General features: G+C 47.0%; 56 protein-coding genes and 1 tRNA gene. 27 read left to right on the top strand and 30 right to left on the bottom strand.

Annotated features, from left to right (window positions below; translation table 11 throughout):
• The 3 genes from pgk to QZ209_RS02575 form a co-directional block, all read left to right on the top strand.
• A partial coding sequence (gene pgk, locus QZ209_RS02585) for a phosphoglycerate kinase (RefSeq protein WP_294344431.1) occupies positions 1–160 on the top strand: 160 nt, incomplete at its 5' end.
• 77 nt (positions 161–237) lie between these two features.
• Positions 238–1,074 carry a rhomboid family intramembrane serine protease gene (locus QZ209_RS02580; RefSeq protein WP_294344424.1) on the top strand — a complete coding sequence of 279 codons (837 nt, stop codon included), beginning with the start codon at positions 238–240 and terminating at the stop codon, positions 1,072–1,074.
• Positions 1,075–1,101: 27 nt separating this feature from the next.
• On the top strand, positions 1,102–1,569 hold the full coding sequence (locus tag QZ209_RS02575; RefSeq protein WP_294344423.1) for a YkvA family protein: 468 nt from the start codon (positions 1,102–1,104) through the stop codon (positions 1,567–1,569).
• A 6-nt stretch (positions 1,570–1,575) separates the two neighbouring features.
• Here QZ209_RS02575 and QZ209_RS02570 read toward each other — a convergent pair whose 3' ends face one another.
• The 3 genes from QZ209_RS02570 to QZ209_RS02560 all read right to left on the bottom strand — a co-directional run bounded on the left by QZ209_RS02570 (position 1,576) and on the right by QZ209_RS02560 (position 3,474).
• Positions 1,576–2,211: a four helix bundle suffix domain-containing protein gene (locus QZ209_RS02570; RefSeq protein WP_294344422.1), complete on the bottom strand. Its 636-nt coding sequence runs from the start codon at positions 2,209–2,211 to the stop codon at positions 1,576–1,578.
• A 252-nt stretch (positions 2,212–2,463) separates the two neighbouring features.
• Entirely contained in the window at positions 2,464–3,237 is a 774-nt protein-coding gene (locus QZ209_RS02565) for a SagB/ThcOx family dehydrogenase (protein WP_294344419.1), read from the bottom strand.
• 39 nt (positions 3,238–3,276) lie between these two features.
• Complete coding sequence (locus QZ209_RS02560; RefSeq protein ID WP_294344417.1) at positions 3,277–3,474, bottom strand: hypothetical protein; 198 nt, start codon at positions 3,472–3,474, stop codon at positions 3,277–3,279.
• Positions 3,475–3,562: 88 nt separating this feature from the next.
• Here QZ209_RS02560 and purT point away from each other — a divergent pair, with 88 nt between their 5' ends.
• Positions 3,563–4,735: a formate-dependent phosphoribosylglycinamide formyltransferase gene (purT, locus tag QZ209_RS02555; RefSeq protein WP_294344429.1), complete on the top strand. Its 1,173-nt coding sequence runs from the start codon at positions 3,563–3,565 to the stop codon at positions 4,733–4,735.
• 220 nt (positions 4,736–4,955) lie between these two features.
• Here purT and rlmD read toward each other — a convergent pair whose 3' ends face one another.
• From rlmD to rpmH, 7 genes are all read right to left on the bottom strand, one after another.
• Positions 4,956–6,401 (bottom strand): 23S rRNA (uracil(1939)-C(5))-methyltransferase RlmD, encoded by a 1,446-nt coding sequence (gene rlmD / locus QZ209_RS02550; RefSeq protein WP_294344413.1) that lies wholly within the window; start codon positions 6,399–6,401, stop codon positions 4,956–4,958.
• Positions 6,398–7,318, bottom strand: coding sequence for an ROK family protein (locus tag QZ209_RS02545; RefSeq protein ID WP_294344411.1), 921 nt, complete (start codon positions 7,316–7,318; stop codon positions 6,398–6,400). Before QZ209_RS02545 ends, rlmD begins: the two co-directional genes overlap by 4 nt.
• Before the next feature lie 91 nt (positions 7,319–7,409).
• Positions 7,410–7,877 (bottom strand): hypothetical protein, encoded by a 468-nt coding sequence (locus tag QZ209_RS02540; protein ID WP_294344408.1) that lies wholly within the window; start codon positions 7,875–7,877, stop codon positions 7,410–7,412.
• Positions 7,878–7,942: 65 nt separating this feature from the next.
• Positions 7,943–9,706 carry a membrane protein insertase YidC gene (gene yidC, locus QZ209_RS02535; RefSeq protein WP_294344406.1) on the bottom strand — a complete coding sequence of 588 codons (1,764 nt, stop codon included), beginning with the start codon at positions 9,704–9,706 and terminating at the stop codon, positions 7,943–7,945.
• A complete protein-coding gene (yidD, locus tag QZ209_RS02530; protein WP_294344404.1) occupies positions 9,699–9,977 on the bottom strand; it encodes a membrane protein insertion efficiency factor YidD in 279 nt (92 codons plus the stop codon). The genes yidC and yidD overlap by 8 nt, the downstream gene beginning before the upstream one ends.
• 65 nt (positions 9,978–10,042) lie before the next feature.
• The gene (locus tag QZ209_RS02525) at positions 10,043–10,465 is read right to left on the bottom strand and encodes a ribonuclease P protein component (RefSeq protein ID WP_294344403.1); all 423 of its coding nucleotides are present in this window, start codon (positions 10,463–10,465) and stop codon (positions 10,043–10,045) included.
• A 23-nt stretch (positions 10,466–10,488) separates the two neighbouring features.
• Positions 10,489–10,653 carry a 50S ribosomal protein L34 gene (gene rpmH, locus QZ209_RS02520; RefSeq protein ID WP_110024077.1) on the bottom strand — a complete coding sequence of 55 codons (165 nt, stop codon included), beginning with the start codon at positions 10,651–10,653 and terminating at the stop codon, positions 10,489–10,491.
• A gap of 439 nt (positions 10,654–11,092) precedes the next feature.
• On the opposite strand from rpmH, the gene dnaA reads away from it, so the two are divergent.
• The 6 genes from dnaA to QZ209_RS02490 all read left to right on the top strand — a co-directional run bounded on the left by dnaA (position 11,093) and on the right by QZ209_RS02490 (position 17,134).
• Positions 11,093–12,571, top strand: a complete 1,479-nt coding sequence (gene dnaA / locus QZ209_RS02515) for a chromosomal replication initiator protein DnaA (RefSeq protein ID WP_294344399.1) — start codon at positions 11,093–11,095, stop codon at positions 12,569–12,571.
• A gap of 337 nt (positions 12,572–12,908) precedes the next feature.
• Positions 12,909–14,033 carry a DNA polymerase III subunit beta gene (gene dnaN, locus QZ209_RS02510; protein WP_294344397.1) on the top strand — a complete coding sequence of 375 codons (1,125 nt, stop codon included), beginning with the start codon at positions 12,909–12,911 and terminating at the stop codon, positions 14,031–14,033.
• A 16-nt stretch (positions 14,034–14,049) separates the two neighbouring features.
• Complete coding sequence (locus tag QZ209_RS02505; protein ID WP_294344396.1) at positions 14,050–15,165, top strand: DNA replication/repair protein RecF; 1,116 nt, start codon at positions 14,050–14,052, stop codon at positions 15,163–15,165.
• A gap of 15 nt (positions 15,166–15,180) precedes the next feature.
• Entirely contained in the window at positions 15,181–15,474 is a 294-nt protein-coding gene (locus QZ209_RS02500) for a DUF721 domain-containing protein (protein WP_294344394.1), read from the top strand.
• A gap of 320 nt (positions 15,475–15,794) precedes the next feature.
• Positions 15,795–16,547: a site-2 protease family protein gene (locus QZ209_RS02495; protein WP_294344393.1), complete on the top strand. Its 753-nt coding sequence runs from the start codon at positions 15,795–15,797 to the stop codon at positions 16,545–16,547.
• Positions 16,548–16,600: 53 nt separating this feature from the next.
• Entirely contained in the window at positions 16,601–17,134 is a 534-nt protein-coding gene (locus QZ209_RS02490) for a class IV adenylate cyclase (RefSeq protein ID WP_294344391.1), read from the top strand.
• 329 nt (positions 17,135–17,463) lie between these two features.
• On the opposite strand, the gene QZ209_RS02485 is transcribed toward QZ209_RS02490, so the two are convergent.
• The 3 genes from QZ209_RS02485 to mnmG form a co-directional block, all read right to left on the bottom strand.
• The gene (locus tag QZ209_RS02485) at positions 17,464–18,687 is read right to left on the bottom strand and encodes an FprA family A-type flavoprotein (RefSeq protein WP_294344388.1); all 1,224 of its coding nucleotides are present in this window, start codon (positions 18,685–18,687) and stop codon (positions 17,464–17,466) included.
• Between the two features lie 169 nt (positions 18,688–18,856).
• Complete coding sequence (locus QZ209_RS02480; protein ID WP_294344386.1) at positions 18,857–21,247, bottom strand: DNA polymerase domain-containing protein; 2,391 nt, start codon at positions 21,245–21,247, stop codon at positions 18,857–18,859.
• A gap of 80 nt (positions 21,248–21,327) precedes the next feature.
• Positions 21,328–23,199, bottom strand: a complete 1,872-nt coding sequence (mnmG, locus tag QZ209_RS02475; protein ID WP_294344385.1) for a tRNA uridine-5-carboxymethylaminomethyl(34) synthesis enzyme MnmG — start codon at positions 23,197–23,199, stop codon at positions 21,328–21,330.
• Between the two features lie 666 nt (positions 23,200–23,865).
• Between mnmG and QZ209_RS02470 the strand changes: the two genes are divergently transcribed.
• The 6 genes from QZ209_RS02470 (at position 23,866) to QZ209_RS02445 (ending at position 31,104) form a co-directional block, all read left to right on the top strand.
• Complete coding sequence (locus QZ209_RS02470) at positions 23,866–24,243, top strand: c-type cytochrome (RefSeq protein ID WP_294344382.1); 378 nt, start codon at positions 23,866–23,868, stop codon at positions 24,241–24,243.
• A 14-nt stretch (positions 24,244–24,257) separates the two neighbouring features.
• Positions 24,258–25,550 carry an NAD(P)/FAD-dependent oxidoreductase gene (locus QZ209_RS02465; RefSeq protein WP_294344379.1) on the top strand — a complete coding sequence of 431 codons (1,293 nt, stop codon included), beginning with the start codon at positions 24,258–24,260 and terminating at the stop codon, positions 25,548–25,550.
• Positions 25,551–26,154: 604 nt separating this feature from the next.
• Positions 26,155–27,960, top strand: a complete 1,806-nt coding sequence (gene secD, locus QZ209_RS02460) for a protein translocase subunit SecD (RefSeq protein WP_294344376.1) — start codon at positions 26,155–26,157, stop codon at positions 27,958–27,960.
• 22 nt (positions 27,961–27,982) lie between these two features.
• Entirely contained in the window at positions 27,983–28,909 is a 927-nt protein-coding gene (secF, locus tag QZ209_RS02455) for a protein translocase subunit SecF (RefSeq protein ID WP_294344374.1), read from the top strand.
• Between the two features lie 4 nt (positions 28,910–28,913).
• Positions 28,914–29,747, top strand: coding sequence for a hypothetical protein (locus QZ209_RS02450; RefSeq protein ID WP_294344372.1), 834 nt, complete (start codon positions 28,914–28,916; stop codon positions 29,745–29,747).
• Positions 29,748–29,787: 40 nt separating this feature from the next.
• Positions 29,788–31,104 carry a peptidylprolyl isomerase gene (locus tag QZ209_RS02445; RefSeq protein WP_294344370.1) on the top strand — a complete coding sequence of 439 codons (1,317 nt, stop codon included), beginning with the start codon at positions 29,788–29,790 and terminating at the stop codon, positions 31,102–31,104.
• On the opposite strand, the gene gyrB is transcribed toward QZ209_RS02445, so the two are convergent.
• The 3 genes from gyrB to QZ209_RS02430 form a co-directional block, all read right to left on the bottom strand.
• Entirely contained in the window at positions 31,093–33,027 is a 1,935-nt protein-coding gene (gene gyrB / locus QZ209_RS02440) for a DNA topoisomerase (ATP-hydrolyzing) subunit B (protein WP_294344368.1), read from the bottom strand. The two genes, QZ209_RS02445 and gyrB, sit on opposite strands and share 12 nt — an antisense overlap.
• A 208-nt stretch (positions 33,028–33,235) precedes the next feature.
• Positions 33,236–33,616, bottom strand: coding sequence for a YraN family protein (locus tag QZ209_RS02435; RefSeq protein WP_294344366.1), 381 nt, complete (start codon positions 33,614–33,616; stop codon positions 33,236–33,238).
• Positions 33,617–33,631: 15 nt separating this feature from the next.
• A complete protein-coding gene (locus QZ209_RS02430) occupies positions 33,632–34,216 on the bottom strand; it encodes a ribonuclease HII (RefSeq protein WP_294344427.1) in 585 nt (194 codons plus the stop codon).
• A 288-nt stretch (positions 34,217–34,504) separates the two neighbouring features.
• Between QZ209_RS02430 and QZ209_RS02425 the strand changes: the two genes are divergently transcribed.
• From QZ209_RS02425 to QZ209_RS02415, 3 genes are all read left to right on the top strand, one after another.
• On the top strand, positions 34,505–36,211 hold the full coding sequence (locus QZ209_RS02425; protein ID WP_294344364.1) for an Rne/Rng family ribonuclease: 1,707 nt from the start codon (positions 34,505–34,507) through the stop codon (positions 36,209–36,211).
• A 186-nt stretch (positions 36,212–36,397) separates the two neighbouring features.
• A complete protein-coding gene (locus QZ209_RS02420) occupies positions 36,398–37,255 on the top strand; it encodes a 2,3,4,5-tetrahydropyridine-2,6-dicarboxylate N-succinyltransferase (RefSeq protein WP_294344360.1) in 858 nt (285 codons plus the stop codon).
• 41 nt (positions 37,256–37,296) lie between these two features.
• Complete coding sequence (locus QZ209_RS02415; RefSeq protein WP_294344358.1) at positions 37,297–38,991, top strand: S41 family peptidase; 1,695 nt, start codon at positions 37,297–37,299, stop codon at positions 38,989–38,991.
• Positions 38,992–39,007: 16 nt separating this feature from the next.
• Here QZ209_RS02415 and QZ209_RS02410 read toward each other — a convergent pair whose 3' ends face one another.
• From QZ209_RS02410 to QZ209_RS02400, 3 genes are read right to left on the bottom strand one after another with little or no spacing between them, the layout of a single operon-like run.
• Positions 39,008–39,679: a DUF2499 domain-containing protein gene (locus QZ209_RS02410; RefSeq protein WP_294344357.1), complete on the bottom strand. Its 672-nt coding sequence runs from the start codon at positions 39,677–39,679 to the stop codon at positions 39,008–39,010.
• Positions 39,680–40,819: a geranylgeranyl diphosphate reductase gene (locus QZ209_RS02405; protein WP_294344355.1), complete on the bottom strand. Its 1,140-nt coding sequence runs from the start codon at positions 40,817–40,819 to the stop codon at positions 39,680–39,682.
• A gap of 15 nt (positions 40,820–40,834) precedes the next feature.
• The gene (locus QZ209_RS02400) at positions 40,835–42,304 is read right to left on the bottom strand and encodes a glycine--tRNA ligase (RefSeq protein WP_294344354.1); all 1,470 of its coding nucleotides are present in this window, start codon (positions 42,302–42,304) and stop codon (positions 40,835–40,837) included.
• Positions 42,305–42,400: 96 nt separating this feature from the next.
• Between QZ209_RS02400 and QZ209_RS02395 the strand changes: the two genes are divergently transcribed.
• The gene (locus QZ209_RS02395) at positions 42,401–42,718 is read left to right on the top strand and encodes a hypothetical protein (protein ID WP_294344353.1); all 318 of its coding nucleotides are present in this window, start codon (positions 42,401–42,403) and stop codon (positions 42,716–42,718) included.
• A 205-nt stretch (positions 42,719–42,923) separates the two neighbouring features.
• Positions 42,924–43,511, top strand: coding sequence for a hypothetical protein (locus QZ209_RS02390; protein WP_294344351.1), 588 nt, complete (start codon positions 42,924–42,926; stop codon positions 43,509–43,511).
• Positions 43,512–43,686: 175 nt separating this feature from the next.
• Here the strand turns inward: QZ209_RS02390 and QZ209_RS02385 are convergent, their stop codons facing one another.
• Positions 43,687–45,150 (bottom strand): radical SAM protein, encoded by a 1,464-nt coding sequence (locus QZ209_RS02385; RefSeq protein ID WP_294344350.1) that lies wholly within the window; start codon positions 45,148–45,150, stop codon positions 43,687–43,689.
• A gap of 12 nt (positions 45,151–45,162) precedes the next feature.
• On the bottom strand, positions 45,163–45,567 hold the full coding sequence (locus QZ209_RS02380; protein WP_294344348.1) for a hypothetical protein: 405 nt from the start codon (positions 45,565–45,567) through the stop codon (positions 45,163–45,165).
• A gap of 281 nt (positions 45,568–45,848) precedes the next feature.
• Between QZ209_RS02380 and QZ209_RS02375 the strand changes: the two genes are divergently transcribed.
• A complete protein-coding gene (locus QZ209_RS02375; protein ID WP_294344346.1) occupies positions 45,849–46,007 on the top strand; it encodes a hypothetical protein in 159 nt (52 codons plus the stop codon).
• 143 nt (positions 46,008–46,150) lie between these two features.
• The gene (locus QZ209_RS02370; RefSeq protein WP_294344344.1) at positions 46,151–46,525 is read left to right on the top strand and encodes a DUF6713 family protein; all 375 of its coding nucleotides are present in this window, start codon (positions 46,151–46,153) and stop codon (positions 46,523–46,525) included.
• Between the two features lie 81 nt (positions 46,526–46,606).
• Here the strand turns inward: QZ209_RS02370 and QZ209_RS02365 are convergent, their stop codons facing one another.
• The 7 genes from QZ209_RS02365 to QZ209_RS02335 form a co-directional block, all read right to left on the bottom strand.
• A complete protein-coding gene (locus QZ209_RS02365; protein WP_294344341.1) occupies positions 46,607–47,155 on the bottom strand; it encodes a hypothetical protein in 549 nt (182 codons plus the stop codon).
• A gap of 41 nt (positions 47,156–47,196) precedes the next feature.
• Positions 47,197–47,715, bottom strand: a complete 519-nt coding sequence (locus tag QZ209_RS02360) for an XRE family transcriptional regulator (RefSeq protein ID WP_294344340.1) — start codon at positions 47,713–47,715, stop codon at positions 47,197–47,199.
• 252 nt (positions 47,716–47,967) lie between these two features.
• Positions 47,968–48,273: an ATP-dependent Clp protease adaptor ClpS gene (locus tag QZ209_RS02355; protein ID WP_294344337.1), complete on the bottom strand. Its 306-nt coding sequence runs from the start codon at positions 48,271–48,273 to the stop codon at positions 47,968–47,970.
• 122 nt (positions 48,274–48,395) lie between these two features.
• Positions 48,396–49,343 carry an LD-carboxypeptidase gene (locus tag QZ209_RS02350; RefSeq protein ID WP_294344334.1) on the bottom strand — a complete coding sequence of 316 codons (948 nt, stop codon included), beginning with the start codon at positions 49,341–49,343 and terminating at the stop codon, positions 48,396–48,398.
• Positions 49,344–49,437: 94 nt separating this feature from the next.
• On the bottom strand, positions 49,438–49,704 hold the full coding sequence (locus tag QZ209_RS02345; RefSeq protein ID WP_294344332.1) for a hypothetical protein: 267 nt from the start codon (positions 49,702–49,704) through the stop codon (positions 49,438–49,440).
• A gap of 15 nt (positions 49,705–49,719) precedes the next feature.
• Positions 49,720–51,108, bottom strand: a complete 1,389-nt coding sequence (gene atpD / locus QZ209_RS02340) for a F0F1 ATP synthase subunit beta (protein WP_294344331.1) — start codon at positions 51,106–51,108, stop codon at positions 49,720–49,722.
• Between the two features lie 94 nt (positions 51,109–51,202).
• Positions 51,203–51,275, bottom strand: a tRNA-Thr gene (locus QZ209_RS02335).
• A gap of 167 nt (positions 51,276–51,442) precedes the next feature.
• Here QZ209_RS02335 and QZ209_RS02330 point away from each other — a divergent pair.
• Both QZ209_RS02330 and QZ209_RS02325 read left to right on the top strand, forming a co-directional pair.
• Entirely contained in the window at positions 51,443–51,991 is a 549-nt protein-coding gene (locus QZ209_RS02330) for a TlpA disulfide reductase family protein (protein WP_294344330.1), read from the top strand.
• 49 nt (positions 51,992–52,040) lie between these two features.
• Positions 52,041–53,918, top strand: a complete 1,878-nt coding sequence (locus QZ209_RS02325; protein ID WP_294344328.1) for a phosphoenolpyruvate carboxykinase (GTP) — start codon at positions 52,041–52,043, stop codon at positions 53,916–53,918.
• A 351-nt stretch (positions 53,919–54,269) separates the two neighbouring features.
• Here QZ209_RS02325 and QZ209_RS02320 read toward each other — a convergent pair whose 3' ends face one another.
• A complete protein-coding gene (locus QZ209_RS02320; protein ID WP_294344326.1) occupies positions 54,270–54,398 on the bottom strand; it encodes a hypothetical protein in 129 nt (42 codons plus the stop codon).
• 94 nt (positions 54,399–54,492) lie between these two features.
• Between QZ209_RS02320 and QZ209_RS02315 the strand changes: the two genes are divergently transcribed.
• Positions 54,493–54,711 (top strand): DUF6485 family protein, encoded by a 219-nt coding sequence (locus QZ209_RS02315; protein WP_294344324.1) that lies wholly within the window; start codon positions 54,493–54,495, stop codon positions 54,709–54,711.
• Between the two features lie 24 nt (positions 54,712–54,735).
• Here the strand turns inward: QZ209_RS02315 and QZ209_RS02310 are convergent, their stop codons facing one another.
• A complete protein-coding gene (locus QZ209_RS02310) occupies positions 54,736–54,951 on the bottom strand; it encodes a dodecin (protein WP_294344320.1) in 216 nt (71 codons plus the stop codon).
• Between the two features lie 256 nt (positions 54,952–55,207).
• Between QZ209_RS02310 and QZ209_RS02305 the strand changes: the two genes are divergently transcribed.
• On the top strand, positions 55,208–55,302 hold a 95-nt coding region (locus QZ209_RS02305), incomplete at its 3' end, for a DsrE/DsrF/DrsH-like family protein (protein ID WP_294344426.1).

Genomic DNA, 55,302 nt, shown 5'->3' with positions numbered 1-55,302 from the left:
AAAAGGCACCATCTCCATCGTCGGAGGTGGCGATTCCGCTGCCGCGGTCATGAAAGCGGGGCTTGCATCCGGTATTACCCATATATCAACCGGCGGGGGTGCGAGTCTCGAGTTCCTGGAAGGAAAAGTTCTTCCCGGCATCGCAGCGCTGAACGATTAACAGTTCGCTGACATTAGGATCAGCTGCACCCCCCTTGTAAGAGAAAACATGAAAACAAAGAGTTGAACTTGTACTGAATGAACAATTATAACCAACCATATAGCCCGGGCGGATTTCAGGTAATGCCCCCGGCAATTAAAACACTCATCATTGCCAATATTCTGGTCTTTTTCATACAGTATTTCTCTCCTATTAGTCCCTTGGTGCAATTCTTCGGCCCACTGTGGCCGATAGCTTCATCGGGTGAGTATAATTTCCAGATATGGCAGCTCGTCACCTACATGTTCATGCACGGACCAGGATTTCCCCATATTTTTTTCAATATGTTTGCACTCTGGCTATTCGGAACGGAGATAGCAAACTACTGGGGAACGAAAGAGTTCACCACTTATTACTTCATATGCGGTATCGGGGCAGCCCTGATCAATCTGCTGACGACCATCGGCAGTCCGTATCCGACAGTTGGAGCTTCCGGTGCGGTGTTCGGCATTCTGCTCGCATTCGGTATGATGTTTCCCGACCGTTACATCTTTCTCTACTTTCTGTTCCCGATCAAGGCAAAATATTTCATAGCAGGGTACGCAGCGCTCGAACTGCTGATGGGCATCAACAATGCAGGTATGGGCAGCGGCAGCAATATCGCTCATTTCGCCCACCTCGGAGGCATGGTGGTCGGCTTCGCTTACATCAAGTTCCGGCAGCAGGGTTTTTCATTCTCCGACTGGCTGGACAAAACCTTTCCCAAACAGGACGAACGCAGTGGCCCCAAGCTTTATAAAAAAGACAGGGAAGAAACCGGCCTGCAGGTCAGCGAAGAGGAAATCGACGCGATTCTGGATAAAATATCCCGCCAAGGATACGAGTCTTTGACCGAGGAAGAAAAAAGGAAGTTATTGAAAGCAGGCAGTAAGTAAGCAGTAGCCGAAAAGAGGAAATCGAGGATGAACGCAAGGGAAAAAGCATTCGAGCGGGCGAAAAAGAAAGCGGAAAACGTCGCGCGCAATCCTGAAAAAGTGAAGCAAATCATAGACTCTGCGCTCAACAAGGCGAACGCGGCCAAAGCTTCATCGCAGTTTCAGGAAATCACCGACAAGCTTCAGGCGATGCTGCGCATGCTGAAAAGCTGGCTCAACAAAGAGTACAGCGTCATCCCCTGGCAAACGATCATACTTGCCTTTACGGCGATCATTTACTTCGTCACACCGTTCGACGCCATCTTCGATTTCATCCCGCTTCTCGGTTTCGCAGACGATGTCGCCGTTCTCACCGCCGTCCTTGCGTCGATCAACCGCGACTTGGACAAGTTCATCGAATGGGAAGGCGAAGTCGTTCAGGAAGAAGCCCCGGTCACCCATGCCGTCGAAGCGGATTTCGAAGAAGTGAAAGGCGGAGAAAAACCCGAAGCGTGAAAATGACTACTGAAGTCCCTTCCTTCTGATGCTTCGCACCCTGTACAAACGCTCGGTAAAACCTCCCTCGTTTTCAAAATCCTTCGCCAGCCGCTCAACCTGACGGTCGAGCAGTGAACACGCTACCGCTATCAAAACCAGTGCTGCATTAGCTGAAAGCTCAGAATAATCTTTTGTAGACAACGTGGACGGAGTGGACCCTGTGGACACCTTTTGTCCATTTTTTCCCTGTCCACCAAGTCCATTCCGTCCACTTCCAGCCATCTCCTTCACCCAGCTCGCCACCTCATCGGCAGTTCGGCATCGTCTGTCTACCAACTCCTGACGGAGGGGGATTTCTTTTCCCCAAATCATGTAGCCCCGTTGACGCAAAAAATCCTCGTAGTCCAGTTTCAGTTCTTCAAGACTCGCCCGAGCCTGGGTCAGTTTCAGCTCGGTCTTTTTCGATGTCGCCGAAGCCTGTGATCCCTCGGCAATATTCTGTACACCACTCCGTGCCGCCTGCACCATCTGATCCTTCGTCCGGCTGTACCTATCGATGTAACGCTCAACAAAACGAACCGTAACATCATAGACAAGTTGCGCCATCTGAAAACTTTTCAATCTTCGATAGCCGCCATGTTGAGGGATCAGATTGGACATGACAAGACATTTTATATAGAAGATATTTATACAGTATTATACGATGTATAAACATGCAAATATAATTCAATTGATTCCGGTGCTCTATATTGGAGTGATTCACTGAAAAAGTTACCGCTATACATTGTCGCGAGCGCCTTGAGTACGAGGCGGACGGAGCGCAGAAACCGGAGTGTTACAATAAGTTCATGAGGATTTTGAGCACTGCACAACGAAGAAATCATGTTGCGCAGCAAATGTATAGCGGTACCCTCATACCTTCCCTACCGGTGCGATATACACTGTAAACTCCTCCTCCCCATCAACCCCGAGCAGACGGTCGCATTCGGCTTGATCATAGGCGGCTATGGCACAGGTGCCCGCGCCGAGGGCGGTGCAGGCGAGGTAGAGGTTCTGGCAGACGTGCCCGGCGTCGAGGGCGATCACCTTGTGGGCCGCTAGGTCATAACGCCACTCCATGCGTGCAGGAATAGTCGTCCAGAAAAAGGTTAGAGCGGCACCGGCGACGAAGCGCTGCGCCATGCAGGCCCATGAGGCCTTGTCGCCTATCTTCTCATCGAGAAAAAGCTGCAGCAGCTGATGGTCCAAAGGCAGGTAGCGATAGAGTCCGGCAGGCAATTCTTCTACATTGCTCGCTGCAACATATGTTTCGAAAGAATGCCGAGCCCCTGCTGACGGAACGGTTCGCAAGGCGCACTCTTCGCTCAGCACATGGCGTATACCCTGTGTCGCCCAGAGCAGGGCGGACAGTTCATCGAGGTCGAGGGATTCATCTGTGTAAAAGCGCATGCTTTCCCGTCCGGCGATTGCATCCCCCACCGTCATCGAGCAGCATTTCTTCAATGAACGCTGGCCGTTGGGCAGATCGATCCTAACCGCGTCTTCAGGACATGGCTTTTGCAAGGGAGGCGCAGGCAAGCGGCGGCTTTGCGCGGTTCGGGTGAAATCGATCGTTTGACGGATGCTGTCTTTGAGGAAGTAGCGATACTGCTCAAGCTTTTTGCTCGGTTTATTACCAGAATCCATAGTTCATTTCGGGTTCTTATGAATGATTTCCATGCAGCGTCAGCAGACATGCAAGGCTATTGAAGAACCGCCGGGATGTGAAGGCTGCCATGATATCTGCCTCGATCCCGGCCAACGGACGTATACTGACAACTGAATGTTTTCCCTGCTTGATCCGATCTTTTTCCTTTTCAACGGGCCGCCAGAATCAATAATTCCTTTCAAGGCAAACCAGCCTACCGTAGAGATCCTTTTCATCTCCGAACCGGTGTCGTATATTTCGTAGCGCTGCGGGTATCGGAGCGTCTGTCTTGTCAACCGTTCATATCAGTATATCGCCATGAACATGCCGAAAAAAATCATGCTGCTTGGCAGCGGGGAGTTGGGAAAAGAGTTCGTTATCGCCGTTAAACGGCTCGGACAATACGTGGTAGCGGTAGATAGTTACAGCGATGCGCCAGCACAGCAGGTGGCCGATGAACGGGAGGTTATCGACATGCTCGACGGCAACGCCCTCGATGCTCTGGTTGTGAAGCACAAGCCGGATATCGTTGTACCGGAGATCGAGGCCATCCGCACTGAACGATTCTATGCGTATGAGAAACGGGGCATTCAGGTGGTTCCGTCGGCACGCGCTGCAAACTTTACCATGAATCGCAAAGCCATTCGCGATCTGGCGGCGGCTGAACTCGGCCTGAGAACAGCACGGTACCGTTACGCCGCTTCACTGGAAGAACTGACAGCAGCCGTAGAGAATATCGGCCTGCCCGCCGTAATCAAGCCCCTGATGAGTTCCTCTGGCAAGGGACAGTCAATCATCAGAAACACATCGGATATCGAGAAGGCATGGAGCTATTCGCAAAGCGCGAAGCGGGGGGATATCGCAGAAGTGATCGTTGAATCGTTCATTCCGTTCGATACCGAAATCACACTCCTGACCGTAACACAAAAAAACGGACCAACGCTTTTCTGCCCTCCTATAGGACATCGACAGGAACGAGGCGATTATCAGGAAAGCTGGCAGCCCTGCCGTATGAGCGAAACGCTGTTGCTGGAGGCGCAGGAAATGGCTGAAAAGGTCACCCGATCTCTCGGCGGAGCCGGTATCTGGGGGGTCGAGTTTTTTCTTTCCGATGAAGGCCTTTATTTCTCGGAACTTTCTCCGCGTCCACACGACACCGGTATGGTGACTCTCGTCGGAACCCAGAACCTTTCGGAATTCGAACTGCACGCCAGGACGATCCTGGGATTGCCTATACCGGAGATTTCCCTGATGCGTCCCGGGGCCAGTGCGGTCATCCTGGCAACGAGGGAGGGAAGCACGCCCCGTTTCAGCGGTCTGGAAGAAGCTCTCACCCTGCCGGGGACAGATATCCGCATTTTCGGCAAGCCTTCATCCCGTCCTTACCGGCGAATGGGCGTAGCCCTTGCCTCCGGCGATCCTGAAAGCGATGTCGAAGACATCAAAAAGAAAGCGATCACAAGCGCCGCTAAAGTAAACGTCATCTGCGAGAAATGAAAGGAATGCTTTTTACTTTTGACCTTTACCTTCCGTTTACACTCCCGGAACAACCTGCTAAGAGATTCGATAGCTGCGTTGAGCGGTGCTCGGAATCCTCATGTACTATTTGTACACTCCGGTTCCTGCACTCCGTTCGCCTTGCTCCCGGAACTTCTCGCGACGGTTTTTCCGAGAGCGTTCAGACCAACAGTTCAACAAATCAACGAGTCAACAATCCTTACACTGTTCTTCTGAAGCACGCCAGTGTCTCGATATGACTCGTATGCGGGAACATATCGACCGGTTGTACCTCTTCGAGCCGGTAGCCCGAAGCGTTGATCTCTTTTGCATCGCGCGCAAGGTTGGCAGGGTTGCAGCTCACATAGACGATTGTCTCGGGCTGGAGCCGAATCATGGCCTTCAGCGCTTTCGGGTGCATACCCGCCCTTGGTGGATCCGTGACAATCACCCTTGGTAACCCAAACTCCTCCAGCGTGCCGAGTACGGAATGAAAATTCTTCAGATCCAACCCATAAAACGAGGCGTTGGTGATACCGTTTCGCGAAGCGTTCTCCGCGGCATCTGCCAGTGAGCTTTCCACGATTTCCAGACCGATCGCCCGGCGGCAGCGCCCGGCAAGGTAGAGTGTAATGGTTCCGGTTCCGCAATACAGATCATAGACCGTATCATCTTCCCTCAGCCCGGCCATATTCACGATGCCATCATAGAGGGTTTCTGCCTGCTTTGTGTTTGTCTGGAAAAAAGAGTTGGCGGATATCCGGAAGTGCAGATCGCCCAGACGCTCCTGGACAACTCCGTCACCGTAAATGACATACTCTTTCTCACCGACCGCAACCGTATTTTTCCGTGACGTGACATTGTTGACGACAGTCATCGGTTGTTGCGGCATCGAGGACAGAAGACGATCGCGGTACGCTTCCATGAGACCGGCATCGTACCATGAAGTCACGAGGTTGACCATCAGTACGTTCCGTTCTTCGCTGTAGCGCAGCATAAGATTTCTCAAAAAACCCTTATGTTCCCTTACTGCATGGGGTTCCAGACCGTACTCTTGCGCAAACTCTCTGGTAGCCAGAAGTGCATTGTTCATACATTCCTTGGCAAGATAGCAGCGGTCTATCTCGAGAACCTTTTCAAAATTTCCCGGCGCATGGAATCCAAGCGCAAAATCTTTTGGCTTTTCAAGAACGTCCATTTTCAATTCCTCCGGCATCAGATACCGCTTGCTGGAACAGGAAAATTCAACCTTGTTCCGGTAATGCATGATACCAGGTGCAGGCAGGACAGGGTTGACCGGAACCTCCTCCATACCACCGATGTGAAGGAGAGCATCATGTACTTTCTTTTGTTTGTAGCGGAGCTGAGCGTCATAACTCACATGCATCCACTTACATCCCCCGCAAACACCGAAAACCGGACATTCCGGTTCGACCCTGTCAGCCGAAGGAGACAAAATCCTGTCAAGCACGGCCTCGATATAGGTAGGCCTGATTTTGGTTATGGTTGCCCTAACCCTGTCTCCAACTGCCAGCATTCCCTTTACAAGGGCAGCGGTACCGTTTTCAAGCCTCCCGAAACAGTGGTCCTTTTCCGCTATATCGGAGATTGTCAGCTCAACCGTCTCTCCTTTCCTATACAAATCTTTCAAACTTTTTTCTTTCATCGAGATTTTCCTACAGTTAACAAGGCCGCACCGATAACACCGGCGCTGTCTCCGAGCTGCGGACGCACAACCGGAACATCGAGTGTACCGTTGAACAGATGTTTTTCAATTTCACACCGGGCAACAGGCGAGTAGAGTGCTTCGACGTTGCTCACACCTCCCCCGACAATAATGATATGGGGATCGAGGATATTGATTACCTGGGCGACCGCTTTACCGAACCCTTTCAGCAAACGTTCGATCGTTTCCCCGGCAGCCTGATCAGCTTCGGCAGTCGCTGCAATCTCTTTGAGGGATTTCCACATCCCTCCCGACCGAATGGTATAGAACCGCTCGAGTGCCGGCCCAGACAATACGGTTTCCACACACCCTTTTCTCCCGCAGTAGCACAATTCCCCATCCGGCAAAAGTTCGTTATGCCCCCACTCTCCTGCAATTCCATGCGCTCCGTGAACAACCGTTTCACCGCAGACAATTCCTCCCCCCACTCCGGTACCGAGAATAATTCCGAAAGCGACTCCCGTCCCCCGATGCATTGTTTTTCTTCCTGCGCCGAAGAGAGATTCCGCAAGCGCAAACGAGTTGGCATCATTTTCGATCATCACCTCTGCCTGAAGCAGCTTTTGAAAATCGACCAGCACCGGTTTACCGTTGAGACATACCGTGTTTGAATTTTTCAAAAGGCCGGTGTTCACGTCAATCCGGCCGGGAGTACCAATTCCTACAACTGAAGGCAACGTAAAACCGTACTCATCGGCCATCATCTGCAGAAGCTTCTGCACTCGTGATAGTATATGGCGGTACCCTCCGGAAGCTTCCGTTGGAATCCTCAGACGAACAAGAGGTTTCTTGTTTTCATCGAGGACAGCGCCCTCTATTTTTGTTCCCCCGAGATCTATACCCCAGTATAGTGCCATCTTGCAACCCCAATGTGTCACATTGCGTTATAATTCGCTTTTCAGACCGAAAAATCCCCTGCCACTGACGGTTTATGCCGTTGCACCGGCATCACCTGCACCGCCCGAGATAGTATTTCACCAACGAAACCACAACAGTGTACACCATTACCGAAGTAACCATTCCGACGAGAACACCTACGGCGGCTGTACCGGAAGAATACAACCCGGCAAACATTCCCGAAATGGTAAACAGCACGGCTGAAAGCAGAAAAAGAGCAGTGAACAACTTTTCAGCCATAGTGCCCCGGCTGAAAAAAATATAGACGATGACCGCTGCTGCTGGATATGCCGCAGTACCATAGGAGCATGACAAACCGATATCCGGCGGCAGCGATCGGACCAGCGTTGAAAACATCAATTCAGAAACAACGGTGGCAGTGAGAACAAGAAAAAGAATTGCCATACCGTCCCAACCTCTGCGAAACATGATGATCATCGCGGTGAAAAGTATGGCAATTGCAGAGAATATCAGCCTGCTTGACAGTACCGCAAAGTACTCCGTTGAGAGCTGTATCATCCTGCTGCAGATACGTTTGTTTTATGCCCCGGCAGAGTATGGTGCCGGGACAACAGATTACATGCTTAACGTTTTTTACCTCCCTTTTTCTTTTTCGGCTGCTTTTGAACCGGTTTGGCTGGAGCTATTTCCGGGAGATCATCCGTAGAAGATGTCTTATTGATGTAATAGGTCTGGATGATACTGAACACGTTGAACATCAGATAGTAGAGCCCCAGTCCTGCAGGAAGGTTGTTGAAAAAGAGCAGCATCATGACCGGGAATATGTACATCATGATCTTCATCTGCTCATTGGTCTGTGTCGTCGGGGTTATCTTCTGCTGCAGATAGACCGCCCCACCCATGAGGATCGGAAATAAAGCGATATGATCCCCATACAGCGGAATACTGAATCCCAAATCGAGAATAGAGTCCGGCACTGAAAGATCGTTAGCCCAAAGGAATGGCTGCTGGCGCAGTTCTATGGACGAACGGAACACGTAGAACATTGCAAAAAGCAGGGGCATCTGCAGCAGTACCGGAAGACACCCACCTAACGGATTAACCCCGGCCTCTTTGTATATCCTGCCCAGTTCACTCTGCATTTTTCCAGGATTGTCCTTGTACTTTTCCTGCAGCTCTTTCATCATCGGCTGAAGGGCAGCCATTTTTTTCATCGATTTGGTAGATGCCATGGTCAGCGGATAGGTGACCAGTTTGATCAGCAGCGCAAAAATGATGATGATGAGACCGTAATTGCTGATGAACTGGTTGAGAAGGTTGAAGATCGGCAGAATAATGTACTCCGCAAACGGCCTGGTCAACCAGTCCCAGCCGAAATCCATGATCTTTTCGAGATTCACGTCCAATGAGTGCAACACATTGTAATCGATCGGCCCGACATAGAGCACCAGCGATTCTTTATAGATTTTCTCGCCGGCCGGAAGTGAGAACTTCAGTGCTGCCGTATAATTCTCAAACTTTTCTCCCGCCTTATGATTCCCGCTCAAATACACTCCTTCTGTTGGTGACGAAGGAATCATTGCAGCCACAAAATATTTTGTTCTTACGGCTATCCATGTCGCCACTCCGGACTGTTCTTCTCGATAGTTTTTCGAAGAATCACTCGCATCGAGTTTGAGGAGACTACCACCCATATACGCCGATGCCCACGAGTTCTGCATCTCGTCATCGTGATTTTTCTCGGAATGGATCAGCCCGCCATCCCATTCAAGCTGAAATTCGTTACCGGGCAACTGACCCTCGAAGCCTGACATCTGAACATCATAGCCTATAGCATAGTCGTCACCGGTAAAAGTATAGGCAATGGTTATGCTTCTCTCAGGGGAGATATCGAGCCTGTACGTCAGCGAATAGGACTGGTCTCCTTCCAAGATCACTTCGCTATTGTTGTCAGACGCTGTAAAATAAAGGTCTCTTGTATCGATTTTCTTACCGTCACGAGTCTGAAAAAAAAGTGACAGTGCACCGCTATCGGCATTTTTCACCAGGTCGAAAAGCTCCCTGTCCGAATTGAGATGGCCTTTCAACACCATTGACTTCAGAGTAGCTCCCCGTGAGGAAAACACCGCTGTGAAAAGTTCGTTGTCAACGGTGATGGTTTTTTCCTCACCTTCGGCCACCGCGGCAAACTCCCCGAAAGCATCGGTACTCCCGTTATCCTGCGTGACCGACGATGACCTGTTATTGTCATTACCTGCTTCATCAACCACGGCCACATCACTCACCGCCATGTCTGGAGCGGTTTTTCTTTCCGGAGCCATGAACTGCATCCAGACAATCATGATCAAACCTATCAGCAAAAGTCCTATTACAGAATTTCTATCCATTATCTCTTTCTTTTGATTTTAATTTTTCACCGGACAATGGTACTGGATCATATCCCCCTTTGGAAAAAGGATTGCAGCGAACCACCCGCCATACAGTCAGCAACAGCGCATAAAAGAAATTATGAGTCCTGAACGCCTCGAGAGCATAATGTGAACAGGTAGGATAAAATCGACAGGATGGACCTAAAAGGGGAGAGATATACGACCGGTAAAACTTGATTAGAAGAATCGGCACCTGGTTTATAATTTTCCAGAAAGCATTGAGTTCCATGATTGCTCTTTTGCTATAAAATCTCTTTTGCCTGAATCAACAACCTTTCAGGCATTATTGACGGCTCAACCGGGAGCCATACTGTTAATGCCTTCAAGCAATGCTCTAATCTCTTTTCTGAAATTTTCCAATGACGGAGAATTTTTTTTTCGCCCGACGTACATGAATGCGATACAGAGTATCCTCTCTCCGTTCCCGGCATATTTTCCAGCACATTCGATTGCAAGTGCTTTTTCATGCCTGTAGGCCTCTTTCATCAAACGCTTTATCCTGTTACGATCAACAGCATCGGGTTTTATTTTCCTGCCAACGATAAAAAGAACTTTGGGTAGTGACCGATGTCCTCTCCAAGTCATCTCGAGCGGGGCAAACAGCACTTTTATGAAATTTCCTCTGTAACTTCGGGCGGAACGAAAAAGCTTCGACACAGAAGATCGCCCCCTGAGAATTTCATACTTTTTTAACGAGTGAGCATGGACAAAGTTCACAATATCACGGAACAGTTAGTGATCTATCCTTTTTTGCGAGATCCCATGTCACTGCTGACACTTAGCGAATGACGCCCTTTCGCTCTTCGTGAAGCGATGATTCTACGGCCGTTTTTTGTCGCCATGCGCTGGCGGAAACCATGCTTGTTTCTTCTCTTTCTGTTATGCGGCTGAAATGTTCTTTTCATGATAAAACACTCTTCATTGTTCTCATAGATCGATTCAAAAAATACAAGGCATTGAATTTAGCATAATCATTTTTGAAATCCAACCGGGTAAAACAGCTTTTCGCATAAGCGACACCGGCTGTCAACATCCCTCCGAAGAGGAGATACCCACAATGTTGACAACTTGTTGATAAAAAAACTTCACCCGACGAAAGCCCCAAAAAACCTGACAACAAAAACAATCCACAGATGTTGACAACCAAAAGAACACAAAACCATAAAAACAAACAAAAAAACAACTTAACCTGTGGACAACCTTTGTTACAACTATGTCACACGGAACAAGAACTTTTCCTTTCGCGAATTGTTTTTTGTCCACTGAAAAATGTAATTTATGAACAACAAATGTTGATTATTCGTCAATGGAAGAGCTTATCCACATCTCAAATGTCACGATTTCATGCCAGCCCAACAAAGTAAGGTTCTACTTGATAAGCAATCACACAGTAATGGTACAGAAGCCAATGCAGCACAAAAAGTATGGGATGCCTGCCTCGATATACTGAAAGATAAACTCAACAGCCAGGCATTTAAAACATGGTTCACCCCGATCTCTCCCCTACACTTTTCGGACAATGAACTGACTATTGAAGTTCCAAGCCAGTTTTTCTACGAATGGATTGAAGAAAATTACTCAACACAGCTGAAACAGGCTCTGAAGGATATTCTCGGTTCCGAAGGGCGATTGATGTATTCGATCGTTATGGACAGGTCACAGAACAACCCGGTCACCATCGAACTCCCCCATCAGAATATACCCAAAACCGACCCTGCCGAAAACGGCTGTTCTGCAACGGTCGAGTTGTCTTCCGACAGAGATTTCCTTGAACGCTACCGGACAAAATTTGAAAGCCATCTCAATCCAAAATACACATTCGACACTCTTATTCGAGGTGACTGTAACTCCCTGGCGTTCGCTGCATCGAAATCGGTATCCCAAAATCCCGGGCAAAACGCCTTCAATCCTCTCGTCATTTATGGAGGAGTTGGACTCGGTAAAACGCACATGACTCAAGCTATCGGCAATCATGTCCGTGAAAAAAGCATCTCCGAATACGTCCTGTATGTCTCGAGCGAGAAATTTGCCATCGATTTCGTCAATGCCATTCAAAACGGCAACATTCAGGAATTTTCCGCCTTTTACAGAAAAGTTGATGTTCTCATCATCGACGATATTCAGTTCTTTGCAGGAAAAGAAAAAACGCAGGAGGAAATCTTTCACATTTTCAACACCCTTCATCAGTCGAACAAACAGATCATTCTCTCATCGGATAGACCTATAAAAGAAATAAGAGGCATTGAAGACCGGCTTATTTCCCGGTTCAATTGGGGATTGTCGGCTGACATTCAGCCTCCTGACTATGAAACGAGAAAAGCGATCATTCAAAGCAAGCTGGAACAAAACGGCGTGACATTCGATGCAAATGTCATAGAGTTCATCGCAACCAACGTCACGCAAAACGTCAGGGAGCTCGAAGGGTGTATTGTCAAGCTCCTGGCAGCACACTCTTTGTTCAACAAGGAAATCGACCTTTCGTTCACCAAAACAACGCTCAAGGACATTATCAGAATTCAGTCCAAGCAGTTGAGTCTGGAAACCATTGAAAAAGCGATTTGCTCCTATTTTTCCATCACTCCCAACGACTTGAAAGGCAAATCGAAGAAAAAAGAAATTGCAACCGGACGCCAGATAGCGATGTATCTCAGCAAAGAACTCACAGACTCATCTTTGAAAACCATAGGGCTCCATTTCGGAGGAAGAGATCATTCAACGGTAATTCACGGCTACAACACCATTCATAAAAAAGTGGAGAATTCCACAGAAATGAGAAGTCAGGTTGAGGAACTGAAAAAACGTATCGAGATTATGTCGATATGATAACGACCCCTCTCAACCCCATAGTATATTGCCGATGCTATAGTTTTTCAAGGCAAACATCACCGATGTGCATAACCTGTCAACAATTTGTGAATCACCAAGCAGAAGCGTGCGCACTTATCAACATCGGGAGCAGACAAAACAGTGTAAATTCGAACGGGTGTGTATAAGAGGACACAACCATCAACATATTATCAACACACCCCAACATCTGAACAAACCAAATAAAATATTATAAAATATATACTTATACTTTTTTTGTCTGAATAATCAAGAATTCCACACACTCAACAACAACAACAACATTTAATTACTTAATAAATAAATAGAGTAGACAATGAAATTTTCGACCTCAATCAAGCACTTCCAGGATGCTGTAAACAAGGTGACACAAGCAATTCCCAACAAGGTTCTCGATCCCAGATATGAGAACTTGCACATCACACTTGAAAACCAGAGCCTTACACTTTTCGCGACGGATGGTGAAATGTCCATAACGGCATCGACGGATGTAGAATCGACCGATCAAGGAAATTTGGGAATCAAAGCTCGAACCATCCTCGATTTTTTGAGAAGCATGTACGATACCGAGGTCGGTTTCGAAGTCGAACGTCAACAAATGAGTGAACAGGGGATTGTCAATATCGCGACAGACAAAGGGCGTTATAAAATTCCATGCACGTTTGAAAGCAAAGCGGAAAAGCAGGATAAAACCTTTGACATTGAATTCGGCCTTCCTTCTGAAGATATACTCAATCTCATACACAAAACAATTTTTGCATGCAGTATCGACGGTATGAGACCGGCAATGATGGGTGTTCTTTTCGAAATCGAGAACAACAGTCTGACAGCAGTCTCGACAGACGGTCATCGTTTGGTACGATTCAAAAAGTCATGTGAGGTTTCTCAACAGGAAAAGCAAAAAGTTGTTATACCTGCTAGAGTATTATCAGTTCTACAGAAGCTTATCGGTGAAGGTTCAGTTACCATATCTATCGATTCGTCGAACAAATCCATTCGTTTTTCCATGGACGGTCTGGTTCTCGATGCAGCATTGATTGTCGAGCAGTACCCGAATTATGAGGCGGTCATTCCTCTTGAAAATGATAGAAAGCTAACCATTGAAAGATCTCTTTTCTATGATTCTGTCAAAAGAGTCGGGAGATTCTCAAGCATAGGCGATATACGTTTTTCCATTTCTCCAGCTTCCTTACAGCTTTCGGCCGAAAACATAAACGAGGGAGAATCAGCGCAGGAAAACCTTTCCTGCACCTATGACAATGAGCCTATAGACATAGGTTTCAACGCGAAATTCATAGAAGCGGCTCTGGGACATATCGATGAAGACAACGTCGTTGTAGAATTGAGCAGCCCGACAACCGCTGTTATCCTGAAACCGGAAAAAGAAAAAGATGATGATCGTTTGATTATTTTGGTCATGCCTGTGAGAATCAATAATTGACATACCTGAACGATCTTTGCGTTTACAAGAAATAAAGCTTGTCAATTTCAGAAAACATTCCGATCTGATATTTGCTCCAACGGATGGAATCAATGTGCTCTATGGACCAAATGGCTCTGGAAAAACGAACATTCTTGAAGCAATTCATTATTGTGCACTTGCTAAAGGATTGAACAAATCCCTCGACAGGGAATGCTTGAGGTTTACAGCCGACTATTTTCTGTTGCATGGCAGGTTTATAGATGAAAGGGACATTGAAATAGCCGTAAAGGTCAGCTATGCCAAAGCGTCGGACAAGAAGATCTTTCTCAACAGTGAGGAGTTGAAGAAGTATTCCGGACTTGTCGGACGCATTCCATGCATAACTTTTTCTCCGATGGAGCTGACCGTTGTCAACGGTTCTCCGCAGGAGAGAAGGCGTTTCATAGACAATGCACTTTCACAAACAGATAAACGCTATCTTGACGATTTGCTGCAGTACAGGCGGGTGTTACAGCAACGAAATACATTGCTTTCAGTTATGGGTGAAAGCACCATCAACAGCGATAATCTCGATGTATGGACCGAAAGACTGTCGCTTCTTGCCGGATCAATTATATCGGCGCGGTTGGACTTTATAGAACGTTTGCTTATCTACTGTCGGTCGGTATACGAACAACTCGGCCTTGGCGAAGTACCGGGCCTCAGTTACCGTTCTTCTGTAAGCAGGCAGATTGCCGATATGAAGGAGAAGGAAATCGTCGAGGCCATGATGCTTCGTTTTAAAGAGATCACATCACAGGAATTGCATCGTAAACAGACCCTGCTCGGTCCTCACAGAGACGATATCGTTTTTAGACTCGATGGTATAGAGGTTAAAAAATATGCTTCACAAGGCCAGTTACGGACATTTTTAATAGCAATAAAGCTGGCTTTACAGAGATTCATCCATGAGGTTACCGGAGAAAGTCCTTTGTTCCTTCTCGACGATCTTTTCAGTGAGCTCGATAGAAAAAGGGTGGAAAAGGTGCTTCTATTGCTCAAAGGCTCTGGACAATCAATCATTACGGCAACCGATAAACAGGAGTTCGATGGTATTCACTGCATCTCGATACGGAAAATAGCTGGAGAGATAGAGGCTCAAGATCCGTAATTTTTCCCGTTCACCATGAAAAAAACAAGATCTCCGAGAAAATTCAACGATATCGTCGATGAGGTATATTCGATCTACGGGATGAAAGGAGCTCAAGAAGAGCATCATGCTCTCAAGGTCTGGCATAACGTAGTCGGGGAGACCATCGCAAGGATTACCAAAGTTGAAAAGTTTGTGAAGGGTATTCTTTACGTACGGGTTCTCAACCCTTCCTGGAGAAACGAACTTTCATTTAGGAAAAAAAATATTGTCGGTAGGTTGAACGAGACAATAGGAAAGGTTATGGTGAAAGACATTGTCTTCAAGTAGCGTTGGTATACACCTATAATGACAATCAGATCAATACACCTTCTCATTCAGAATATTCCTTAACGACCGAGGTGTGTTTCTCAAAAGACAGGATGCCGTATGGAAAATATCTGATATTCGGACTGCAATGATCGTTTGTTTTTATATTATGCTGAAAAATTGTAGTATTTGATGTGTGGTAATACGATATAATTATTGACAATAGGTTTGTTACAAGTGATGGCGGTCTCCCGCAAAAGGTCTTGTGATGCGTCTATGATGATCATCAAAAAGAACCACATGGGTAGACCGTGGTTTTCAATAGTCATATTCAATCAATTATGTTTATTGCAATAGTTTCCTTTGTTCTTGTCCTTTCTCTAGTTGTTTTGGTTCACGAGTTTGGTCATTTTCTGGCGGCGCGTAGAGCTGGTGTGCCTGTTTATGAATTTTCAATCGGTTTTCCGTTCAGTCCACGGATAGTAACATTGTTTCGACATCGGGAAACGGAGTTTACCATACGACTCCTGCCACTCGGGGGATTTGTCAGTTTCTCGAACGAGACGGATGAACACGCCAAAAAACTGTTTGCTGCTTCACGTACCTCACGCGCACTCATCATGTCGGGAGGCTCCTTCTTCAATGTGATATTTGCGTTCTCGGTATTTGTTCCTGCTTTCATGATCGGAGAAAACATGTCGTTGTTCAGTGCTGTTGCTACAAGCATACAAACTGTCTGGGTCGTCATTTCGGAAACCGCTCGTCTTTTCCTCAATATCTTCTCTGGTAGTGCAGGAGTGGAAAATCTTTCAGGACCTGTCGGTATCACAGTGCTTGCCGGGCAAGCTGCAAGTGGCGGTTGGGTTGATCTTCTGCTATTTACCGGTTTTCTCAGCTTGAGCCTCGGTATCATGAATATGCTCCCTTTTCCCGGGCTCGATGGAGGACAGCTCTTCATGTTGTTGATTGAAGCTCTGAGGAACAAACCAATAGGGGCCGGAACACATCAAATCATCAATCTTGCAGGAATAGCATTGTTTATCATGCTCTCACTGTTTGTAACGTGGCATGACATTTCGAAACTCATTAGCTGATCTCCGTTGTGTAACCGATGTAAAATCTTTACCATTTTTGCCGTAAACACAACATGCCAAGAAACATCGATATCAAAGCTGTAATTCCAAGTATCGACGCTTTTATTCCAAAAATAGCACCTCTTGCCGATCAGGGGCCATTCGAGCTTATACAGGACGATACGTTTTTTTCGTGCAATACCGGTAGGCTCAAGCTACGAGTACTTTCAACCGGGGAAGGGAAGTTGATTTTTTACCGCAGGGCTGACACAAAAGGGCCAAAAGAATCTTTTTATCTGCATATACCTGTTTTACAGCCTGATATCATGAGAGATTTACTGGCAATGTCTTATGGACAAACAGGTCGTGTACACAAATATCGTTTATTGTTTATAGCTGGAAGAACGCGTATACATCTCGATAATGTCACTGACTTGGGGCATTTTCTTGAAATCGAGGTTATTCTTGAGGAAAACGAAACGACCGAGACCGGGGTCAGAGAGGCGTATCGGCTTTTGGAGAGGTTTGGAATCGATCGGTCACAACTCGTCGAAGGTGCCTATGTCGATCTTTTGGCAAAAAAGCTTTCCACTGCAGTCGGTACATAACGCTCCCTCTTCCAAAGACATCTCGTGTTCCATGCAAACACCCAATACCCGCAAAAAGCCATGCCCACCCGTGAAATAGCAGTTCGGAAATCACCGCGAATCGGTGCCCAATTTCCCTGAAAAGTCATGCCGGATTTGATCCGGCATCCATACTGACTTTGATCGAAAGAGTAACCCTTGGGTCAAGCCCGGGGATGACATGGAGAGAGAAGACACGCTACCCCGTGAAAAAAATGTTTTGATTACACGGGGCAGGTTTGGAAATGGCTACATAAAAACAAAATATTGGGCTAATCGGACAGCCTCTTTCTTGCTTTCTGCAACAGTTTTCAGGTATTGCAGACAAGATTGTTCTTTTCGATCAACGTTTCGGCAAACGCTTTTCCAAATGCTTTGCACTCTTCAAACTCTTTTTCATGTGGTTTGAATTTTACTCTGATATTCTGGTCGAATACTTTTAGCTTCAAGTTGGTGAAGTTCGTTTCAATGATCTTGGTGCTTTCACCGCTCCAGCCGTAAGAACCAAAAGCGGCTGCCAGTTTCCCACGATCACGGATTGGATTTATGGCAGCAAAAAGCTGGTATATCTGTGAAACGATGTTCTGATTAATTGTCGGTGAACCAACAATGATCGCGGCACTGTGTGCAATTTTTTCTTCGAGTTTTGCAAAGTGCATGTTTTCAATATCGCAGACATCGATGGTGAAATCACAGTGTGGACGCAATCCTTCTGCGATTTTTTCAGCAATGAGTGTCGTGTTTTCGTATGCTGATACGTATGCGATAAGGATATTTTTCTCATTGGGAAGCGCAATGGCGCTCTGAGCGTACTTTTTTGAAAGATCGACATACTTTTTCCAATTCGAGCGCAATATCGGTCCGTGACCGGGGCAGACAACATCGATATCGAGATCGGAAATGCGATCGATGGCCTGAAGCATGTATTTGCTGAACGGCCTGAGGATTGCATCGAAATAGTAGGTGAAAGCGTCGTCGAAATCACCTGCAAGGTCATCGTACATCTCTTCATGGCAGTAGTGACAACCGAAAGAATCACAGGTGAAAAGAACTTTGTCTTCTTCAAGCCAGGTATAGATTGCATCGGGCCAGTGAAGGTTCACGGCGTTAATGAAGCGGAGTGTCTTGTTCCCGAGGTCGAGTGTGTCACCATCTTTTACGGTCAGAGATTTGAAATCGTTGCCAACAAGATCACGAAGAAACTTGATTGCGTTTGCGCTTCCTACAACCGTTGCGTTGGGAGCGACGGAAAGCAGGTTCTTCACGTTGCCCGAATGATCGGGTTCGGTGTGATCGACAATGATATACTCGATATCCTCAGGATTGGTAACTTTCTTTATTTTATCAAGATACGTTGGCCAGAACTTTGCTTTCGAAGTCTCGACAACTGCTTTTTTATCTGCGTTGATGAAATATGAATTATAAGTCGTGCCATACTTGGTTTCCATGACAATATCGAATGTGACAAGTCCGGGATCAAGTATCCCTATCCATGTGACATCATCGGTAACGGGAAGAATTTTGTTATCAACCATTGTGTATTCGTCTTGGGTGTTGAAAAAGCTAGTGAACGTTGCTGATTTGTTTTAAGTATACATGCAAGAAAACCATAAAGTTCCTTTCAACGTGAGCCAATGAAACTCTCAGGCGTGTTTGAATAAAGAAAAACCGTAATCATAGCTAAAAAATAAATAACTTATTATTTTAAAAGGGTATATCATTTTCGTCAATCGATTCGGTTTCTTTATTCCGTATTTCCTTGATGAGCTCGATCCCTTCAGCAGAAAATGAAAACAAGGTATCGGTGGAGAAAATTGAACTGAAATCCTGCGGTTTGAAGAAAGGAAGAAATTTTTGAGAAAATTCATCGAGCCTTTTCAGATAGAACTGGGTATTTTCATCCGGCTTCAAATCATCCCACTCGTCAGCAAGTTTGCCTTTATCAAAGTGACTGCTTTGAAGACCGCTTCCGGATACATAATAAGTGATTCGATCACCCTTGTTGATTGAAAGTTTTTTTCTCAATGCGAGTTCGTAAGTAATGGAACGTGGTCTTTTTCCCGATTCTGTGTCGGTTCTATACTGCTCCATCGTATTTTTCAAACTTTCAGTTCGTGAAAAATCAGCGATTTTCCAGTTATGGTTCACGATCATATTCTTATAAGAAACATAAAGATCGTGTAAACCCTGAACATCCTCTTCGAGAAGTTTCTCAAAACCCTTACGAATAAATTCCCGCCCAAATTTTTCTCCGCTTCTGCTTATGAGTGATGATCCCTTGAGTTTAATCGTACCGTCATAGTCAAGGAGGGCATAATTTTTCTTTAGGTAAGAAATCATTTTTCTGTATCTCCCGTCATAACCGATAGTTATACCTTTTGGCATGACAGATGATACGTCGTTAACGAGATTGATTTCATCTTCTTTCGATCGTATGTGTGCAGGAGGTACGAAGAGGATTCCGTCAGTATCGACTTCGATAACTTTGCAATCGCGTGACTCAAACTCTTTTATCATTTTCCGTGCTATTTCCTGCCCTGTTGTCGTAACACGATCGGCCTCCTCGTAGTCGTTGAAAATACCGATACTGAATCCCAGGTAGCCGTACATTGCATTAATCAGTATTTTGAAAGACGATTGCATCGCATCAAAGTTGTTTGCTTCAGCCTCATTACCTTTTTCTTTTTCATCTTTCGCTTTTTTCTTTGCTGTAAAACGAAGGTCTTTCAGATCGGTCAAAATTCTTGGAAAAATTTTTCGTTCATCACTTTTCGGGCAGATATTGTATGAAAGCATAATAGACGGGTAAAGCGATTCCACATCTGCATAAACGATAGGGCCTAAAACTCCTTTAAGAAAAACTTCTGTAAAGCCTCCCATATGCTGTTGACCAATTTCCGGTTTCGGCAGTGCATGTTTTTCTTTAAGGTATTCTCTTACCATTAAAGCCTCTATCTTGGCGGCAGGGCCGAGTCTTGACGTTTGCGCGTAGGTGTACGGCATCATTCTCGTCATATAAAAGTTACTGCCAGAGAGCAAAGCTGCAATCTTCTCGGTTTCACGGACATCGTCGAGGGCATAGTCGAGAAGTTTTGCTGGATTATTATCCCAAAGGTTCGCAATTTCACTGTATTCGACATAGGTTCTGTCGGGTGAAGCGAAACCGAAATACTTGGCTGCTGCTTTCAGTCCGTAACTGGGCATGGAACGTTTCGCAACGTCGTAATTCTGTACAAGAAAAAAGGTATCGACAACGTGTCTTCCCGCTATGTCGAAAAAAGGGTAATCTATAGATCGTTCGGCAAAGCGGATGCTGGCTGGAAAACTTCTCGGAATCGAGCCATCACGCCCAATTCTGAATTCTACACCATTAATTTCACATCTTCTCTGGATATACGATAGGTCGAAACTGAAGATATTATGCCCTTCGATTACATCAGGATCTTTCAGCTGGATGATTTTTACCAGCTCCTGCAACAATTCGTATTCAGACTGTTCTTTTGTGTGGATTACCTGTTCCCATCCTCTGTTGTCACAGAGTGATATGATAATGATGGGATCGCTGCCAATAGAAACTTTGGTGCTTGTATTTTTTTCAGGTTTGTAATACGTCTCGATATCGAGCTGTATGCGATAAAGATCTTCAAACATCATTCCTTTGAACAAGGTTTTACCTGTTTGAAGGAGATATTGTGTGACAGCATCACCTCTATTGTATGTCAGATTGTTTGAAACACCGGAGTCATTGTCTTCCTGGGAAGATTCTTTCGATTTCGATGAAATATGGTCGAGGGCGTTTCTGTAGTTGTGTTGAGATTTGAAGATGGCTAAAAATCTGTAATAGTTTTCTCCCTGAAGTTTGATGAGCCAAAACTTCTCGCTATTAGCCGGTATAAAGCCATCCAAGAGAGTGTTTTCCGACAGAAAGAAAAATGGATAATATTCTTCGTCACGGCTTTTGACACCATTATCATCTCTTACATAGAGTCTGACTCTATTATTGACAAGCTGATGAATCCCAACGATATGTTCTTCACTGTCTTTACCGAAAAGAAGTGTATTCAGACTTTCCTTGTTGCCTTGGTTATTATTCATAATTCAATTCTTGTCATAAAAAACGAAAATTCAACAGGTAGTGTTTCACGTGAAACATATGAGGGGTTATAGCAATACCGTTAACGACCGATTTTTACCATGAGTACAGAAATGTCCGCTGGTGTAACTCCAAGAATTCTCGATGCCTGTCCAACTGTTGAGGGTTTATGTTTGGCTAATTTCTCTTTTCCTTCATTCGATAACCCTTTCAATACATGATAGTTGAATGAATCAGGAATCCGATGTGAGTCGAGACGTGCGATTTTTTCTGCCATAAGGCGCTCTCTTTTTATATACCCTTCATATTTACAATCAATTTCAACTTGCTCGAGCACTTCACTATCCTGTGTGATCGAAAGGATTCTGGACGACGCCTCGGCTGAAACTGTAAGGAGTGAAGAAAAAGATATTTTGGGGCGTTTTAGAATATTTGCAAATCGAATACTGCCGCTTATAGTCGGGCTTCCATGGGAGGTCAACAATGGATTGACATCAACTGCCTGAACTTTCAAAGAAGCAATCAGTTCTTTTACCGAACGTATAGCACGTTTTTTTATTTCGTGTTCTTGATTCTTTTTTTCAGATACAAGCCCGTGAGCATAACCGTAGGGTAAGAGTCGCAGGTCGGCGTTGTCTTGCCTGAGTATTATTCTGTGTTCGGCTGAAGAGGTGAACATCCGATACGGTTCATTTGTTTCTTTGGTGATGAGGTCGTCGACGAGAACACCAATATATGCTTCAGATCGTTTGAGAGTAAAGGGTTCTTTTGCCTGGATTTTCAGTGCCGCATTGATGCCGGCCATAATACCTTGTGCCGCAGCTTCTTCATATCCGGATGTTCCGTTAATCTGCCCTGAAAAGTAGAGGTTTTCTATACGCTTTGTCTCGAGCGTGGGATGGAGTTGATATGGAAAAAAGTAGTCATATTCGATGGCATAACCAGGTCTCATCATAACAACGTTTTCCAATCCGGGAATAGACTGTAATCCTTCGAGCTGGATATCTTCAGGTAGTGATGTAGAAAATCCGTTGACATACATTTCATTCGTGTCGAAACCTTCCGGTTCGAGGAAGATGTGGTGACTGCTTTTATCGCTGAAACGGTTGATTTTATCTTCGATGGAAGGGCAATAACGAGGTCCGATGCCTTGTACCTTACCGGAAAACAGCGGTGAGCGTTCGAAACCTGCCGTCAAAATGCTGTGTGTAACTTCCGTTGTTGCGGTAAGGTAGCAGTCAATCTGCTTTATTGAATGAAGATCCTTTGTAGAGAATGAAAAAGGTGTGGGATTTTTGTCTCCAGGTTGAACCGATACTTTGGAATAGTCCACACTTCTGCGATCAATCCGAGGTGGAGTGCCTGTTTTGAGGCGACCATGTTCGAAACCCAATGCTGAAAGACATTCCGTTAATCCATGAACCGGTGGTTCTGCTATTGTTCGCCCACCAGGATAATGGTTCATACCTATATGTATCAAACCGTTGAGAAACGTTCCGCAGGAGAGGATGACGGTTTTCGCTTCTATCTGACGTCCTGAGCTTAGTATGATTCCAGTACACTTGTTGCGTATTGTTGTGATTCCGGTAACACTGTCCTGTAGAAGATCGATATTTTTTTCCTGCTCGATGATCTTACGCATGTAGATCGAATAGAGTGTTCGATCCGCTTGCGCTCTTGGCGAGTGCATAGCCGGACCTTTGCTCCGATTGAGCATTCTGTACTGAATGCCGGTGGCATCGATGGCTTTTGCCATTTCACCGCCAAGTGCATCGATTTCTCTCGTTATCTGTCCTTTGGCGACACCACCGATTGCAGGATTACACGACATCCTGGCAATTGCAGAAAAATCTGATGTAACGAGCAGGCACTTGTGCCCCATTCGGGCTCCTGCAAGCACTGCTTCGCATCCCGCATGACCGGCTCCTGCAACTATAATATCATACGTACTCATAAAAAAACGTTTCACGTGAAACTTTACTCTGTTCTATTGACGATTTCAGTGACTTGAAGATTTTTTTAAGTTATTTATTTATTGCGTCTTAATCGTTTTTCCCGTTGCCGGAAAATGTTCATTATACAGCTTTCGGAATGTTCAGCAGGCAGTACTGCTCGAATTCGCCTTCTCTTTGAGAAGATTGTTACCTTCTGCCCTCTAACCGGCTGTGGTGCCGTAATATTATTGTTTGTGACACAGAATAAAAATTGTTATATAAATATATAGTTATATATTATTTATTGCGTTCGCATTACCGTATACGCTTTGTCACAAACAGTCTTGAGTATTGAGTGAACACTCGCCGGTACGATCCGAATAAAAGCGAATTGCGGCTGTATTTGATAAGCTTCGGTAATGTATGACAGGCGTGTAGAATACCTCTCTGTGTAATGTATTGCATAACAGACAGAAAAAGAAGCTTATGGTTTGTCATTCAGCGTGCGGGTATTTGCATTGTGAACCAACAGTGTCTCCCTGGTGAGAGGTGTGTGGGAAAAACAAGGAAAAAGCGGTAGCGGGAAGGATCATGTGCGGTTTCCTTGCCGAGCTTTGAAAAGAACGATAGAGTAGAATTCAGCCCCATTATTCCGCTAATCAATAATAAACAAGGAGATGAGTACAATGGTTAAAAAAATTACCTCTTTGCTGTCTGTCGGTCTTATTTCTGCGGGGGCACTCACTGGGTGTGATACACCCTCATCCGATACTCGGGATTCGGAAAAGCAGTCGACAGCTCAAATCGTTGAGGTTGATCCTCGTGGAGAAATTCTTGCGCTTTCCTGTGCATCGTGTCATGGAACCGATGGCAAAAGCGTCGGTATTCTACCGGGTTTTTATGGTAAATCGGCGACCTATCTGAAAACCGCTCTCATGGACTTTAAAAATGATGAGCGTTACTCTACGGTAATGGGACGGCATGCCAAAGGCTATTCTGATGAGGAGATAGAGCTCATTGCCGAATATTTTGGCAGCCTAAGTCAACAAAATTCTTCAAAATAAGCGGGGGTATCAGCATGAGTCAGAAATTTACTCGTAGAGATTTCAACAAACTTTTCATCGCCGGAGCGGCTGGTTCGACTCTTGGAGTTTTTGGAGGAAAGAAGGCGGCTTTTGCTAATCAGAAACATGTTGTTGTTATTGGAGGCGGTTTTGGAGGAGCTTCGACCGCAAAGTATATCAGGAAACTCGATCCGTCGATCTCTGTAACGCTTATAGAGCCTGCAACGACCTTTTATACCTGCCCTTTCAGCAACTGGGTGATGGGTGGATTGAAGGAGATGAAAGATATCGGCCATACGTTTGAAGTACTACAGAACAAGCATGGCGTCGATGTTATTCATGATGAAGTGGTCGAAATCGATGCGGTTAATCATTCCGTCACGCTCGAGGGTGGTGATGAAGTGAAATATGATCGTCTGGTTGTGTCGCCGGGTATAGATTTCAAGTTTGATGCGATTGAAGGGTATAGCGAGGACGTTGCCAACTCCTCCATGCCCCATGCTTACAAGGCCGGGCCGCAGACAGAACTTTTGACGAAACAGCTCCAGGAAATGCAGGACGGGGAGAATGTGATTATTTGCGCACCAGGAAATCCTTTCCGCTGTCCACCGGGTCCATATGAGAGAGCAAGTCTTATCGCAAACTACCTGAAGAAAAATAAACCTAACTCAAAGGTTATTATCCTCGATGCAAAGGAAAAGTTTTCCAAACAGGGGCTGTTCACCAAAGGTTGGGAGAGGCTCTATAGCGGTATCATCGAATGGCGTGCAGGTTCAGCCGGAGGTAAGGTGCTGTCGGTCGATCCTGCAACCATGACGGTTCAGACCGCCTCAGGGCCTGTAAAGGGTGGTGTGATCAATGTCATTCCTCCGCAGAGTGCCGGAAAAATAGCGATCGATGCCGGTTTAGCAGATGAAACCGGCTGGTGTCCTGTAAACCCTATTACTTTTGAATCTGCGATTCAACCCGGCATTCATGTTATCGGTGACGCAGCTATTGCCGGTGCAATGCCGAAATCCGGTTTTGCGGCTAGCAGTCAGGGTAAAGTCACTGCCGCCAGTATTGTTCGCCTGATGCAGGGGAAAGTTCCTGCTCCTCCGTCACTTGTCAATACCTGTTACAGTCTTGTCGGGCCGGGATACGGAATCTCTGTTGCCGCTGTCTACAAGCTCACGAGCGATGGTATTGTCAGCATCAAAGGTGCAGGTGGGCTTACTCCTATGGATGCCGATGATGACCAGCTCAGCGAAGAAGCTACCTATGCACGCGGGTGGTACAACAATATTGCTCAGGATATCTGGGGATGATGTCGATTGCGTGGTTTTTCTGTAAAGAGGTACCACATGAGTCCTATTCTAGTCATCCTCGGGCTTGACCCGGGGATCCATCTTCAAATGAAAGTCAGTATGGATGCCGCATCGAGTGCGGCATGACTTTTACCGGAGATGTATGCATGGCGGCTGAGAGCCGTGATGCGGTGCTTTTTAGGCAGCCTCTCGTATTTTGAGCAGGTGTTCGCTTATAATTCTTGTACTCATCATGAGTATCATCTGTGGGATCCCGCCGCATAAAAAATCAACACTCCTTCTTATCGTGTCTTCACCATGGAGGCCATCTGTGAAATCCGAACATCTATTTCACGCGAGGCGGCGTGATTGACGCATGATGATTGTGATGATTGCAACCATTGTCGAATGGCTTGTAAGAGAGTCTCTTATCGCTCGCTTTTCGTTGGTCTGTTCTGAACGCAATCTGTACTCATGTTCAAGCGGGAGAATTCGCTGGTTTTTTCGTCCTATCAGAGAACATGACGTCACTCCATCATGTGCGATTGTTAATCAAAGGCTGGTTTTATATATTGGCTGAACTTGATTTACTGATCGCGTCGTATTCGCAAAGCATCATGTATGTATGAAAAACAATCGTTTCAAAACTATTCTTATTGTTGCCTTGACGGCTCTTGCTCTATGGTCTCTCTGGCCAACGTATAAGGATTACTCTTACTCGAAACAGCTTTCGCAGCTGACCGCTTCTGAAGACAGCCTTTCGTTCGTCCGTGATAATCGCGAGGCTATCGAAACTGCCGCTGAAAAAAGCCTGAAACTTGGCCTTGACCTTGAAGGCGGAATGTATCTCGTTCTTGAAGTGGATCTTATCGACCTTGTCGAAGAGAGGGCATGGAACAAAGATGATACGTTTCGAGAGATTATCACCGAAGTCAAAGAACGTGCCGAGCAGGGAAACCAACAGATTATCGAAATGCTGGTTGCGGAGTTCAAGCAGCGTAATATAAAGATGAGTCGTTATTTCTACGAGGTACGTGACAGCGACGAGGAAATAATCGGCAAGTTGAGAAAAGAGGCTGAGGATGCTGTTGTCAGAGCGAAAGAGATTATAAGAAACCGCGTCGACCAATATGGTGTCGCCGAACCGGTTATCCAGTCTCAGGGAGCGAGGAGGATCATTGTCGCATTGCCCGGAGTTTCGGATGAAGAGAGAGTACGTAAGCTGTTGAAAGGGACGGCTAAGCTTGAATTCAAGCTTGTCAGGGATAATGAGAGCATGCTCGAGGCGTTCGAGCGTATTAACAGCTACCTGGCAAAAAACGAAAATAGGAGTGAATCACCTGAACCATCCGAGAAAGAAAGCGTTCCGGCAGCGAAAGCAAACAACCCTCTCTATGAGAATATTGTCCTTATGCAAAATGGAAGAGCATATGCTCCGGAGTACTCTCGGGAATATCTGACCGGGCTGTTTCAGCGTGAAGATATTCAGAAATTGCTGCCCAAGGATTCTGAGATCCGTCTTTCTGCAAGATCGATCGAGGGTAGTGATGGGGAGACCTTTTACGATATGTTTCTTTTGAAGAAAACTCCGGAGTTGACAGGAGGAGTTATTACCGAAGCGAAAGCTACTTTTGGGGCTTCCGCTCTTCAGCCCGAGGTGACCATGCGAATGAATTCTGACGGTACGGCGAAATGGGCAAGAATAACCGGGGCGAACATCGGCCGCCAGATCGCCATCGTTCTCGACGGTGCGGTGTATTCTGCACCAGTTGTCGAATCGAAAATTCCTGGTGGAAGTTCGGTAATCAACGGTATTGACAGCATAGAGGAGGCTCAGGACCTCGAGATCGTGCTGAAAGCAGGCGCACTCCCTGCACCGGTAAGAATTATCGAAGAAAGAACGGTCGGGCCCTCTCTCGGCGCGGATTATATCCGTTCCGGCTTGTTGTCGACAGGATGGGGGTTGTTCATCGTTGCGGTTTTTATGATCGTCTACTACCGGAAAGCGGGTGTTTCTGCCGATATCGCCCTCGTTTTGAATGTGTTGTTCGTTCTCTCGGTACTGGCCGGGTTCAGTGCAGCGCTTACGTTACCCGGTATTGCCGGCATCGTGTTGACCATAGGTATGACTGTAGACGCTAATGTGCTGATTTTCGAAAGAATCCGGGAGGAAATCGCTGCGGGTAAAAATATCAGCCTCGCAGTCGATACAGGTTACAGCAAGGCGTTTTCGGCAATTGTCGATTCCCAGATTACAACTCTTGGCGCAGGATTCCTTCTCTATATTTATGGCATCGGCCCAATACAGGGATTTGCGCTTACCCTGATGATAGGAACGGCTGCAAGTTTGTTTACAGCTCTGGTTATCACAAAGGTTATTTTTGATCTGCTGATCGAGTCAAATGTGATGACGGTCAAAAGTTTCGGTTAATATTTCATTAAGAAGGCACAGCATGCACCTGATTAAAAACACAAGTATAGATTTTCTGAAGTACCGCAAGGTAGCGTATGTAATTTCTCTTTCCCTTGTGCTTGCAGGACTGGTTTCACTATTTGTCCGGGGGTTGAATTATGGTATAGATTTCAGGGGAGGAACCGAAGTCGTCCTGCGTTTTGACAATGATGTCGAGATAGGCGATGTTCGGGTGATTTTGAAAGAGGCCGGTGTAGAAGGAGCAATCAAGAGTTACGGTGCTGACAGATCGGTTCTTGTACAAACGGGATTTGACGGAGACCTCAACCAGTTGAGATCCCTTGTGTCCAATGCTCTCGGGGATCGTCTTCCGGACAACCCTCACGAAGTGCTGAGAATTGATTCCGTAGGTCCCAGCATCGCTTCTGACTTGAAATGGGCCGCTCTCAAGGCATTGCTCGGTGCAATTGTCGCTATTCTGCTTTACGTGGGGATTCGGTTCGAATTCCGGTTTGCCGCGGCAAGTGTGGTGGCCATATTTCATGATGTTTTTATCGTGCTTGGCATATTCAGCATTTTTGGGGGGATGTTTGATTTCATGCCTCTGGATATCAATCAGAGCATCATCGCCGCGTTTCTTACAATCGCCGGCTACTCGATCAACGATACCGTCGTTGTCTATGACAGGATTCGTGAGAATATTCGCGTAGGCAAGTCGGGTGACTATTTGAAAATCTTCAACAACAGTCTCAATCAGACGCTCAGCAGGACAATCATTACTTCGGGAACAACCCTTCTTGTCGTCCTTGTGCTCTTTATCTTCGCTGGCCCTGCCATCAGAGGCTTTACATTCGCCATCCTTCTCGGAATAATCGTTGGAACATATTCGTCATTGTTCATTGCCGCTCCTGTTGTGCTTGACTGGCAGCTGAAGTCGAAACGCCCGATAAAACTCAGGGGGGGATAGCGGCATGAAGCTGCATATCGCTACAGGCGTGCTCCTCTTCTTCATGACTGGATGCGATGGCGTACCCGATGCCGATGTCGTTGCTCGTGCTGGTAAATTTCAGTTAACCCGGGACGAACTGCTTGCTTCGATCACGTATTCTTCACCCGAAGACAGTCTGACGGCTTCTGCAATCTACATAGAAGACTGGAAAGATCTCGCTTCTCTTTATCAGCTGGCACTCGAAGAAGGGGCCGACGAAGAGCCTGAAGTCGATATGCTGATAGAAAAAGCAGCCCGTCATATCGTTGTTCAGCGATATATTGCCGGAAGAATGGAAAATGCTGAAAAAGAAGGTGTTTATGCCGTTGATTCTTCCGAGGCAAGTGCATTTTACCAGGAATTTTCCGATTCGTTTCTCTGCTCGGAAACGGTTTATGCGGTTTCCCGTTACTATGCGTCAACGCCACAGTCTGCAAGCCGCATAGAGAATGCACTGCGTTTGTATGACGGTGATGAACAACGTTTGCAGCAGCTTATCGAATCCATCGAACCAGGGTATGCCGGGAACAATAGACGAGTCCCTCCTGTACGTTCTTTGCGGTCTCTTGAGCAGCTCCATCTTGAAAATGATACCATGAAAGAGGTGTTGCCGACCCTGTTGCCAGGAGAGCTTTCATCGGTCATCACTGTGCACGATTCTCTTTTTGTGGTGATGGAAATGCATGATAGGGTAAAAAAAGGAAGCAAAAAAACTTTCGAGCAAGCCTACGACGAGATTGAAGAACTTCTTATTGTTCAGAAACAAAAGCACTATTATAGTACATTGCTTGGAGAAGCAAGAGAAAAGTATCAGTAACCTGGGCTGAAACGCTCAACTTAGGTAAAGCAAAATGATTATGAAAAACTGTTTTTTGAGATGTTTTGCAATTGCGGCGATTATGTTCGTCGGTAGCTTCCAGGTTGCCGGTGCAGCGACTGCAGACAGGATAGTTGCCGTTGTGGGAAATGAAATGATTTTGCAATCTGAAGTCGATGAGCAGGCTATGATGACGATTTTGCAGTATCCCGATGCGAAAAATGATCCTTCATTGAAATCGGGCATACTGGAAACGCTTGTCAGCCGGAAAATCGTGCTCACCAAAGCAAGGCTCGACAGTGTAGAAGTGAACGAATCGGAAATTGAGAAAAGTGCCGATGAAAGAATGATGTTTTTGAGGGGTAAATTCAAGTCCATAGAAGAGATGGAAGCAACGTTCTCGAAGTCCTTTGCGGTGATCGAGAAAGAAATAAAGGACGATATTCGTGATCAACAGATGATCAACAACCTCAGAAGAAAGAAAATGTCAGGGGTTACGGTTACCTTCGATGAGGTTGAGGATTTCTATAACACGAATCGCGAGAGGCTTCCGCTGGTTCCTGAAACTGTCTCCGTTTCACAGATCGTGATGTATCCCAAGGTAACCGAGGAAGCTAGGAAAAATGCCCTTGCAGCCATCGAGGATTTACAAATCCAGCTTGAATCGGGTGCTGATTTTGCTCAGCTTGCCCGTCAATATTCTCAGGACCCAGGCTCTGCCAATCTCGGCGGTGATCTTGGCTATTCACGGCGTGGTGATTTCGTAAAGAATTTTGAAGAGGTTGCTTTCGGACTGGAAGAAGGAGAAATCTCCGGGATTGTCGAGTCGCGGTTTGGCTTTCATATTATTCAGCTTCTCGATAAAGAGACTGATGCCGTGCATACCCGGCATATTCTGATAGTCTTTGATCGAAGCACACTCGATGCACCGGCTGCAAAAGTACGACTGGAGGAGATCCGCAAGAATATCAAAAGTGGAAAAGCCGACTTTGCAGATATGGCAAGAAAATATTCAGATGATCCCGTATCGGCAAAATATGGAGGGGTTATCAGGAATACCGAAACCGGTGAAACCATGTTTGCTTTATCGGCGCTGCGTGATCGGCTCAAAACTGTTGTCAGGTCGTTGAACGATATCGGCGATATAAGCGAAGTTATCAGAGTCGAGCCTGAGTCCGGAGCTTCATTTTACGCGATTTTTCTCTTGAACGACAAGAAGCCGGCGCATCGTCTGAGCTTATCTTCGGATTACGCCAGGCTTGAAAAGCTTACCATCGATGAAAAGCAAAACAGAATGTTCCAGGAATGGATCAATGGCCTGCAGAAAGAGATCTATGTCAAGATTTCAGACATCTAACCTGCGAACGTAGCGGGCATTCTTCTCGATAAAGTCACGGCGCGGATCTACCTTGTCTCCCATGAGGGTTGAAAAGATTTGATCCGCTTCCATGGCATTTTCAACACTGACCTGAAGCAGTGACCGGTGTTCCGGGTCCATGGTTGTACTCCACAGTTGTTCGGGGTTCATCTCTCCGAGACCTTTGTAGCGCTGGATATTGACAGTACCCTTTCCTTTCTGCTTTTTCTTCATCGATTCGATGATACTGTTGCGCTCGTCGTCATCCCAAGCATATTTCTGCTCTTTGCCGGACTTGATTAAATAGAGTGGCGGCTGTGCTATGTAGACTTTGCCTGCTTCTATGAGGGCTCGCATGTGGCGGAAGAAAAACGTCAGCAGGAGTGTTCGTATATGGGCTCCATCCACATCGGCATCGGTCATGATTATGATCTTGCCGTAGCGCAGTTTTTCTGCAGCGAATTCATCTTCGCCGAAACTCGTTCCGAGGGCGAGTATGATTGTCTTGATTTCCTCGTTTTCCAGCATCTTGTGCAAACGTGCTTTTTCGACATTGAGGATTTTTCCTTTCAGCGGCAGTATTGCCTGGAAACTACGGTCTCTTCCCTGCTTGGCGCTACCTCCTGCAGAGTCACCCTCGACGATATACAGCTCACAGTGTTCGGGATCGTTGATCGAGCAGTCTGCCAGTTTGCCTGGTAATCCGGAACTTTCAAGTGCGGATTTTCTCCTGGTGAGCTCTTTTGCTTTTCTTGCGGCATCTCTTGAAAGCGCTGCACTTTTAACTTTTTCAATGATGGCTTTCAGAATGGAAGGATTGCTTTCAGCGTAATCCGATAGTTGTTCATTGACGATACTTTCTACGATACTCTGTGTTTCCGAGTTGCCCAGTTTTGTTTTTGTCTGACCTTCGAACTGCGGTTCGGCTACCTTGACCGAGATAATCGCAGTCAAGCCTTCCTTGAAGTCATCTCCGGTGAGTGAAAGTTTGAGGTTTTTCAGCAGATCGTTTTTCTGTGCATAGGCGTTCAACGTCCTGGTCAGTGCCTTGCGAAACCCGGTGACATGCGTTCCACCTTCATGAGTGTTGATGTTGTTGACATAGCTGAAAACGTTTTCCTGGTAAGAGTCGTTGTACTGGAGCGCTATCTCGACAACGGTGGAATCCTTTTCGCTTGTGATATATATAGGTTCCTTGATGAGGCTGATTCTGTTGTTGTCGGTAAACTTGACGAATTCCCTGATACCGCCTTCGAAGTGAAAGGCTTCTTCTGTTCCGTCTAGATCCTTGACAACGATTTTCAACACGTTGTTGAGAAATGCAAGCTCCCTCATACGGTCGATCACGACGTCCTTACGGAATTCCGTGGTTTTGAAAATATCTGAATCGGGCTTGAATGTGGTTTTGGTTCCGGATTTGTCGGTTTCACCGATAACCTGTACGTCGCACTGCGGGATACCCTTCTGGTAGCGCTGGTACCAGATCTTGCCGTCACGGTAAACTTCGACCTCACACCAGTCCGAAAGGGCATTGACAACAGATGCACCAACTCCGTGCAATCCTCCTGATACCTTGTAAGCGCCCTTGTCGAATTTACCTCCGGCACCGATGAGGGTCATGACCAGTTCGAGTGCAGATTTTTTTTTCTGGGGGTGAATGTCTACCGGGATACCCCTTCCATTGTCTGAGACGGTGACAGATCCGTCAGGATTGAGAGAAAGTTCTATGGTATCGTTATATCCTGCGAGAGTTTCATCTATCGAGTTATCGACGATTTCATAAATGAGATGGTGTAAACCCCTTGAATGGACGTCACCGATGTACATTGCCGGGCGCTTGCGTACATGCTCTATGCCATCGAGTATTTGAATATTCGTTGCCGCATAAGTTTCCGATGAGGTTTTGTTTTGGGTATCTGACATAATGTTTAATCGAGGTGCAAATGTGTTCAAATCTTCAAAATTCCATGTCTACCAAGATAGCAAAAAATAGCCTGATATCCCATGATTGCAAGGCTTTGCATCGTCATGAGGAATGTTTCATGGTTCGATATCGAACATGAACGTTTTTGGAAAAGGACAGGCAGTTCGTACGCATGAAGCAGACGATCTGTCCTGTAGTCGATTGGGGTTACACCATGAAAGCGTTGGTGATGTGTTCAAGTTCGAATTTCTTGATTCGGCCGTTTGCGAACGAATGTACTATGATGGCAATGACGTCGAACCTGCAGTCGGGTTCAGGAGCTGGAAGTGTGGTCAGATATGCAGAGGCTGCTTTTATGATCTCTTGCTGTTTTTCTCGGGTAACCGCTTCGAGCGGATGTCCTTTTACATCGGATGATCTTGTCTTTACCTCTATGAAACAGAGTGTTTGTTTATCGGCTGCTACGATATCGATTTCATTACGCCGATAACGATAGTTTCTGTCAAGGATACGGTACCCTTTTTCGAGAAGAAAGGCTGTGGCGGTCATTTCGCCCTGGCGCCCCAGATCATGAGGAATAAATGACATGTGGATCGTCCGGGATTATTTTTCTCCAAGTTCTTTCAATTTGAAACTTTTCCGGTGAAGTGGGCAGCGTCCGTGTTCCAGGATTGCGGTGACATGTGCTTTTGTGGGGTAACCATAATGTTTTTCAAAGCCGTAGTGCGGATAGTTGCCGGCATATTCTCTCATCAGTCTGTCGCGACAGGTTTTAGCCAAAACCGATGCAGCGGCAATAGAAAAAACTTTCGCATCACCTTTGACGATCGTCCGATATGGGATCGGTAAATTCGGTGAAAACCGGTTACCATCGATCATCAAGAAGTCTGGTAACGTGCGTAAGGATTCTGTAGCCCTGTTCATGGCAAGCATGGTTGCCTGGAAGATGTTCATACGGTCGATCGTCAGGTGATCGATTACCGATATGCTGAAATCCATGGCGGATTGCTCTATTGCTGTGGCAAGAGATTCTCGGAGTTTTGGGGTAAGGCGTTTTGAATCGTTTAGCTTGCCGAGAAGCCCGTTTGGCTTGAAAAAACGTGGAAAAACGACCGCTGCAGCAACGACCGGGCCTGCAAGAGGACCTCTTCCAGCCTCATCGATGCCGCAGACTTTGCTGTGATCGATCCAGAATTTATCTTCGTATTCCCTGGTTGAAAGTGGCAAGGTGCAATACAATTTCGAGGTATTGATGAGCCCTGAAGATTTCAGGTTTATCAAGAAAAGTGATGAAAATTTGTGCTTTTAACAAAAATGTTAAATAATAGAGGTTACATTTCATATGCCGGATCGAGTGTTGTCATCACCCCGTGGCTTTGGAGAAACACTCGAGTAGTCGTTCGGCTCGATGCCGGTAGTGGGGAAACGGAGAAGCAAGGAAAGATAACATAACATTTTAGATTCCAAGGGTTTGTAATGAAGAAGACTGTGAAAAAGCAGTTGCTGATGAACAAGTCCGGTGACGAGATTCAGGTTGCTTTGGTCGAAGAGGGCCGTTTGGCTGAACTTATAATCGAGCGTCCGGACAGTCTTCGCAGCATAGGCGATATATATCTCGGGAGGGTGCACAAGGTTGTCGAGGGGCTCAAGGCGGCTTTTGTCGATATCGGGCAGAAATCGGATGGGTTTCTACATTTTTCTGATGTTGGTACAACGACGGATGATTACCGTGCCCTCATCGAGGATGATGATGATGACGACGATGAAAACGGCAACGGAGGTGGTGATGATGACGATAACGGGGGAACGAAAAGTCCTGTACTGAAAGAATCGAAAGGAAATGGCGCCAAAGCTTCCGTTCAGGGAAACGGACAGAAGAATGGCGGCAGCCGAACGAAAAACAACGGCCCAGACCGGCGGCGGCAGTCATATACACAGATGATAGCGAGCAAGCTGAAAGCTAACGATTCCATCCTCGTTCAGGTAATCAAGGAACCGATCAGCAACAAGGGATCCCGTCTTACATCGGATATCACCATAGCTGGCCGGTTTATGGTTCTGCTTCCATTCGGCGGTGGGCAGATAGCGGTATCACGCCGTGTTGTCGCCCGCAAGGAGCGAGCGAGGCTGAAGAAACTCGTTCGATCGATGCTGCCGGAAGGCTTCGGGGCGATTATCAGGACGGTTGCCGAGCATCAGGAAGAAGAACTGTTGAAAAAAGATCTCGAAAAGCTGCTGGTTAAATGGGAGCAAATCGAGGAAAAACTGAAAGATGCAAAACCTCCTCAGCTCATTTTCAAGGAAGACACCATCATCTCCAGTGTACTGCGGGACTCCCTGACAACGGATGTCATTGAACTGGTTGCCAATTCAAACAGCATCTACAAGGAGACGTTGAACTACATTCAGTGGGCTGCTCCGGAGATGGAGAAAAATGTCTCGCTCTACAAGGGCAAGCTGCCCTTGTTCGAGGGGTATGGTATCGCTAAGGATGTCGAGTCTATTTTTTCTCGCAAGGTATGGTTGAAATCGGGAGGATATATCATCATAGAACATACCGAAGCAATGGTTGTCATCGATGTCAACAGTGGCCGCTACGCAGCGAAAAAGGAGCAGGAAGAGAACTCGTTGAAAACGAACCTCGAAGCAGCACGCGAAATTGTCCGTCAGCTCAGGCTTAGGGATATTGGCGGTATTATCGTTGTCGACTTCATCGATATGCTGGATCAGAAAAACGCAAAAAAAGTTTATGACGCGATGAAAAACGAGTTGCGTCATGACCGCGCGAAATCGAATATTCTACCGATGTCCGATTTCGGTTTGATGCAGATTACCCGCGAAAGAATAAGGCCGAGCCTTATGCAGCGTATGGGGGATCAGTGCCCTGCATGTGGCGGTTCAGGCGTTGTGCAGGCTCGCTGCACCACGATCAATCAGGTTGAGCGGTGGCTTAGAAAATACGCTCTTCAGCAGAAAATGAAGTTTCAGCAGCTTGATCTGCATGTAAGCCCGACAGTTGCCGAGCCGTTGAGAGACGTCGACCGCAACATAGAAATGAAATGGTTTCTTCAGCATATGCTTTTTGTCAGGGTAAAGCCGGATGAAAGCCTGAGAAGTGATGATTTTCGGTTCTACATTCGAAAAAGCAGCAAGGATATCACCGCAGAGTACAGTGAGCTGTAAAGGCGCATCGAGGCGTGATCTTCTTCTCCAATCTCTGCGCAGGGTCGAGATTGCCGACGCTCATCAATACTTTTCGGGACTCCGCTTCGCTTTATGAGCTCTTCTTGAGCTTGGGTATGATTCCGATGTCTTGAGGCGTCCCTGCTTGTGGAGACTAATTTACTTACGAACAAAGAATAACGAACAATGCAACGTGAAGAAGTAAGAAACAGTATAGAAAGCCTGTCCGTATTGTCAGCTCCCGATGTACAGAAGCATTCGGATGCTCGTGAAGTGTTCGAAGCGTTCCAGTCACTGCTGAACGAAGGCAAGGCAAGGGCTGCGGAGAAAAAAGATGGCCGATGGCAGGCAAATCCCTGGGTAAAGCAGGGAATATTGCTGGGTATGAAGCTGGGATTGCTTCAGGAAAGCACGATATCGTTTCCCGACGGACATAACTGGACCTTTGTCGATAAAGATACCTATCCGGTCAAACAGTTTCGAAAGGAAGACGGTGTTCGAGTTGTGCCCGGAGGCTCGTCCGTAAGGGATGGGGCTTATCTTGCTCCTTCAGTCGTTATGATGCCGCCTGCATATGTCAACGTCGGAGCGTATGTCGATGCGGGCAGTATGATCGATTCTCATGCTCTTGTCGGGAGTTGTGCGCAGGTTGGCCGTAACGTGCATCTTTCCGCAGCTGTTCAGGTCGGCGGTGTACTCGAGCCTGTCGGAGCGGTACCTGTTGTTATAGAGGATGATGTTATGGTTGGGGGAAACTGTGGTATTTACGAGGGTACTATCGTTGGATCGCGTGCGGTTCTCGGTACCGGTGTGATTCTCAACGGTTCGACTCCGGTTTTCGATGTTGTTCATGGCCGCGTTATCAGGAAAACAGAAGACGCCCCTCTCACGATTCCCGAGGGGGCTGTCGTTGTTGCGGGTTCAAGAAAAATTAAAGGACGCTTTGCCGATGAAAACGGACTTTCCATCTATACTCCTGTGATTATCAAGTATAGGGATGAAAAAACCGATAGTGCGACAGCTCTGGAAAGCGCCCTGCGCTGAAGTTATCGGATTTGCTTTAGAAAAAGTTCAAAGATCTCTGTATGAAACTCGACCTCGTTAGGGGTTTGTCGCAAAAGATGATCCCGATCTTCGTCATCCTGCTCGTTTTTACGGGAACAGGGCTGAAACCAACGGAAAGTTCCGATGCCGAGTATTTTTCCATTGCAAGAAACATAGAGCTGCTTGGAGATGTCTATAGGGGAGTCTCCGATAATTATGTGGACGACATCGATCCTGCAGAATTCATGTATGCAGGTATTGACGGTATGCTTGAGACGCTCGATCCATATACGGTGTTTCTTGATAAGGAAGAATCGCTCGAACTTGGAGAGTTGACGAGGGGACAATACGCAGGGGTCGGTATCAGAATTTCAGAGATAGCGGGTGGTGTTTATATCGTTTCGGTTTTCGACGGCGCTCCTGCATCACTGGCTGGGCTGCGAGTCGGTGACCGGATTGTAAAAGTCGATAAACATCGTATTGAAGGAAAAGAACTCGACGAGGTAAAAGATTTTATCAAGGGGCCGGCAGGAAGCGAGGTTGTCCTGTCCGTAGAGCGATATGGCCGGAAAAGGAATAAACGCTACACACTTACCCGTCAGGAAGTAAGGGTGAACAGCATACGCTATGCCGGGCTTTTCGGAACAATCGGTTATTTCGAGATGAGCTCTTTCGGTAACCGGAGTGCGGATGAGCTTACCCGGGCTATCAATGATATGCATGCTGCCGCCAGATTGGCAAACCGCTCCATGAATGCTGTGATTCTTGATTTACGCAACAATCCTGGGGGACTGTTGGATGTGGCGGTTGATGTAACGGGGCTTTTTGTCGGTAAAGGAAGCCAGGTCGTTTCGACAAGAGGGCGTGACCCGGAAAGCGAAGTCGGTTATCGAACGACAAAAGAGCCTGTTGTGAAGGGATTGCCTCTTGCTGTTTTGATCAATGGCAACAGTGCCTCCGCTTCGGAAATTGTTGCGGGGGCGATTCAGGAACTCGATCGTGGCGTGGTTATCGGTGATCGTTCGTTCGGGAAAGGGCTTGTCCAGTCGGTAGTCCGTTTGCCTTTCGATTGTGCTCTGAAAATGACCACTGCAAAATACTATACTCCCTCAGGCCGTCTTATTCAGAAGGAGCATGACTGGGCCGGCGGCACTCGTAAAGTTCTCCACGAAGAAGAAAATGGAAAAGACGAAACGGTGTATTATACCTTGAACAAGCGGAAGGTGTATGGAGGAGGAGGTATTCTTCCCGATATCGAGGTAGACGCTGCCAGGTTCGGTGATTACGAGGCATCACTGCGCAAGGATGGTATGCTGTTTCGCTATGCGAACAAGTACAGGGCCTCGAATGAGCGTTTGCCTCAGGCTGGTATCGACCGAAAATTCCTGATGCAGGATTTTGACAGTTTTTTGAAAAAAGAAGGGTTCTCCTATCAAACCGAGCCTGTTTTTTTGCTCGAAGAAGTCAAGAGGGTCATCGAGGAAGAGTCGGAAGAAAACGCGTCGGCGACGATCGACACGCTGATGGCTTCACTGCATAACGAGATGGAACGCCTTGCAGCACAGGAGAGATCAAGCGAATCGGAAACGATTGCCCTGGCGCTTGAACAGGAGATCATGCGTCACTATAACGAAGATGCAGCTCGAAGAAGCATGATCGAGGGTGATCCAGTCGTAAAAGAGGCACTCGCTATTCTCAAGGATTCCAAAAAGTACCGCAATATCCTCAGCCCTTAGGACAAGAGGTTTTCTGCTACGCATTTCCACTCTCGACACGTTTGATCTGGCGATGGATTCCGAGGACGATCATCAGGTTGCTTATCGTAAGCAGACTTTCCGCGCTCCCGTGCAGAAGATCATCATGTGAAAGCGTTGGAAATCCGCGAACTTCTGTTGAAAGATACATGAAGAATACCGTTACACCGATGAATAGCAACACAAACCAGAATCCGGCGACCGTAAGACCCGATAGTATGGCAGGATCTCTTTTTTTGATCAGAATCAGGGTCACCAGAAAGCTGATGTATACCACGCTGGAAATTTGCAGGATGAGGTCGAAAACATCTTCTCCCAAGTAGGATTGAGGCCTTCCAGAAAGAAGAAATATGCCTGATATGGCCATGATAGTGGAGGTGTTTCGGGACTCGATGGTTTTTAGAATTCCAATCGAGGCATATAGCAGCGCGATGCTTCCCAGAAGGTTGACGGATTCCGAAAGGTCGAGTAGCACCGGAATGTCGTCACCACTGACATGATAGGCAAGCACGAACCAGCTTCCTATCCAGTGAGGAATCATGTATAGTCCTAAGCGCTTCAGGTCTTTGCGCCCGATCATTTCTCCGTAGCGATACATCAGAAATGCAGCAATTCCCCACTCGAGGGAAGAGGAGATATGGATGAGCCAGTTCGGTAGTGAAAGAAGCATTCAGGATCCCTTTACCAGGTGATAGATGTTTTTCATGAAAATCTTCATTTGAACGCTCCAGGGTGCCGGTACCATTTTTTTGTAGAGATAAGAATCAAACGTGATTTGCTGTACATCCCTATCCTCGCAGATCGCTACGAAACTCTCTCTCAAACGGTCACTTTTGTAATAAACCGATTGCAGTGTCTGTAGCCCAAAAAAGATGGTAGTGTACAGTTTCCTGAAAGTTTTCTCATATGAGCTCAGCGGCTGGTTGTTACGTATTTTTTCTATCATTGCCTGCGCCCCGAGTTTCCCGGATCGCATCGCGAAGAATATCCCTTCTCCATTTGCAGGGGTTACGAGTCCTGCAGCGTCTCCCACGAGTATGGCATTGTCCAGTGTGAATGATTTTCTCGGTTTCATGGGAATCTTTGAGGCTTCGTCGAGATAGGGTTTTTCTCCGATACCGAGCTTCTCGACAAAACGGTGTTGCAATTCTTTGAGGTTGTGTTTGCGAAACTCCGTACCGGTGCCGATGGCGATATGGTCGGTTTTCGGGAAAATCCATCCGTAGAAATCGGGAGACACTTCCCCGTCGAACCAGATTTCAACCAGTTCCTCGTAAGGCTTTAGCGCATCACAATAATGAAAGCGCTGTTGCATGGCGATAACCTGCAAGTCGTTGGGGGGGAATCCGAGTTCCTTCGCTGTTTTCGAGTTGGCGCCGTCGGCGCCGATGATGTAGGTGGCTTCCAAAGGGGCAAAATCTTTCGACAGGTGTATGGTATGGCTTTTTCCATTTCGGCTGATTTGTTTGACAAGCGCTTCCATGACTTCAGCGCCGTAACGTTTTGCCCTGTCTCGCAGATAGCTGTCGAAGCGTTCGCGTCGTACCATACCCACATAACCGTTGGGCATTTCCATGGAGATAATTCTTCCTTTTGGAGAACGGACGCTCATCTTCGAAAGCTTTTTTTCTACCAAAGGGTCGGGAACGTTGAACTCCTCGATCAGTCCGAGAGGAATGGCCCCTCCACAGGGCTTGATATTGTCGAGGTTCCGCTCGATAAGAACCGTTGATATCCCGGCCTTTGCCAGTTCAGCTGCGGCAACGGCCCCTGAAGGGCCACCACCTATGATTGCGACGTCGTAACGCATTGTTCAAAAGGTTATTTAAACAAGTTGCTCATCGAGAAATGCTTGTACTTTCGAGATACTCACTCTTTCCTGCTGTGCCGTGTCACGGGACCTCACTGTCACAGTGTTGTTTTCGAGCGTCTCATGGTCGACAGTGAAGCAGAACGGGGTGCCTATTTCATCCTGTCGCCGGTACCGTTTACCGATTGACCCGGCATCGTCATATTGGACAAGGAATTTGTCGGCAAGTTCATCATGGAGTCGAACGGCTTTTTCGCCCATCTCTCCTTTCTTCATCAACGGCAGTACTGCGGCTTTTACCGGGGCTATTTTCGATGAGAACTTCAGCATGGTTCTCTGCTCACCGTCAACAACGTCTTCTGTATACGCGTCACAAAGAAGAGCGAGAAAAAGCCTGTCACAACCTGCAGAGGTTTCAACCACATAGGGAATGTAACGTTCTTTGGTGATCTGATCTATATATTCCATGTTCTTGCCGGAAAACTCCTGATGTTGTTTCAGGTCGAAATCGGTCCTCGAGTGAATTCCCTCGATCTCTTCGATACCGAAGGGAAACTCGAACTTGATATCGTATGCAAGGTCCGCATAATGAGCGAGCTTGTCATGCTTGTACCAGTGTAATTTTTCTTTTTCGATACCCAGTTTTTCGATATACCAGTTATAACGTTCCTCACGCCATGCCTCGAACGACTCCACTTGGGTTCCCGGTTTGACGAAGTACTGCATTTCCATTTGCTCGAACTCGACCATGCGGAAAACGAAGTTTCCTTTGACAATCTCGTTGCGAAACGCCTTACCGATCTGGGCTATACCGAAAGGTACTTTCATACGGTTGGATTCACGGACATTGTGGAAATTCACAAAAATACCTTGGGCGGTTTCGGGCCTCAAGTAAACGATACCTGAAGAATCGGCGAGTGCACCCATGTTGCACTGGAACATGAGATTGAACTGCCGGACTTCCGTCCAGTCAGACGAGCCGGTATCCGGAGCCTTGATTTCTTCGGCAATGATGATGTCATAGAAAGCCCTGTTGGGATCTTCTGCATCAGACGCCCGTTCATAGTATGTACTTACCCTGTGTGCATCGTCTTCCTTCCCCTCCCGGCGAAGTTTTTCGATATGATTCTCGATCAGGTGGTCAGCACGGTAGCGGCGCTTGGTCGTTTTGTCATCGATCATCGGGTCGTTGAAGCTCGATACATGGCCTGATGCCTCCCATACCGTGGGATTCATCATGATCGAGGCATCGATACCGGCGATATTCCGGTGCTTTCTCGTCATCGAGTTCCACCAGAGGTCTTTGATGTTCTTCTTCATTTCGCTCCCGAGCGGCCCGTAGTCGAAACAGGAAGCAAGTCCTCCATAGATCTCCGATGAAGGATAGATGAATCCCCGTCGCTTTGCAAGCGAAACAAGCTTGTTCATTACCTTTTCAGGTGACTGATCCACACTCTTCACCCGTGCTGTATCCCTATTACTCATGTTGTCTTTCAATGGTTGCGTTCTCTGGCGGTATCCGCCGTGTCTCTATGTAAATAAGATATTGAATATAACAAACCAAGGGGATTATCGGGGGGTTTGGCTGAGCGGAGGATACTCCTGCTTCTCGATGGATCGATCAGCATCATGCATGAATCCCGATCCATGATGCCGAAGCTTCCCGGGTTTTATGGTGACCGTTCTTTCAGGCAACGCTTCAAGCAGAACGTACAGCGTAGAAAAAATATCGAATCCATGTTTTTCAGGCGCACCGGGAAGCCCGGTTTTACGCACTCCATATCAACAGTTGTTTTCGGTTACCCGGTATTGTCGGGCAACCGCATCTTGCCTACGAGCCTTTATTGTCGTGATCAGGAAACTCCTGTTGTGAGTGAGCGACGTTTGATGTATCACTGACGATATGTGCGTTTATGGAGCATATGTTGCATAAGCGCACTATTCGTTCGCGCCGCATCGATGTTGTTTCATCGAGAAGGAAAGAGATTTATTTTTTTATCTGTCTATAATATAAAGAATTAGCGTCTTTTTGTGTTCGCTCTTTCCCCGTTGGCACAACTGTTGACTCTCCTGTTGTAGAACAATAATCAACAGGAGCGTTATCATGACACAGATTAGAAGCACCCTCATCGCACTCGTACTTCTCACAGCACTTTCATCGCCTGCGCTTGCAGCCAGCACCAGCGGCACGACCAATGTTTCGGTCAGAGTTCCGGAATTCATCGTCCTGCACTACTATTCAGGCATTACCCTGAATTTTAATGCACCGACAGCAGAGGCGATCGACGAAGGCAGCAACAGTTTCGATGCGGACTGGAGTGGTAATACCAGCGGAAACGGTCTCGATGCCAACGACCTGATGACAGCTTCACTCGAGCTCGACGGGACGAAAACAGCCGTAAGGTTGAACAATGTATGGGCGGTCAGAGGTTTTTCTACCAGCGGTAATGCAAGAATCGATATCACGACTCCTTCGGACAAACTGCAGAATGGCTCTTCCGAAATCAAGATGTCGAATGTCAAGGTAAGCGACGATGCACAGAGCGGTTCGACGATTACCGTAAAGCTGAATGGCATCTCGAAAAACAGAGCGACCACGGGTAATATCGAAATGGATCTTGACTTTTCGAACACTACTCGCTCAGGTAGCCATACCGGTGGAGAGTATACCATCAACGCTACAACGATTTAAATCGTCGATTCCGGATAACTCTTTTCTTTCCCTTGTCTTTCATGAATACAGACCCCGATTCTCTCGGGGTCGAAATTTTCCTGCACCAAGAGTAATTTCCTGTTCAAAGACGGGGCACATGACGACGGGGTAATGGTTGCGGGTCGGGTTCAGGATAGCAGTTTTTCCCTGACGATCAACTCATGCGAAACCCGGGAGGTGCTTTCGGGCAGTTCGGGGATGGTGTGTAAAGATTCCGGTATGTGAAAAAGGCATCACGAAAACAACGGCCGTATACCGCGTGGCATTCGTCGAATTCATCACACGTTTCACACTCGGTTCCTTTGAACAATTCTTTTGGAGGATGTACAAACGCATCGATTTCAGGAGAGTTCCAGACCTCGGTGATGGTTTGCTCCCTGAGAGAACCGACAACAAAAGGCGTTCTCTGCGGAACCTGCTCACATAACACGATATCTCCGTTGGGTGTTATGACCATACAGGATTTTCCGCCTGAACAATAAGCCCTGTCTTTCCAGTTTGCCGTCTTTTCTTCCCTGTCTGGTGTTGAAAAGTCACGAATAGCGGCATTTGCCCGAAGTTCGTCCCACTTCAAATCACTGCCGATTTGGCAAACCTGTTCGTTGACCCATCGGATTTGCTTCTCGTTGAGAAACAACGATTCGTCATGGCGATAGAATGACCTTGCATAATTGGTTATACTTGAACGCCTTACGCCCAAATCATGAAGTTTGTGTACAAGCTCGGGTATCTCACGATAGTTTAGTGGGGTGCAAACCGTGTTTGTTCTGACGTTAAAGCCTTGCTCGACAAGGTTTTTAATCGAAGAAAATGCACGGTTTGCGTAATCATGGCAACCGACGAGCTCGTCGATCGTGCGGCTTGTACCATCGACGCTTATTTGTATCGTTACAAGCTCTTTCATGCCGATATCATGAAACCGGGACGCTCGCTCTTGGGAGATGAAAGACTTGGTTGGCAAGAGGAACTTCATACCGTGCAGTATCATTCTTTCGAACAGCAGGTCTATTCCCGGATAAGCGAGCGGATCACCCCCACTGAAAGTGTGGGCTACTATCTCGAGAGACGCGGCTTCGTCAATAATTTCGAACCATTTCGAAAGAGATAGCATTGTGTTCGGCAGAGGCCCAATTTTCTCGGCATAACAATACCTGCAGCTGACGTCGCAGTTGTTGGTAGGCATGAGAATGAGCGTGAGTGGGGCTTCGAGTTTCGCTCCTTGTGGAATGTCCGTAAGAGAGTTGCCTTTGAGTTTTTCAAGAAACTTCAGCGTTGAATACGTCGAAAAGGAGCCTTGGCCGTTTCCGGGAGCATAATGGCAGAGGTACTCCTTGCCTGCTTCGCTGGTGGAGTGAGAGATGAGAAACAGGAGCAGTTCTTTTGCCTTATCGTTCTCGAGACCCAAAAGCGATTCGAGCTCCCGAGCGACTTCGTGATTGGTACGTCTGCCGTCAAGAAGGCTCAACGCGACTCCTCCGACGGCAGGCATACTTCTCCAGCTCGATGCATCTTCGGCGTCAAACGGATAGATGATGCAGTTATAGGCATTGGGCCTGATGCGATATTCAGGTGACAGGACAAGAACGTCGTTATCTCTGAATTCGGTTGCTTTCAGCATGACAAGGACTTTTTACAACAGCGGGACATTTCCGACCAACTGTTCTTTAACGCACATATAGCAGGTTGTGCAACCTGTCAGACAGACTCCGCCTCCGCATCCACCACGGGTCGTCAGCTTTGCATTGTGAAGGATCGCCTCACTTTCGGTTTTGAGTGATTTGCTTCCGGCAAGCTCCCGTGCTTTCGTAAGATCTTCACGGGCCGGTTCCTGACCCACAAGAACCTGGATTCGCAATTTTTCATTTTCCTTGTTGAGGACTTCTTTTTCTATAACATCGTGGGCCTTGTCTTTTTCAGCAGGATTTGTTTCGATTGTTTTTGCCTCATCGAGTTCTCTTTCGAGATTGCCGATTTCGTCATCGATTTCAACGAGTCGGGAAAGCAGTACCTCTTTTTCCTGATTTGTCGCGCCCATGATTGGCCTCCTGTTTTTTTTGTTGACGAGCTAGCAAGCGTTTTATCGGAAGAAAAAACGAACTCTTAACTAACATAAAAAAAATGGTTTATATCTTTTTTGCTCTTTACGGCAAAACAACGTCATCGAGCTGTTTTTTTTAAAAGTATTGGCATTGTATTCTTCCGTTTCTTTGCGGTTTGGGTTTTGCGTAACGAAGGGGAGTGCTTTGTTTCAAGATCACACTTTGTACAATGAAGACGGTCTGGTATTGTTGAGGAATTGATAATGCTAGAACAGTGATGAACTGGAAGTCGAAGAGTGTTTTCATCGTAATTTATATTGACAGGGACAATCGCTTTGATGGTTATGGAATGGGTGCAGTGGCTCATCCCGATATCGTTTCTAAACCGATCGGGGAAAATCGGGCAAAGATGATTATGGAGGCAGCCGCTTATTGAGGGCATCATGAAGCTTTTTTGCAAAAAAAGCATCCAATCGGACCGATGAAGGACGTAGAGCAGTCCGTAATGTGTTCGGTGTTCGAATTCAAGAGGATATGATTGTTAACATAACCGATTTTGTCAGAACAGGAGGGTGACTTGTGATAGAGGATCTTGTTTTCTACACGGGACTGTCGTTTCTGATTGCGCATGAACTCGATGCCGTATACCGTCATGAGTGGAAGATGTTTCCGGGCCTTTCAGGACTTTCGGACCGAACAGGGTATCGGCTTTTAGTGCTGCTTCACGTCCCTCTGCTCGTGGTGATTTTCTGGCTTATGTTCCATCCAGAGACTCGTGTGCGTTATGCTTTTCAGACAGTTATTGACGTGTTTTTCATTGTTCATGCCGGGTTACATTATCTCTTGAGAAGGCATGAGTGTAACGAGTTCACAAAATGGTTTTCGTTACTTCTCATCGGGCTCTGTTCGCTGGCAGGGGGGATACATCTGGTACTTCTTTATACAGGAGTTTGACATTGTGGAGATATACCCATGAGCAGAGGGGCCAGGTTTCCCCCGACCGGCATGGGTTGCGTGACCGGGGGAAGTTTCTGTTCAGGCTGCTGTAACGTTCAGCGCTCCTTTAACCATTTCTGCAATTGATTGCAGGTCCGACTCGTTTGGACGACCGGTGATATTTCCCAGTTTTCCTTTTTTGGAGAAATCCAGATATGCTCCATGGAACTCACCGACGATATACCATTCTCCGGTGAGTTCAAAGCCGAGATGATCGAAAAGTTGCCCCATATATTTTACGGTAGGAACGGCTTCGTTCGCCCCGGTATGGGTTCCTCCATAGGTGCAATATACCACTGCTTGTTTGGTGCGTCTTCTTTCTGCCGGCTGTTGAATCAAACCATTTAACCTGTATTGTTTGGCCAGCTTGCTGAAAAGTGTCATCACCGGTTTTCCAGGCAACCATTCATAAACGCCTGATCCTGCAAAAACAAGATCGTATGCAAGAACGTCGATGTCGGGTTCCATCCCCGGTTTGATTCTGACAGTGTCGACGGAATGGTTTTGCCGAACGGCGGTGTCCGCGACAATCTTCGCTACCCGTGTTGTGTTTCCCGTCGACGAGTAATAGAGATTCAGGATATTCATGGTTTATATTGTTTAAGGTGTTGGAGAAAATTTTTTCAATTCTATACGGTACGGGTATGGATGAGTAAGAAATTCGCATCTTCTCCGACAGAAAAGCTGTGTTCGTGCATCGCATGAAATGTCGCCGCCGAACCAGATGCCAGACGTAAAGACTGTTCTCCCACATGAACAGTGAGCTCTCCTGAAAGGACGATGCACGTCTCCATGGTATCTTCATGCAGATTATGTTCAAATGTAGTGTTGCTGTCTTTAACGGCTTTCAGGAGGTACATCTCCAAATTTCTGAAAAGGAACCGTGTTCCTGAACAGCTGTCTTGAGCGTATGGTTCGATTCGTGCTTCTTCTATGCCTACGCCTTCGGCTAGCCGGATTAAATCACCGGCGCTGAGTTGAAACACGCTGGCTAGCGCTTCGATTGTTTGAACTCTGGGGTTGTCGAATCCGGCTTCGATTTTCGCGATAGTTGCTCGTGTGACATTCGCTTTACCGGCTAGTTGTTCTGCGGTCATTTTCTGTTTTTGGCGCAGCGTTTTGAGGACTGAAAAATCGAGCTGTTTCATTTTTTCTGTGATTCTTTGTGTATCGTTATGTATAAAATGTAGGTTTTAATAATCATAATGCAAATAATAATGTTCATGTTGTGTAAAATTGTTGTTTTCAAGTGCGAATGTGGGATCGCTACGGTTCATCTCCTCCAAGGAAAAGAACCATAGCGGCACTCGAAATTACTCACGGGCAATATATCAGTAAGCTATCGAGCGAACTGTTGATATGATATGCAGGGAAGATCGGCGCATTGCGACTCTTGTGAGCTAACCGGTCTGGATTTCTGTTTTGAGATCGATCTCCTCGAGGATGGAACTGACCTTCAGGCATGTGGGCAGTGTTCCTGCATAGACGATGGAACTTCCTTTGGTATGGACTTCCCACGTATGTTTTTCAGCCTTTGATCTTGTACACTGAATTGCTTTGATGATCTGAAAAATCACTTCATCAAAGGTATGTACATCGTCGTTGAAAAGGACTACCCTGTAAGCGTCGAGGGTATCGCTGAGGGTTTCCTGTGGAGCGACTTCTGTTTGCTCGCTGCTATGAGAGGCCTCCCAGAGGTTATACATGGCTTCTGAATCTAGGCATGGAACTAAATATGGTGCAGCTTATGTGAAAATGTAACAAAATCGGAAAAGATCATAAAGAGCTGTAGAGAAACCCTGCACGTAAATTGGAAATACAACTTTTTTTATCCGCTTGAAACGGCGGGTTGCATGCAGAGCGATAGCTGTTCCTCAGTGGCAACAAGTGTGCTTGCTGCGCCGATGGGTAGAGTGAGAAAATCATCGATGTGCCCGTAAGAAAGTCCTGCTACAACCGGAACATGAGGAGCGGTTTTATCGGTGTAGTAGCTGAGAATATCGAGAAGAGGGTGCTCCAGATCGAAAGCCATGGCTTCCCGTCTGAACTGTCCGAACAGAAGCCCGGAACAACTCTGCAGGAGGCCTGCATTGTAAAAATGTGAAAGGAGCCGGTCTATTCGGTAGGGTTCTTCGTTAATGTCTTCAATGAGCAACAGGGCTTCCTTCATCGGCGGCAGGTAAGGTGTTCCGACAAGACAGGATAGAACGGTAAGGTTGCCTGCGAGCAGCGTGCCCGACGCCGAGCCTTTTTTATAGACACGGACAGGATGACTCGGGTGGTTGACGATCTGATGAGTTGCAACGCTCGATTCCAGTACCTTCCAGAAATTCTCTTCCGTATATGGGCTGGGGTTATGCAGTTCGGTTGCAAGCATCGGTCCCGAAAACGTTATCAAGCCGGTTTTTGCATAGAGTGCTATTGACAGTGCGGTGATGTCGGAATAACCGGCGAGAATCTTCGGGTTTTGCGCAATGAGGTCGTAGTCAAGTGTTTCGAGCAGTCTTGTCGCTCCCGAACCGCCTCTGAGGCAGAAAATAGCCTTGACCGATCTGTCTGCGAACATCTCATGAAGGTCATGACGTTTTCTCCGGTCGAGTTCCTGACGGGGTTCTCCCTGGCAGTTAAAGTGACTGGCTGGCTTGACGCGGTAACCGAGTTTTTCAAGATAGGTGACTGCCTGACCGATTTTTTCATGGTCGGGAGAGGGTGAAGAGGGTGAAATGAGCCCTATGGTGTCTCCGTGACGAAGAGCTTTGGGAATCAACTTGCGCATGAGCATAAGCAAAAAAACATCAGTGATACGAGTGAAGTGCGTCTCACTGATGTTTGTAACAAAACGAGTTTCGTTTCCTTTCTAATGCGTTGCGTCAGGAAATGTCTTCCGCGAGCAGAATAGCTTTGTTGTCGCTGATTTCAAAAAAACCATCGGCTATGGTGAATGCTTTTTCACCACTGCCGGGAAGCTCGAGCTTTACCTTGCCGCCTTTGAGTGCGGCAACGAGCGGAGCATGGTTTTTGAGAACCTGAAACAGCCCGTCCTGTCCGGGAGCCAGAATACTGGTCACTTCCCCTGCAAAAAACTGTTTTTGAGGAGTAACGATCTCTATTGCAAAGGCTTTATCGGAACCTGCCATGATAATCAGATAAAGTTACAGGGTTTTGGCTTTCTCGACAGCCTCTTCGATTGTGCCGACGAGGTAAAATGCATTTTCAGGCAGATCATCGTGGCGCCCTTCGATGATTTCATTGAAGCCTTTGATGGTATCCTCGAGTTTAACATACTTGCCTTCAAGTCCAGTGAAGGCTTCGGCAACGAAGAACGGCTGCGAAAGGAATTTCTGAATTTTTCTTGCACGGGCCACCGTCAGTTTATCTTCGTCGCTCAGTTCGTCCATACCGAGAATCGCGATGATGTCCTGAAGATCCTTGTAACGCTGCAGAAGCACTTTCACGGCCTGTGCCGTATTGTAATGCTCCTCACCGACAATGTTCGGATCGAGAATTCGCGATGTTGAATCGAGAGGGTCAACAGCGGGATAGATACCCAATTCGGAAATCGAGCGGGAAAGAACCGTCGTCGCATCGAGGTGAGTGAACGCGGTTGCAGGAGCCGGATCGGTAAGGTCATCAGCAGGAACATAAATGGCCTGTACCGAGGTTACGGAACCTTTTTTCGTCGATACAATCCTGTCCTGGAGTTCACCCATTTCAGTTCCAAGCGTCGGCTGATAGCCAACAGCACTTGGCATACGGCCGAGAAGTGCCGACACCTCTGAACCTGCCTGGGTAAAGCGGAAAATATTGTCGATAAAGAGCAGTACGTCACGGTTCTCTTCATCACGGAAATATTCTGCGATGCTGAGGCCGGTTAGCGCAACGCGTGCACGTGCACCCGGAGGTTCGTTCATCTGGCCGAATACAAGCGCTGTTTTATCGATAACCCCTGATTCCTTCATCTCTTCCCAGAGATCGTTTCCTTCCCTGGTTCGTTCTCCTACGCCGGCAAAAACACTATATCCCGACTGCTGCTTGGCGATGTTGTTGATCAATTCCATGATCAGAACCGTCTTGCCAACGCCTGCACCACCGAACAAACCGGTTTTACCGCCTCGTGAGTATGGTTCAAGAAGATCGATGACTTTGATACCGGTCTCAAACATTTCGGATTTCGTCGACAATTCTTCGAACTTCGGTGTCGGCCTGTGAATCGGGTAGGTTTTATTGCTCTTGACTTCTCCAAGGCCGTCGATAGGATCTCCTACAACGTTGAGCATTCTCCCAAGCACTTTTTCACCGACAGGCGCCTGGATAGGCTTTCCGGTGTTCACGACAGCCATACCTCTTACAAGACCGTCGGTACCTTCCATTGAAATAGTTCGTACACGCTCTTCTCCGAGATGTTGCTGGGTTTCGAGAACCAGTTTTGTCCCATCTGGTCGAGTAACGGTCAGTGCGTCAAGAATTGCCGGGAGGTCGCCTTCCTGGAAATCAACATCAACGACAGGACCAATGATTTGAGATATCTTACCTTCTTGCATATTGACAGTGTTGATAGGATTGTATTGTTGCAGTCAAAACTTTTTACTACACGCCCATGTTTTTTCAACCGTGGACCGAGTTTTTTCAGGTTCGAGCCACCTGCGGGATTTGAACCCACGACCTACTGTTTACGAAACAGTTGCTCTACCAACTGAGCTAAGGTGGCGCCTAAAAAAAATATGGTTCTGAATATACTTTATTTATCGTATAAACGCAAAGATTATGGACTCTGTTCGAAGGACTATAAATAAAGGGAAGAATTGTATATTTTCAAACGAATTCATCAGCCTGTTTTTTTTAAAATCGATTTTCACTATAAACACTGTGACACATATGAGTTATTTTAAAATTGCAACAATGCTCTGCTTGTCTGTGGTCATGTTCGCATGCCAGCCAGAGCAAGCGGAAACAGCGAAACCTCGGACAGAAAGCACGGAAGCGGCAAAAAATATTGCAGCTCCTGCATTTTCCGGCACGACGCTCGAAGGACGCACGGTGTCATCGGAGAGCCTCGCCGGTAAAGCCTACATCGTAAACTTTTTTGCTTCATGGTGTCCTCCCTGCCGTGCAGAGATGCCCGATATGGTTGCCCTGCAACGTGAGTATGAGCAAAAGGGATTTACATTCGTCGGTATCACCGTGGACGAGGAGCTTTCCAAAGCAAGGGCGTTTGTCCAGGATTACGGGATTAACTTTCCCGTTGTCGTGGTCGACAAGCCGATTCTCGATGCATACAGCAGCTATGTCGAGGGGGGGCTACGTGCTATTCCGACTTCATTTGTTGTCGGGGCGGACGGTTCCCTTCACTCCGTGCTTATAGGCCCTCAAAGTAAGATGGCTTTTGACAACCTCATCCGAGAAGCCATCAATGCAGGCGGATAATGACGCTTACAACATTTCTTTATTAACCATTCAGTAAAACAGGATAACCATGACCGAAATGCAGATCGAGCCCCCTGAGTATGTGAAAAATCGAAAATTAGTTGAGTGGGTCCGGCAAACTGCGGAACTGTGCCAACCGGATTCGGTGCACTGGTGTGACGGTTCCCAGGAAGAGTATGATACGCTTTGCCAGGAAATGGTGGAGAGCGGTACCTTTATCAGGCTGTCGGATGAAAAGCGCCCGAACAGCTTTCTGTGCCGTTCAGATCCGAGTGACGTCGCAAGGGTGGAAGACAGGACCTTTATCTGCAGTATACGCAAGCAGGATGCAGGTCCGACCAACAATTGGGTGCATCCCAAAGAGATGAAAGAGACGCTCCGTAAACTCTACGATGGGTGTATGAAAGGCCGAACCATGTATGTTATTCCGTTCAGCATGGGGCCTCTTGGCTCGCACATTTCCCACATAGGCGTCGAGATAACGGATTCTCCATATGTTGTCACCAACATGCGCATTATGACCAGGATGGGCCGCAAGGTCATTGAACTGCTTGGGGAAGATCACGATTTCGTTCCCTGTTTGCATTCTGTCGGAGCTCCTCTCGAGCCCGGCCAGAAGGATGTTCCATGGCCCTGCAGCGACCAAAAGTACATCGTTCATTTCCCTGAAGAGCGTTCTATCATGTCGTATGGTAGCGGGTATGGCGGTAATGCGCTTCTGGGTAAGAAATGTTTTGCGCTTCGGATCGCATCTTCGATGGCCCGGGAGGAGGGCTGGCTTGCCGAGCATATGCTTATTCTCTGCGTCGAATCTCCCGAGGGTGAAAAAACCTATGTTGCTGCAGCATTTCCGAGTGCATGCGGTAAAACCAACTTCGCTATGCTCATTCCGCCAGATTCGTTTGAAGGGTGGAAGGTGACGACAATCGGCGACGATATTGCCTGGATCAAACCCGGAAGGGATGGCCGACTTTATGCCATCAATCCTGAGTACGGTTTTTTCGGCGTGGCTCCAGGGACCTCCGACAAAACCAATTTCAACGCAATGGCGACGCTCGAGGACAACTGCATTTTCACCAATGTGGCGCTTACGCCTGACGGTGACGTCTGGTGGGAAGGTATGACCAAAACCCCGCCAGAAGGATTGATTGACTGGCAGGGCAATCCGTGGTCTCCCGATGCAAGCAAGCCTGCGGCACACCCCAATGCCCGTTTCACCGCTCCGGCTTCACAGTGTCCGTCCATCGATCCCGAGTGGGAGAATCCGGAAGGCGTTCCTATCAGCGCTTTTATTTTCGGAGGACGTCGTAGTGATGTCGTTCCGCTTGTCTATCAGTCTCCAAACTGGTACTTCGGTGTTTATCTTGCTGCAACCATGGGATCGGAAAAAACCGCAGCGGCAGCAGGTAAGATCGGTGATGTTCGTCGTGATCCTTTCGCTATGCTACCATTTTGCGGTTATCATATGGGGGATTATTTCAACCACTGGCTTCATGTTGGACGCGAACTTTCCGAGCCGCCGAGAATCTTCGGTGTCAACTGGTTCCGCAAGGATGAAAATGGAAGTTTTCTCTGGCCTGGTTTCGGTGAGAACATGCGGGTGCTCAAATGGATCGTCGACAGGGTTCATGGGCGAGCGAGTGCGGTGGAGAGCCCTCTTGGCTGGATGCCGAAATACGAATCCATGGAGTGGAACGGTCTCGAGGATTTCACCTATGAGCAGTTTTCCAAGCTGATGATCGTCGACCGTGAGGTCTGGAAGAAAGAGCTGCTGTCTCACGAAGAGCTGTTTGAAAAACTCTATGATAAGCTTCCTAAAGAGTTCAGTCATATTCGTGAACTTCTGCTTTCAACTTTCTGGCTTTCACCTGAACACTGGGAACTCGCACCTGAAAGGTTTACCGATACGGGTGAGAATAATCACTGATTGTTGTTCAGAGTATTCTGCCCCGTTTCACGTGTGGTTTTATCCAGGAGGCTGTCAACAAGACAGCCTCCTGGCGTTTCGAGGTTGTCTCATTAGCCCAACAATGAGTCTTTCTGTCGTCATCCCCGGGCTTGACCCGGGGATCCATCTTCCAATGAAAGTCAGTATGGATGCCGCATCGAGTAGGGCATGACTTTCTGCCGGAAATGTCTGCATGGTGACCGATAGCCGTGAAGCAATGCTTTTTGGGAAAGCCTCCTTGGAATTATAGGCGGGTAAACGTTTTGCGTTCGGTTATCGATCGTGGTTGTTATCCTCTTGGCGCGAAGGTGAATCCGGTGCAGGATCTATTCAATTGAACTCCGGTTTGAATGGTATCCGCAATGCATCGTGCCTGGATTTTGTGCAGGTGAACAGGTAATCATCGATTCGGTTCATCTTCCTGTAGTTCAGCATATCGAGAAGAGGGAGCACGGTCATATGCAGCTGCGGTAACGAGGGATTGTGATATGACTATTGTGGTATTCAGAAAGGAAGGGTATGTTTTTTATGTTTGATGGAAGCGGTTTTTCAAATGATAAAGGAAGCGGCGGTGGACTGTAAAAAGAGTGACAATCTGGAACGATGCAATTGCACCTATGAACCTTGTCCTCGTAAAGGACTTTGCTGCGAATGCATCGCGTATCATAAAGGTAAGGGACAACTGCCAGCCTGCCTTTTCCCCGATGATGTGGAGCGTGGTTGGGATAGGAGCATTTCCAAGTTTATCGAGGCGTACAGCGAGGGGCGGTAAGCGGAGAAGCCGCCCCTGCCTCTATTACTCTTCTTCGAGCGTAAATCCAAGCCTCACCGTTACCTGCCAGTAAGCGATCCTGTTTTCTTCTACATGACACCGTGTTTCAACAACCTCGACCCAGCGAATATGTCTGATTGTTTCTGCTGCTCTTTCTACAGCATTGTTTACCGCATCTTCAATGCTTTTCTGTGAGGAGCCGACAAGCTCGATCTTTTTGTAAACGTGTGGAGTGCTCATTGGTAGTATGATAGTTTTACTTTTGCTCGTTACTGTGGTTGAAAAATCCCTGGTGCACAAGTATGTCAAATACAAGTAAGTAAATAGCGCGGATTATCCCAAGCGGTGAACGGATAAACCGGATTCATGGGGATCGAACGTTCTGCTATGGATATTGTTGGTATGCAGCAATCGTTTTTTTCTTGAGATAACCTCATTTTATGTTATTTTATCACTACATGGTTATGTAGTGATAAACGATCGAATATCGTATACAATGGCGGAAACAACGAAAAAAGTAGCCCTGATAGCATCACGAGGGACGCTGGATTGGGCATATCCCCCGTTCATCCTGGGCTCGGCGGCAGCGGC

The sequence above is a fragment of the Prosthecochloris sp. genome (genome assembly GCA_015482705.2).
Lineage (GTDB): Bacteria > Bacteroidota > Chlorobiia > Chlorobiales > Chlorobiaceae > Prosthecochloris.
This window is presented reverse-complemented; position numbering and strand designations above follow the sequence as displayed.

What these genes read in the sequence shown, in the direction of transcription:
- gyrB (WP_294344368.1), bottom strand. Translation starts at nt 33,027, where the DNA reads ATGTCAGATACCCAAAACAAAACCTCATCGGAAACTTATGCGGCAACG.
- QZ209_RS02575 (WP_294344423.1), top strand. Translation starts at nt 1,102, where the DNA reads ATGAACGCAAGGGAAAAAGCATTCGAGCGGGCGAAAAAGAAAGCGGAA.
- rpmH (WP_110024077.1), bottom strand. Translation starts at nt 10,653, where the DNA reads ATGAAAAGAACATTTCAGCCGCATAACAGAAAGAGAAGAAACAAGCAT.
- QZ209_RS02465 (WP_294344379.1), top strand. Translation starts at nt 24,258, where the DNA reads ATGAGTCAGAAATTTACTCGTAGAGATTTCAACAAACTTTTCATCGCC.
- QZ209_RS02325 (WP_294344328.1), top strand. Translation starts at nt 52,041, where the DNA reads ATGACCGAAATGCAGATCGAGCCCCCTGAGTATGTGAAAAATCGAAAA.
- QZ209_RS02445 (WP_294344370.1), top strand. Translation starts at nt 29,788, where the DNA reads ATGAAAAACTGTTTTTTGAGATGTTTTGCAATTGCGGCGATTATGTTC.
- QZ209_RS02480 (WP_294344386.1), bottom strand. Translation starts at nt 21,247, where the DNA reads ATGAATAATAACCAAGGCAACAAGGAAAGTCTGAATACACTTCTTTTC.
- QZ209_RS02405 (WP_294344355.1), bottom strand. Translation starts at nt 40,819, where the DNA reads ATGCGTTACGACGTCGCAATCATAGGTGGTGGCCCTTCAGGGGCCGTT.
- QZ209_RS02400 (WP_294344354.1), bottom strand. Translation starts at nt 42,304, where the DNA reads ATGAGTAATAGGGATACAGCACGGGTGAAGAGTGTGGATCAGTCACCT.
- QZ209_RS02450 (WP_294344372.1), top strand. Translation starts at nt 28,914, where the DNA reads ATGAAGCTGCATATCGCTACAGGCGTGCTCCTCTTCTTCATGACTGGA.
- QZ209_RS02315 (WP_294344324.1), top strand. Translation starts at nt 54,493, where the DNA reads ATGATAAAGGAAGCGGCGGTGGACTGTAAAAAGAGTGACAATCTGGAA.
- QZ209_RS02560 (WP_294344417.1), bottom strand. Translation starts at nt 3,474, where the DNA reads ATGAAAAGGATCTCTACGGTAGGCTGGTTTGCCTTGAAAGGAATTATT.
- QZ209_RS02545 (WP_294344411.1), bottom strand. Translation starts at nt 7,318, where the DNA reads ATGGCACTATACTGGGGTATAGATCTCGGGGGAACAAAAATAGAGGGC.
- QZ209_RS02390 (WP_294344351.1), top strand. Translation starts at nt 42,924, where the DNA reads ATGACACAGATTAGAAGCACCCTCATCGCACTCGTACTTCTCACAGCA.
- QZ209_RS02570 (WP_294344422.1), bottom strand. Translation starts at nt 2,211, where the DNA reads ATGTCCAATCTGATCCCTCAACATGGCGGCTATCGAAGATTGAAAAGT.
- QZ209_RS02420 (WP_294344360.1), top strand. Translation starts at nt 36,398, where the DNA reads ATGCAACGTGAAGAAGTAAGAAACAGTATAGAAAGCCTGTCCGTATTG.
- rlmD (WP_294344413.1), bottom strand. Translation starts at nt 6,401, where the DNA reads ATGAAAGAAAAAAGTTTGAAAGATTTGTATAGGAAAGGAGAGACGGTT.
- QZ209_RS02320 (WP_294344326.1), bottom strand. Translation starts at nt 54,398, where the DNA reads ATGACCGTGCTCCCTCTTCTCGATATGCTGAACTACAGGAAGATGAAC.
- QZ209_RS02500 (WP_294344394.1), top strand. Translation starts at nt 15,181, where the DNA reads ATGAAAAAAACAAGATCTCCGAGAAAATTCAACGATATCGTCGATGAG.
- mnmG (WP_294344385.1), bottom strand. Translation starts at nt 23,199, where the DNA reads ATGAGTACGTATGATATTATAGTTGCAGGAGCCGGTCATGCGGGATGC.
- QZ209_RS02425 (WP_294344364.1), top strand. Translation starts at nt 34,505, where the DNA reads ATGAAGAAGACTGTGAAAAAGCAGTTGCTGATGAACAAGTCCGGTGAC.
- QZ209_RS02385 (WP_294344350.1), bottom strand. Translation starts at nt 45,150, where the DNA reads ATGCTGAAAGCAACCGAATTCAGAGATAACGACGTTCTTGTCCTGTCA.
- QZ209_RS02485 (WP_294344388.1), bottom strand. Translation starts at nt 18,687, where the DNA reads ATGGTTGATAACAAAATTCTTCCCGTTACCGATGATGTCACATGGATA.
- QZ209_RS02360 (WP_294344340.1), bottom strand. Translation starts at nt 47,715, where the DNA reads ATGAAACAGCTCGATTTTTCAGTCCTCAAAACGCTGCGCCAAAAACAG.
- QZ209_RS02490 (WP_294344391.1), top strand. Translation starts at nt 16,601, where the DNA reads ATGCCAAGAAACATCGATATCAAAGCTGTAATTCCAAGTATCGACGCT.
- QZ209_RS02435 (WP_294344366.1), bottom strand. Translation starts at nt 33,616, where the DNA reads ATGTCATTTATTCCTCATGATCTGGGGCGCCAGGGCGAAATGACCGCC.
- QZ209_RS02495 (WP_294344393.1), top strand. Translation starts at nt 15,795, where the DNA reads ATGTTTATTGCAATAGTTTCCTTTGTTCTTGTCCTTTCTCTAGTTGTT.
- QZ209_RS02565 (WP_294344419.1), bottom strand. Translation starts at nt 3,237, where the DNA reads ATGGATTCTGGTAATAAACCGAGCAAAAAGCTTGAGCAGTATCGCTAC.
- purT (WP_294344429.1), top strand. Translation starts at nt 3,563, where the DNA reads ATGCCGAAAAAAATCATGCTGCTTGGCAGCGGGGAGTTGGGAAAAGAG.
- QZ209_RS02540 (WP_294344408.1), bottom strand. Translation starts at nt 7,877, where the DNA reads ATGATACAGCTCTCAACGGAGTACTTTGCGGTACTGTCAAGCAGGCTG.
- QZ209_RS02470 (WP_294344382.1), top strand. Translation starts at nt 23,866, where the DNA reads ATGGTTAAAAAAATTACCTCTTTGCTGTCTGTCGGTCTTATTTCTGCG.
- QZ209_RS02350 (WP_294344334.1), bottom strand. Translation starts at nt 49,343, where the DNA reads ATGCGCAAGTTGATTCCCAAAGCTCTTCGTCACGGAGACACCATAGGG.
- secD (WP_294344376.1), top strand. Translation starts at nt 26,155, where the DNA reads ATGAAAAACAATCGTTTCAAAACTATTCTTATTGTTGCCTTGACGGCT.
- QZ209_RS02375 (WP_294344346.1), top strand. Translation starts at nt 45,849, where the DNA reads ATGAACTGGAAGTCGAAGAGTGTTTTCATCGTAATTTATATTGACAGG.
- QZ209_RS02415 (WP_294344358.1), top strand. Translation starts at nt 37,297, where the DNA reads ATGAAACTCGACCTCGTTAGGGGTTTGTCGCAAAAGATGATCCCGATC.
- QZ209_RS02330 (WP_294344330.1), top strand. Translation starts at nt 51,443, where the DNA reads ATGAGTTATTTTAAAATTGCAACAATGCTCTGCTTGTCTGTGGTCATG.
- yidC (WP_294344406.1), bottom strand. Translation starts at nt 9,706, where the DNA reads ATGGATAGAAATTCTGTAATAGGACTTTTGCTGATAGGTTTGATCATG.
- secF (WP_294344374.1), top strand. Translation starts at nt 27,983, where the DNA reads ATGCACCTGATTAAAAACACAAGTATAGATTTTCTGAAGTACCGCAAG.
- QZ209_RS02580 (WP_294344424.1), top strand. Translation starts at nt 238, where the DNA reads ATGAACAATTATAACCAACCATATAGCCCGGGCGGATTTCAGGTAATG.
- QZ209_RS02310 (WP_294344320.1), bottom strand. Translation starts at nt 54,951, where the DNA reads ATGAGCACTCCACACGTTTACAAAAAGATCGAGCTTGTCGGCTCCTCA.
- QZ209_RS02380 (WP_294344348.1), bottom strand. Translation starts at nt 45,567, where the DNA reads ATGGGCGCGACAAATCAGGAAAAAGAGGTACTGCTTTCCCGACTCGTT.
- QZ209_RS02410 (WP_294344357.1), bottom strand. Translation starts at nt 39,679, where the DNA reads ATGCTTCTTTCACTACCGAACTGGCTCATCCATATCTCCTCTTCCCTC.
- dnaN (WP_294344397.1), top strand. Translation starts at nt 12,909, where the DNA reads ATGAAATTTTCGACCTCAATCAAGCACTTCCAGGATGCTGTAAACAAG.
- atpD (WP_294344331.1), bottom strand. Translation starts at nt 51,108, where the DNA reads ATGCAAGAAGGTAAGATATCTCAAATCATTGGTCCTGTCGTTGATGTT.
- QZ209_RS02345 (WP_294344332.1), bottom strand. Translation starts at nt 49,704, where the DNA reads ATGGCAGGTTCCGATAAAGCCTTTGCAATAGAGATCGTTACTCCTCAA.
- QZ209_RS02365 (WP_294344341.1), bottom strand. Translation starts at nt 47,155, where the DNA reads ATGAATATCCTGAATCTCTATTACTCGTCGACGGGAAACACAACACGG.
- yidD (WP_294344404.1), bottom strand. Translation starts at nt 9,977, where the DNA reads ATGGAACTCAATGCTTTCTGGAAAATTATAAACCAGGTGCCGATTCTT.
- dnaA (WP_294344399.1), top strand. Translation starts at nt 11,093, where the DNA reads ATGCCAGCCCAACAAAGTAAGGTTCTACTTGATAAGCAATCACACAGT.
- QZ209_RS02355 (WP_294344337.1), bottom strand. Translation starts at nt 48,273, where the DNA reads ATGTATAACCTCTGGGAGGCCTCTCATAGCAGCGAGCAAACAGAAGTC.